The sequence below is a fragment of the Shewanella colwelliana ATCC 39565 genome, from assembly GCF_000518705.1.
Taxonomy (GTDB): domain Bacteria; phylum Pseudomonadota; class Gammaproteobacteria; order Enterobacterales; family Shewanellaceae; genus Shewanella; species Shewanella colwelliana.
Genome location: NZ_KI912480.1, coordinates 44713 through 102383, shown reverse-complemented (window position 1 = coordinate 102383; position 57671 = coordinate 44713). Strand labels below are relative to the sequence as shown.

At 42.2% G+C, this 57671-nt stretch carries 52 protein-coding genes (1 of these 52 running past the window's edge); 48 read left to right on the top strand and 4 right to left on the bottom strand.

The window, feature by feature from the left end; all coding sequences use genetic code 11:
- From fliM to L876_RS0118690, 20 genes are all read left to right on the top strand, one after another.
- A protein-coding gene (gene fliM, locus L876_RS0118785; RefSeq protein WP_028765208.1) for a flagellar motor switch protein FliM crosses the window boundary here: on the top strand, positions 1-760 show its 3' portion. The gene continues 269 nt to the left of window position 1, outside the view; 760 of the gene's 1029 nt are visible here — the last part of the coding sequence; the start codon falls outside the window, past its left edge; the stop codon is at positions 758-760.
- A gap of 32 nt (positions 761-792) precedes the next feature.
- The gene (gene fliN, locus L876_RS0118780) at positions 793-1176 is read left to right on the top strand and encodes a flagellar motor switch protein FliN (protein WP_028765207.1); all 384 of its coding nucleotides are present in this window, start codon (positions 793-795) and stop codon (positions 1174-1176) included.
- Positions 1177-1203: 27 nt separating this feature from the next.
- The gene (gene fliO / locus L876_RS0118775; protein ID WP_037429292.1) at positions 1204-1560 is read left to right on the top strand and encodes a flagellar biosynthetic protein FliO; all 357 of its coding nucleotides are present in this window, start codon (positions 1204-1206) and stop codon (positions 1558-1560) included.
- Positions 1557-2303 carry a flagellar type III secretion system pore protein FliP gene (gene fliP, locus L876_RS0118770; protein ID WP_028765205.1) on the top strand — a complete coding sequence of 249 codons (747 nt, stop codon included), beginning with the start codon at positions 1557-1559 and terminating at the stop codon, positions 2301-2303. Before fliO ends, fliP begins: the two co-directional genes overlap by 4 nt.
- Before the next feature lie 8 nt (positions 2304-2311).
- Positions 2312-2581, top strand: coding sequence for a flagellar biosynthetic protein FliQ (locus L876_RS0118765; protein ID WP_028765204.1), 270 nt, complete (start codon positions 2312-2314; stop codon positions 2579-2581).
- 70 nt (positions 2582-2651) lie between these two features.
- The gene (gene fliR / locus L876_RS0118760) at positions 2652-3449 is read left to right on the top strand and encodes a flagellar biosynthetic protein FliR (RefSeq protein WP_028765203.1); all 798 of its coding nucleotides are present in this window, start codon (positions 2652-2654) and stop codon (positions 3447-3449) included.
- Complete coding sequence (gene flhB / locus L876_RS0118755) at positions 3449-4582, top strand: flagellar biosynthesis protein FlhB (RefSeq protein WP_028765202.1); 1134 nt, start codon at positions 3449-3451, stop codon at positions 4580-4582. The genes fliR and flhB overlap by 1 nt, the downstream gene beginning before the upstream one ends.
- A 144-nt stretch (positions 4583-4726) precedes the next feature.
- Positions 4727-6826: a flagellar biosynthesis protein FlhA gene (gene flhA, locus L876_RS0118750; protein WP_028765201.1), complete on the top strand. Its 2100-nt coding sequence runs from the start codon at positions 4727-4729 to the stop codon at positions 6824-6826.
- 11 nt (positions 6827-6837) lie between these two features.
- Positions 6838-8226, top strand: a complete 1389-nt coding sequence (flhF, locus tag L876_RS0118745) for a flagellar biosynthesis GTPase FlhF (RefSeq protein WP_028765200.1) — start codon at positions 6838-6840, stop codon at positions 8224-8226.
- A 4-nt stretch (positions 8227-8230) separates the two neighbouring features.
- Positions 8231-9112: a MinD/ParA family protein gene (locus L876_RS0118740; RefSeq protein WP_028765199.1), complete on the top strand. Its 882-nt coding sequence runs from the start codon at positions 8231-8233 to the stop codon at positions 9110-9112.
- On the top strand, positions 9105-9824 hold the full coding sequence (locus L876_RS0118735; protein ID WP_028765198.1) for an RNA polymerase sigma factor FliA: 720 nt from the start codon (positions 9105-9107) through the stop codon (positions 9822-9824). Before L876_RS0118740 ends, L876_RS0118735 begins: the two co-directional genes overlap by 8 nt.
- Before the next feature lie 42 nt (positions 9825-9866).
- A complete protein-coding gene (gene cheY, locus L876_RS0118730; RefSeq protein ID WP_081730747.1) occupies positions 9867-10250 on the top strand; it encodes a chemotaxis response regulator CheY in 384 nt (127 codons plus the stop codon).
- A 13-nt stretch (positions 10251-10263) separates the two neighbouring features.
- On the top strand, positions 10264-11001 hold the full coding sequence (locus L876_RS0118725) for a protein phosphatase CheZ (RefSeq protein WP_028765196.1): 738 nt from the start codon (positions 10264-10266) through the stop codon (positions 10999-11001).
- Positions 11002-11016: 15 nt separating this feature from the next.
- The gene (locus L876_RS0118720; RefSeq protein WP_028765195.1) at positions 11017-13167 is read left to right on the top strand and encodes a chemotaxis protein CheA; all 2151 of its coding nucleotides are present in this window, start codon (positions 11017-11019) and stop codon (positions 13165-13167) included.
- Between the two features lie 95 nt (positions 13168-13262).
- Positions 13263-14369: a protein-glutamate methylesterase/protein-glutamine glutaminase gene (locus L876_RS0118715; protein ID WP_028765194.1), complete on the top strand. Its 1107-nt coding sequence runs from the start codon at positions 13263-13265 to the stop codon at positions 14367-14369.
- The gene (locus L876_RS0118710; RefSeq protein ID WP_051413194.1) at positions 14362-14958 is read left to right on the top strand and encodes a hypothetical protein; all 597 of its coding nucleotides are present in this window, start codon (positions 14362-14364) and stop codon (positions 14956-14958) included. Before L876_RS0118715 ends, L876_RS0118710 begins: the two co-directional genes overlap by 8 nt.
- A gap of 45 nt (positions 14959-15003) precedes the next feature.
- Complete coding sequence (locus L876_RS0118705; RefSeq protein ID WP_028765192.1) at positions 15004-15795, top strand: ParA family protein; 792 nt, start codon at positions 15004-15006, stop codon at positions 15793-15795.
- A complete protein-coding gene (locus L876_RS0118700) occupies positions 15779-16777 on the top strand; it encodes a chemotaxis protein CheW (protein ID WP_028765191.1) in 999 nt (332 codons plus the stop codon). Before L876_RS0118705 ends, L876_RS0118700 begins: the two co-directional genes overlap by 17 nt.
- Before the next feature lie 7 nt (positions 16778-16784).
- Entirely contained in the window at positions 16785-17279 is a 495-nt protein-coding gene (locus L876_RS0118695; protein ID WP_028765190.1) for a chemotaxis protein CheW, read from the top strand.
- 129 nt (positions 17280-17408) lie between these two features.
- Entirely contained in the window at positions 17409-17810 is a 402-nt protein-coding gene (locus L876_RS0118690) for a DUF2802 domain-containing protein (RefSeq protein WP_028765189.1), read from the top strand.
- A gap of 391 nt (positions 17811-18201) precedes the next feature.
- On the opposite strand, the gene L876_RS0118685 is transcribed toward L876_RS0118690, so the two are convergent.
- Together L876_RS0118685 and L876_RS0118680 are read right to left on the bottom strand one after the other, a co-directional pair.
- Positions 18202-18531, bottom strand: coding sequence for an EscU/YscU/HrcU family type III secretion system export apparatus switch protein (locus L876_RS0118685; protein ID WP_028765188.1), 330 nt, complete (start codon positions 18529-18531; stop codon positions 18202-18204).
- A gap of 72 nt (positions 18532-18603) precedes the next feature.
- On the bottom strand, positions 18604-20586 hold the full coding sequence (locus L876_RS0118680; protein WP_028765187.1) for a flagellar hook-length control protein FliK: 1983 nt from the start codon (positions 20584-20586) through the stop codon (positions 18604-18606).
- Positions 20587-20777: 191 nt separating this feature from the next.
- Here L876_RS0118680 and L876_RS0118675 point away from each other — a divergent pair, with 191 nt between their 5' ends.
- Together L876_RS0118675 and L876_RS0118670 are read left to right on the top strand one after the other, a co-directional pair.
- Positions 20778-21560: an MlaA family lipoprotein gene (locus L876_RS0118675; RefSeq protein ID WP_028765186.1), complete on the top strand. Its 783-nt coding sequence runs from the start codon at positions 20778-20780 to the stop codon at positions 21558-21560.
- A gap of 114 nt (positions 21561-21674) precedes the next feature.
- Positions 21675-22778 carry a response regulator gene (locus tag L876_RS0118670; RefSeq protein ID WP_028765185.1) on the top strand — a complete coding sequence of 368 codons (1104 nt, stop codon included), beginning with the start codon at positions 21675-21677 and terminating at the stop codon, positions 22776-22778.
- Between the two features lie 115 nt (positions 22779-22893).
- Here L876_RS0118670 and L876_RS0118665 read toward each other — a convergent pair whose 3' ends face one another.
- The gene (locus L876_RS0118665) at positions 22894-24363 is read right to left on the bottom strand and encodes a peptide MFS transporter (protein WP_028765184.1); all 1470 of its coding nucleotides are present in this window, start codon (positions 24361-24363) and stop codon (positions 22894-22896) included.
- Between the two features lie 560 nt (positions 24364-24923).
- Between L876_RS0118665 and rfaH the strand changes: the two genes are divergently transcribed.
- From rfaH to L876_RS0118620, 8 genes are all read left to right on the top strand, one after another.
- Positions 24924-25469 carry a transcription/translation regulatory transformer protein RfaH gene (rfaH, locus tag L876_RS0118660; RefSeq protein ID WP_028765183.1) on the top strand — a complete coding sequence of 182 codons (546 nt, stop codon included), beginning with the start codon at positions 24924-24926 and terminating at the stop codon, positions 25467-25469.
- 811 nt (positions 25470-26280) lie between these two features.
- Complete coding sequence (locus tag L876_RS0118650) at positions 26281-28770, top strand: SLBB domain-containing protein (RefSeq protein ID WP_028765182.1); 2490 nt, start codon at positions 26281-26283, stop codon at positions 28768-28770.
- Positions 28771-28941: 171 nt separating this feature from the next.
- Positions 28942-29316, top strand: a complete 375-nt coding sequence (locus tag L876_RS0118645) for a four helix bundle protein (protein ID WP_028765181.1) — start codon at positions 28942-28944, stop codon at positions 29314-29316.
- A 99-nt stretch (positions 29317-29415) separates the two neighbouring features.
- Positions 29416-30387 carry a Wzz/FepE/Etk N-terminal domain-containing protein gene (locus L876_RS0118640; RefSeq protein WP_028765180.1) on the top strand — a complete coding sequence of 324 codons (972 nt, stop codon included), beginning with the start codon at positions 29416-29418 and terminating at the stop codon, positions 30385-30387.
- A gap of 372 nt (positions 30388-30759) precedes the next feature.
- Positions 30760-32379, top strand: a complete 1620-nt coding sequence (locus L876_RS0118635) for an aldolase catalytic domain-containing protein (RefSeq protein ID WP_028765179.1) — start codon at positions 30760-30762, stop codon at positions 32377-32379.
- Positions 32363-33034 carry an HAD family hydrolase gene (locus L876_RS0118630; protein ID WP_028765178.1) on the top strand — a complete coding sequence of 224 codons (672 nt, stop codon included), beginning with the start codon at positions 32363-32365 and terminating at the stop codon, positions 33032-33034. Before L876_RS0118635 ends, L876_RS0118630 begins: the two co-directional genes overlap by 17 nt.
- A gap of 11 nt (positions 33035-33045) precedes the next feature.
- Complete coding sequence (locus tag L876_RS0118625; protein ID WP_028765177.1) at positions 33046-33792, top strand: 3-deoxy-manno-octulosonate cytidylyltransferase; 747 nt, start codon at positions 33046-33048, stop codon at positions 33790-33792.
- Between the two features lie 56 nt (positions 33793-33848).
- Positions 33849-35111 carry a flippase gene (locus L876_RS0118620; protein WP_028765176.1) on the top strand — a complete coding sequence of 421 codons (1263 nt, stop codon included), beginning with the start codon at positions 33849-33851 and terminating at the stop codon, positions 35109-35111.
- Positions 35112-35153: 42 nt separating this feature from the next.
- On the opposite strand, the gene L876_RS0118615 is transcribed toward L876_RS0118620, so the two are convergent.
- Complete coding sequence (locus L876_RS0118615; protein WP_028765175.1) at positions 35154-35402, bottom strand: hypothetical protein; 249 nt, start codon at positions 35400-35402, stop codon at positions 35154-35156.
- An 835-nt stretch (positions 35403-36237) separates the two neighbouring features.
- On the opposite strand from L876_RS0118615, the gene L876_RS0118600 reads away from it, so the two are divergent.
- The 18 genes from L876_RS0118600 (at position 36238) to L876_RS0118515 (ending at position 57548) form a co-directional block, all read left to right on the top strand.
- Complete coding sequence (locus L876_RS0118600; protein WP_028765173.1) at positions 36238-37635, top strand: hypothetical protein; 1398 nt, start codon at positions 36238-36240, stop codon at positions 37633-37635.
- Between the two features lie 37 nt (positions 37636-37672).
- Positions 37673-38707 (top strand): polysaccharide biosynthesis protein, encoded by a 1035-nt coding sequence (locus tag L876_RS0118595; protein ID WP_028765172.1) that lies wholly within the window; start codon positions 37673-37675, stop codon positions 38705-38707.
- The gene (gene wbjC, locus L876_RS0118590) at positions 38708-39826 is read left to right on the top strand and encodes a UDP-2-acetamido-2,6-beta-L-arabino-hexul-4-ose reductase (protein WP_028765171.1); all 1119 of its coding nucleotides are present in this window, start codon (positions 38708-38710) and stop codon (positions 39824-39826) included.
- A gap of 11 nt (positions 39827-39837) precedes the next feature.
- Positions 39838-40968, top strand: a complete 1131-nt coding sequence (gene wecB, locus L876_RS0118585; RefSeq protein WP_028765170.1) for a non-hydrolyzing UDP-N-acetylglucosamine 2-epimerase — start codon at positions 39838-39840, stop codon at positions 40966-40968.
- A 67-nt stretch (positions 40969-41035) separates the two neighbouring features.
- The gene (locus L876_RS0118580; protein WP_211237674.1) at positions 41036-42187 is read left to right on the top strand and encodes a glycosyltransferase family 4 protein; all 1152 of its coding nucleotides are present in this window, start codon (positions 41036-41038) and stop codon (positions 42185-42187) included.
- Positions 42177-42782 (top strand): GNAT family N-acetyltransferase, encoded by a 606-nt coding sequence (locus L876_RS22095; RefSeq protein WP_051413193.1) that lies wholly within the window; start codon positions 42177-42179, stop codon positions 42780-42782. The genes L876_RS0118580 and L876_RS22095 overlap by 11 nt, the downstream gene beginning before the upstream one ends.
- A 4-nt stretch (positions 42783-42786) precedes the next feature.
- Complete coding sequence (locus L876_RS0118570) at positions 42787-43950, top strand: DegT/DnrJ/EryC1/StrS family aminotransferase (protein ID WP_028765168.1); 1164 nt, start codon at positions 42787-42789, stop codon at positions 43948-43950.
- Positions 43943-44536: a sugar transferase gene (locus L876_RS0118565; RefSeq protein ID WP_028765167.1), complete on the top strand. Its 594-nt coding sequence runs from the start codon at positions 43943-43945 to the stop codon at positions 44534-44536. The genes L876_RS0118570 and L876_RS0118565 overlap by 8 nt, the downstream gene beginning before the upstream one ends.
- Positions 44537-44807: 271 nt before the next feature.
- Positions 44808-46757 (top strand): polysaccharide biosynthesis protein, encoded by a 1950-nt coding sequence (locus L876_RS0118560; protein ID WP_028765166.1) that lies wholly within the window; start codon positions 44808-44810, stop codon positions 46755-46757.
- Positions 46758-46858: 101 nt separating this feature from the next.
- On the top strand, positions 46859-48217 hold the full coding sequence (gene glmM / locus L876_RS0118555) for a phosphoglucosamine mutase (RefSeq protein ID WP_028765165.1): 1359 nt from the start codon (positions 46859-46861) through the stop codon (positions 48215-48217).
- 262 nt (positions 48218-48479) lie between these two features.
- The gene (locus L876_RS0118550; protein WP_028765164.1) at positions 48480-49097 is read left to right on the top strand and encodes a plasmid pRiA4b ORF-3 family protein; all 618 of its coding nucleotides are present in this window, start codon (positions 48480-48482) and stop codon (positions 49095-49097) included.
- Positions 49094-49993 carry a glucose-1-phosphate thymidylyltransferase RfbA gene (gene rfbA / locus L876_RS0118545; RefSeq protein WP_028765163.1) on the top strand — a complete coding sequence of 300 codons (900 nt, stop codon included), beginning with the start codon at positions 49094-49096 and terminating at the stop codon, positions 49991-49993. Before L876_RS0118550 ends, rfbA begins: the two co-directional genes overlap by 4 nt.
- Before the next feature lie 929 nt (positions 49994-50922).
- Positions 50923-51678 (top strand): phosphatase, encoded by a 756-nt coding sequence (locus L876_RS0118540; RefSeq protein WP_028765162.1) that lies wholly within the window; start codon positions 50923-50925, stop codon positions 51676-51678.
- Positions 51679-51778: 100 nt separating this feature from the next.
- Positions 51779-52447, top strand: a complete 669-nt coding sequence (locus tag L876_RS0118535) for a hypothetical protein (protein WP_028765161.1) — start codon at positions 51779-51781, stop codon at positions 52445-52447.
- A 365-nt stretch (positions 52448-52812) separates the two neighbouring features.
- A complete protein-coding gene (gene cysD / locus L876_RS0118530; RefSeq protein WP_028765160.1) occupies positions 52813-53718 on the top strand; it encodes a sulfate adenylyltransferase subunit CysD in 906 nt (301 codons plus the stop codon).
- A 164-nt stretch (positions 53719-53882) separates the two neighbouring features.
- On the top strand, positions 53883-54230 hold the full coding sequence (locus L876_RS0118525) for a four helix bundle protein (RefSeq protein ID WP_028765159.1): 348 nt from the start codon (positions 53883-53885) through the stop codon (positions 54228-54230).
- Positions 54231-54290: 60 nt separating this feature from the next.
- Positions 54291-55700: a sulfate adenylyltransferase subunit CysN gene (gene cysN, locus L876_RS0118520; RefSeq protein WP_028765158.1), complete on the top strand. Its 1410-nt coding sequence runs from the start codon at positions 54291-54293 to the stop codon at positions 55698-55700.
- A gap of 120 nt (positions 55701-55820) precedes the next feature.
- Positions 55821-57548: an SLC13 family permease gene (locus tag L876_RS0118515; protein ID WP_028765157.1), complete on the top strand. Its 1728-nt coding sequence runs from the start codon at positions 55821-55823 to the stop codon at positions 57546-57548.
- Positions 57549-57671: the final 123 nt, after the last annotated feature.

Sequence of the window (57671 nt, the reverse complement as noted above, 5' to 3'; positions counted from 1 at the left end):
TCACACGTTGTTTGTCCCGACCAGTTTAAACATGGTGAGGTTTAGCCCGTTAAAAGGGACTGCATTGATCACCATGGAAGCTCGTTTGGTGTTTATTCTAGTTGATAACTTTTTTGGTGGAGATGGACGTTTTCACGCCAAAATTGAGGGTCGTGAGTTTACCCCGACAGAGCGCCGGATCGTGCAATTATTGCTGAAGATCATTTTTGAAGATTACAAAGATGCATGGGCGCCGGTGATGGATGTTGAGTTTGATTATCTGGATTCAGAAGTCAACCCTGCTATGGCAAACATCGTTAGCCCAACAGAAGTCGTGGTGGTGAGTTCGTTTCATATCGAGGTCGATGGCGGTGGTGGTGATTTCCATATCACTATGCCTTATTCGATGATTGAGCCAATTCGTGAACTGCTGGATGCTGGTGTACAAAGTGATACGCAAGACACCGATATGCGTTGGTCGCAAGCATTAAAAGATGAAATTATGGATGTGCAAGTAGGTATTGATGCAACCATAGTGGAGAAAGAGATCTCTTTAAAACAGGTGATGAATTTTAAAGCTGGCGATATTATTCCGGTCGAGATGCCTGAGCATATTGTTATGCGTGTCGAAGATCTGCCTACATACCGTTGTAAGCTGGGCCGGTCGAGAGAGAACTTGGCGCTGAATATCAGAGAGAAGATCCCAAGACCCGAGACCGTAAAATCTGAATTGCAGCTAGTAACCAAGAAAGGTAAGGCTCGCGAAATAACCAATATTTAGATTTCGATTAATTGAGTGTAAAGGTATAAGTGATGAGCACAGAAGATACTGGTGATGATTGGGCTGCAGCAATGGCTGAGCAAGCAATAGAAGAAGCGCAAGTTGCCGAGTTAGATGAGCTTGCAGATAGCTCGAAGCCGTTAACTGAAGAGGAAGCGGCTAAGCTTGATACAATTATGGATATCCCGGTAACCATCTCTATGGAAGTGGGACGTAGTTTTATTAATATTCGTAATTTATTGCAGCTTAACCAAGGCTCGGTGGTTGAACTTGACAGAGTGGCCGGCGAACCTTTGGATGTGATGGTCAATGGCACCTTGATTGCCCATGGCGAAGTGGTTGTTGTTAATGATAAGTTTGGTATTCGCCTTACTGACGTTATCAGCCAAACTGAGCGTATTAAAAAGCTTAAATGAGGTAGTTCAGTGACAATATCATCGCTAATGGTAACGGCTGTAGCCAGTACAACGACTCAGGTCACCGAGCGTGAACCTGCGTTAACGACGATGGCGAATATGTTAGGCGGCCTGATTATTGTTCTGGCGGTGATATTCTTGTTAGCTTACCTTGTTAGGCGTCTCAAGCTTGTTCCAAGTAACCAAGGTGTGTTGAAAACGCTGGCGGTCACGCCGTTAGGACAGCGGGAAAAAATGGTACTAGTTGAGGTGGATGGACAGCAATACTTACTGGGCGTGACATCGGCTCAAGTTACGCTGATTGATAAACTCGACACTCCAATCACAATCGCGCAAGACTCCTTTGCGAGTCGATTGCGTCAAGCGAAGTCATCACAATCATGAAATGGATTATTCTGCTAGTCACCCTAGTTTCAATGCTTTTGCCTGAAGTTGCTTGGGCGCAGGACGGTATTTTGCCCGCAGTGACCGTAACGACCGGTCCAGATGGTTCGACCCAGTACTCAGTCACCATGCAGATCCTATTGCTGATGACAGCACTGAGTTTTTTGCCTGCCATGGTCATCATGTTGACCTCCTTTACGCGGATCATCGTGGTACTGTCAATTTTGCGTCAAGCCATTGGTTTACAACAGACGCCATCAAACCAAGTGTTGATTGGTATGAGTTTGTTTATGACCTTTTTTATTATGGCGCCAGTGTTCGATAGAATTTATGCCGACGCTGTAAAACCCTATATTGATGAATCACTCACCATTGAGCAGGCATTTGATACTGGCAAAGGCCCACTTAAAGAGTTTATGTTGGCACAAACTCGAATCACGGATCTGCAGACTTTTATCGAAATTTCCGGTTACCAGAATATTCAATCACCAGAAGCTGCGCCGATGAGTGTGCTGATCCCTGCGTTTATTACCAGCGAGCTCAAGACCGCATTTCAAATTGGTTTTATGTTGTTCGTTCCCTTTTTGGTGTTGGATTTAGTGGTGGCGAGTATTTTGATGGCCATGGGTATGATGATGCTGTCACCTATGATTGTGTCATTACCTTTTAAAATTATGCTGTTTGTCCTCGTTGACGGCTGGAGCCTCGTGATGGGGACCTTGGCCAATAGTTTCGGGATTTAGGGGGCGCTATGTCACCAGAAGCTCTCATTGATATTTTTCGAGAAGCGCTCTCTGTGATCGTCACCATTGTGTCGATGATTATTGTCCCAGGGTTGGTAATTGGTCTGGTGGTAGCGGTTTTTCAGGCGGCTACCTCTATTAACGAACAGACGCTAAGTTTTCTGCCTCGCTTATTAACCACTCTATTTGCCTTAATGTTTCTAGGCCATCTTTTGGTGCAAATCATGATGGAGTTTTTCCTGGAAATGGTAAATATGATCCCACAAGTTATAGGTTAATGATGATGAGGCTATTTAACTTAGATAAAATAGCCTGTTATCTGACCAAATTTAAAATGAGGAAGTAGATATGGAGGTGTTGTTATCGACGATAATGCAGACCTTATCTGCTTATATGTGGCCGCTTTATCGCGTTTCCGCCATGTTGATGGTGATGGCCGTGTTTGGTGCAAATACCACACCTGTGCGCGTGCGCTTACTGCTTTCAGTGGCAATCACTTTTGCTATCGCCCCTGTTTTGCCCGTTAATACTGACGTGGAACTGTTTTCGCTTGGCGCCGTATTTGTTTCATTACAACAAATTCTTATCGGCGTTGCCATGGGGTTTGTCACCTTACTTATCATGCAAACCTTTGTATTAACAGGACAGATTATTGGTATGCAGACCAGTTTGGGGTTCGCATCGATGGTCGATCCCAGCTCCGGCCAACAAACGCCTGTGATTGGTAACTTCTTTTTGCTATTAACAACCATGATATTTCTTGCCGTCGATGGTCATCTAGTGCTGATCCGCATGCTGGTTGCCAGTTTTGATACTATACCTGTTTCGATGCAAGGGATCTCTATTCAAAGCTATCGTAAGTTAGCTGAGTGGGGCGCTTATATGTTTGGTGCCGCACTCACTATGTCTATCTCGGCGATTGTCGCGCTACTGCTGATCAACCTCTCTTTTGGTGTGATGACCCGCGCTTCACCTCAGCTAAATATTTTCGCTATCGGTTTTCCGGTCACCATGGTGAGTGGTCTGATCATTTTATGGTTAACCCTTACGCCTATTATGGCCCACTTTGATGAAGTGTGGACGTCGGCACAGTTGTTGTTGTGTGATGTGCTCTACTTGCAATGTAACACCGATGGGAGCTTCTAGTGGCTGAGAATGATTCAAGTCAAGAGAAAACCGAAGAGGCCACACCCAGGCGAAAGGAACAGGCGAGAGAGAAAGGCCAAGTTGCTCGGTCAAAGGAGTTAGGAACATCAGCGGTATTAATGTCTGCGGCTGTTGGCTTTGCCATGGTTGGGCCCAGCTTAGGCCGTGCACTGCAGACTTTAATGGGAAATCTATTCGATATGGATAGAGCCGAAATATACGATACGAACACCATGTTCAATGTGTGGCAGGTGGTGTTTAGTGAGTTGGCAATCCCTTTAGCGGGCTTGATACTGTTTTTAGCTTTTGTGGCGTTTTTAGGCAATATTGTCATTGGGGGCATCACCTTCTCAGTTAAAGCCTTTATGCCAAAAGGCAGTAAGATGAATCCTATTAGTGGATTTAAGCGCATGTTTGGTGTGCAAGCACTGGTAGAGTTGACTAAGGGGATCGCCAAGTTCTCTGTTGTTGCGTTGATGGCGTATTTCCTGCTGAGCTACTATTTTTTTGATATTTTGACTCTCTCTCAAGGGCATTTACCGAGTAACGTCTATAACGCGTTGGATCTTTTGGTATGGATGTTTATCGTGCTCTGCTCATCTACCGTGATTATTGTGGTGATCGATGTGCCGTTTCAGATTTGGAACCATAATAAACAGCTGCGGATGACCAAGCAGGAGATAAAAGATGAGTACAAAGACACCGAAGGACAGCCAGAAGTAAAAGGACGTGTTAGGCAGATGCAGCGTGAAATGGCGCAGCGACGTATGATGGCTGAAGTGCCCAATGCCGATGTTATTGTGGTTAATCCTGAACACTATGCGGTGGCGGTAAAGTATGATGTGATGAAGGCATCAGCTCCTTATGTATTGGCTAAAGGGGTCGATGATGTTGCCTTCAAAATACGAGAAATTGCTCGCGAACATGATGTTGCTATTGTGTCTGCGCCGCCGTTAGCCCGGGCGATTTACCATACAACCAAAGTGGATCAAGAGATCCCTGAAGGGCTCTTTACGGCGGTAGCTCAAGTGCTCGCCTATGTGTTTCAGTTACGTCAATATCAAGAGAAAGGCGGAAAAAGACCCACCCCTATTCCAATCAATCAACCCATTCCCGATGAGCTAAAACATTAAAAGCTGAACGTCACAGCTCTTGTTATCATGCCAATCGTATGCTCAAGGATGTCGATGTTTTAGTCACTTAAAAGTCACTGAGTCTAGGTTGGCGTAGTTCTTGCTGATACCTGTATTAGATGTCAAAGTTCAGGCGCTATATTGATGGATTTTAAAGCAACCTTAGGTCAAATAAAGCAAGTTAGGCCCGCAAATTTTAAAGGGGTAGGGACTCCTGTACTCGTTTTGGCGGCCCTCGCCATGATTGTACTGCCGATACCGGCCTTTTTACTCGACATTTTATTCTCATTTAATATTGCGCTAGCCTTGGTTGTGTTATTGGTCGCTATCTACACCAATAGGCCGCTCGATTTTGCTGCATTTCCTACCGTACTCTTAGTTGCAACCCTATTAAGGTTGGCGTTGAACGTTGCCTCCACACGTATTGTATTGCTTGAAGGCCATAATGGGGGAGATGCCGCTGGTAAGGTAATTGAAGCCTTTGGTTCTGTTGTCATAGGTGGTAACTATGCGGTCGGTTTAGTGGTGTTCCTTATCTTAATTATCATCAACTTTGCCGTGGTCACCAAAGGTGCTGGACGTATTTCAGAAGTTAGTGCCCGCTTTACTCTCGATGCAATGCCTGGCAAGCAGATGGCGATTGATGCCGATTTAAATGCCGGCGTTCTAAATCAAGATCAAGCTCGTATTAGACGCGCAGAAGTGACTAAAGAGGCAGACTTTTACGGTGCGATGGATGGTGCCTCTAAGTTTGTTAAAGGTGATGCGATAGCTGGCATCATGATTTTGGTTATCAACATTTTAGGCGGTTTTGTTATTGGTATGGCACAGCACGGCTTAGACTTCTCCTCCGCCGTAGAAATCTATACCCTACTGACGATTGGTGATGGTTTGGTTGCGCAGATCCCCGGTCTATTGCTCTCTATTGCCGCAGCGCTAATGGTGACCAGACAGAACGAATCGGGTGATATGGGCCAGATGGTAATGAGTCAGATGTTTGATAGCCCTAAGTCGTTGGCTATTGCATCTGGTGTGCTGCTTATTATGGGTATCGTTCCTGGTATGCCGCATTTAGCTTTTCTCTCATTTGGTTTTATCACCGCTGGTGGCGCGTACTTTATTCACCGTAAAAAAGAGATGGATCGCCAACAAGCGCTTGAGCTTGCCAAAACATCTCCTGCTACGCCAGGTGACGCGAAACCTAAAGAGCTTAGTTGGGATGATGTTCAACATGTTGATACCATTGGCTTGGAGGTTGGCTATCGCTTAATCCCGTTAGTGGATAAAGGCCAAGGTGGTGAGCTATTAGGCAGGATTAAAGGTGTGCGTAAGAAGCTCTCGCAGGAGCTAGGTTTCTTAGTTCCTGCAGTGCACATTCGCGATAATTTGGATTTGTCACCGAATACTTATCGTATTTCTTTGATGGGGGTGGCATCCGGCGAGGCGGAAATACGTCACGATTGCGAGCTGGCGATTAACCCGGGCCAGGTATACGGTAAGCTGGATGGTGTGGAAACCACCGACCCTGCATTTGGCCTAGAAGCGGTATGGATTGCGCCAGAGCTGCGTGAACATGCGCAGACACTGGGCTATACGGTTGTCGACGCCGCAACGGTGGTGGCTACCCACTTGAGTCAATTGTTAACCAATAACGCCTCTAAATTGCTCGGTTACGAAGAGGTGCAGCAGCTTATGGATATGCTGGCTAAGCATTCACCTAAGCTTGTGGGGGGCTTTATTCCCGATGTTATGCCGCTCGGAACTGTGGTAAAAGTGATGCAGAACCTGCTGAATGAAGGGGTGTCGATTCGTGATCTTAAGACGATTGTTCAAACCTTGCTTGAGTACGGGCCTAAGAGTAATGATACCGAAGTGCTTACTGCTGCTGTGCGTATTGCACTAAAACGTATGATCGTGCAGGAAATTAGTGGTCCAGAACTCGAAATTCCCGTCATTACTTTGGCGCCAGAGTTGGAACAGATGTTGCATCAGTCAATGCAGGCGACAGGCGGAGAAGGTCCTAATATAGAGCCAAGTCTAGCTGAACGTATGCAGCAATCGTTACTCGATGCATCGCAGCGCCAAGAGATGGTCGGTCAGCCAGCCATCTTATTAACATCAGGTATGTTGCGGTCGACCTTGTCTCGATTTGTTAAACATACGATTCCAAATTTACGGGTGATCTCTTATCAAGAGGTGCCAGATGAAAAGCAAATACGCATCGTATCAGCGGTTGGTCAGTAGAGGGTATTTAGGTGAAAATTAAACGTTTTTTAGCAAAAGATATGCGCTCTGCTCTGGCTCAAGTTAAAGAGACTTTAGGCTCTGATGCGGTGATCATGTCTAATAAAAAAGTGACCGGTGGCATTGAGATCGTTGCGGCGGTGGATTATGACGAGCCTAAATCTAAAGGCGAGCCCGTTTCACCAGTGTCTCAACCCTCTTTTCTAAACCTTGCCGAAGAGAAGGTCTCTATTGGACGCCAACCGATAAAGACTGAATCAAAAAGAAATCCTGCACCCGTTGCAGACTCTTTACAGGCACTATTGGAACGTCAACAGGGCCGTGTTGATCAACAGATGAGTCAGACGAACGATGACCTAGACATGCCTGAATGGGCTAAAGGGTTACAGGCATCTAAAAGTGAGCCGGTAAAGCCTCGCTTGGATGAGACCAGAACTGCGCAGATGCCAAAGCGTGACAAGAGCCGTGAACAGAGTGCTGAAATCGAATTAATGCGTGAAGAGCTCGCCTCGCTACGCAATTTGTTAACTCATCAAGTGACTTCCTTGATTACCGAGCAGAAAACCAGAGTCGATCCCGTTGGTGCCATGTTAGAGAGTCGCTTGCTCGATGCGGAGTTTTCTCCCGAAGTTGCAGCTAAGCTTTCTAGTCTCAGTGAACATTATCCGCCGGCAGAATTGGTTAAGACACTGCCAAGAAGTTTAGCGAATATGCTCGATAATCAAGGCGATGATATCGTTCGTCAAGGTGGCGTGGTAGCATTTGTTGGGCCAACTGGTGTTGGTAAAACTACAAGTGTTGCAAAATTAGCCGCGAGATTTGCTGCTCATCATGGTTCAGATCAAGTTGCATTGATAACAACCGATCATTATCGCATTGGAGCCTTTGAGCAATTGGCAACCTATGGCAAAATAATGGGATGTCCGGTTAAGCAAGCTCATGATCTGAATGAGTTGGAACAAATACTTTATCAGTTTCGTAATCGCAAGCTAGTATTGATAGATACGGCTGGAATGGGACAGCGAGATGTGCGATTGTTTCAGCAACTAGATAATTTAACTGCAAATAGCAGATTACCTATACGCAGTTATCTGGTACTGTCATCAACAAGCCAGAGAAGAGTGCTAGAAGATGCAGTGAAACAGTTCACCAGAATACCTTTGTCTGGTGCAATTTTGACCAAACTAGATGAGTCAGTTGCATTAGCACCAGCATTAAGCGTATTGATCCAAAGTGGGTTACCATTAAGTTATGTTACTGATGGTCAAAGAGTTCCAGAAGATATGCAAGTGGCCGATACGTTAGCGTTGGCAAACAAAGCCCTTTCGGTACTAGAAAAGAAAGAGCAACCAATACAAAACACTGAAAGGTCGTATGAACAGGCCTATGCATTTGAGTAAAATAATGAGTCGGGATCAAGCAAGCGGTTTACGTATGATGAATCAACCATATAACGAAAAAGTAAAAGTAATTGCCGTATCAGGTGGTAAAGGTGGCGTTGGTAAAACTAGCGTATCAATCAATACCGCGGTCTCGTTGGCGGAAAAGGGCAAGCGTGTGCTTGTGCTCGACGCTGACCTTGGCTTAGCTAATGTCGATGTGATGTTAGGCTTAAGGGCTGAACGTAATCTTTCTCATGTACTTTCTGGTGATGCAGACCTTGACGATATTATTGTCAGAGGCCCAAAAGGTATCGGGATTATACCTGCTACATCAGGTACGCAAGCCATGGTAGAGCTGACACAAGCACAGCATGCTGGACTGATTCGTGCTTTTAGTGAGATGCGCACACAGTTTGATATATTGATTGTCGACACGGCTGCAGGTATCTCTGATATGGTGCTGAGCTTTTCTCGTGCGTCACAAGATGTGTTGATCGTTGTGTGCGATGAACCGACATCGATCACCGATGCGTATGCGTTGATCAAGATCCTAAGTCGCGAGCATGGGGTGTTCCGTTTCAAAATTGTTGCAAATATGGTGAGAAGTCTACGCGAAGGTATGGAATTGTTTGCTAAACTAAGCAAAGTAACCGATCGTTTTCTCGATGTCGCACTTGAACTCGTTGCAACGATTCCATTTGATGAAAACCTCAGAAAATCAGTTCGTAAACAAAAATTGATAGTAGAAGCGTTCCCTAAATCGCCAGCATCAATTGCATATCATGGATTGGCCAATAAAATTATTAGTTGGCCAGTACCGCAACAACCTGGTGGGCATTTAGAGTTCTTTGTAGAAAGGTTGGTCCAACGTCCAGAGTACCAAGAGGATCGTGCGAGTGAGTAAAGCCTCAGCGTATACTTGTTTAGATAATAAAGCTTCTATCGTTGAACAGTATGCACCGTTGGTTAAAAGGATTGCTCATCATTTGTTAGCGCGGTTGCCCGCTTCTGTTCAATTGGATGACCTGTTACAGGCTGGCATGATGGGATTGTTAGAAGCCTCATCAAAATTTGACGGCAGTAAAGGTGCAAAGTTTGAAACGTTTGCAGGCATACGTATTCGAGGCTCAATGCTCGATGAAATACGCCGCGGAGACTGGGTTCCACGCTCTGTACATCGCAATCAACGTCGTGTCGCACAAGTGATAGATGAGCTAGAACAGGAGTTAGGTCGTGATGCAAAAGACAATGAAATTGCAGACCGACTTGATATGACACTGGATGAGTACCATCATATTCTTAATGATGTATCGGTTGGAAAAGTAGTTGGGATTGAAGATCTTGGGGTTTCGGTCGATGTAATAAGACATGATGAAGAATCCCAAGATGATGCATTCGAGGCGCTTGCTGAAACTCAGTTTCATGAAGCCTTGGTAGAAGCCATCAAACTTTTACCAGAAAGAGATGGTTTAGTTTTGTCGTTATATTATGACGAAGCATTAAATTTAAAAGAGATTGGTGCAGTACTTGATGTTAGCGAGTCTCGAGTTAGCCAGATACATAGTCAGGCAATGCTCAGGCTAAAGGCTAAACTTAAGCATTGGACCAAAATATAACGATTACATGAGCAAAATAAAAACAGCTCCGCGGAGGAAACCTTGGACAAGAATATGAAGATTCTCGTTGTTGACGACTTTTCGACAATGAGGCGTATCATCAAGAACTTGTTAAGAGACTTGGGTTTTAACAATACTCAGGAAGCAGATGACGGGTCAACGGCGTTGCCGATGTTGCAAAAAGGCGATTTTGACTTTGTTGTTACCGATTGGAACATGCCTGGTATGCAGGGGATCGATCTATTGAAAGCGATCCGTGCCGATGACGAACTTAAGCACATACCTGTATTGATGGTAACTGCGGAAGCGAAAAGGGAACAGATCATTGCAGCAGCCCAAGCTGGTGTAAATGGTTATGTGGTTAAACCTTTTACTGCAGCGACATTGAAAGAGAAGTTAGACAAAATTTTCGAACGACTCGGTTAATCAAGGTTAAGCTATGCAGGCAGAAACTTCAGGGCTGATTAGTTTAGCGCAAGCAAAGCAACTCGTAGAGTTGCTTCAAGCTAATGAGCAAGAACAAGCTGACGAGATAGTTAGAGAACTCGCCACCCCTATTCAAAAAGAGCTTTTTGATGAGGTCGGCCGTCTAACACGTCAACTTCATAGCGCTATCGTTGACTTTCAGGTTGATGGTCGCTTAGTCGAGTTGGCTAATAGCGAAATACCAGATGCCAAAGAACGGCTTAACTATGTTATTGATATGACAGAACAAGCTGCAAATAAGACGATGGATGCGGTCGAAGAGTCTCTGCCATTGGCGGATGCGTTAACAGCCAATGTACAAGCCGTCAAACCATCTTGGGACAGGTTAATGAAGCGAGATCTACAGCTTCATGAATTTAAAGCCCTGTGCCACGATGTCCAGCAATTTATCGAGCGAAGCGAGTCTGACTCGAATCGCTTAAAAGAATTACTCAATAATATTTTACTTGCTCAAGACTTCCAAGATTTGACGGGACAAATGATCCGTCGAGTGATTGAGTTAGTCCGTGAAGTTGAAAACAATCTCGTTTCAATGTTGACCGTATTCGGTGAACAGCCCGTATCAGAGAAGCCGCTTGAGCTAGATAAGAGCGTGGAAGCAGAAGGTCCTATTATGAACGCAGAATTGCGTGATGATGTCGTGACGGGACAAGATGAAGTCGATGACTTACTTTCGAGTCTGGGTTTCTAAGTAGGAGTCATATTAATGTCCTTTGATGTTGATGAAGAGATACTGCAGGACTTTTTGATTGAAGCAGGAGAGATCCTAGAGCTTCTATCTGAACAGCTTGTCGCCCTGGAAAATAATCCAGATGACACTGAACTGCTGAATGCTATTTTCAGAGGGTTCCATACCGTTAAAGGTGGCGCTGGATTTCTCAGCTTGACCCCAATGGTTGATGTTTGCCACGAGGCAGAAAATACCTTTGATTTGCTGCGCACGGGTAAACGAAGTGTATCGGCTGAGCTGATGGATATTATTTTGCAAGCCGTTGATGCGATCAACTCGATGTTTGCAGAGACTCAAGCAGGACAGCAACAAAGTCCTGCTGATGCTGAGCTCCTGGCGTGCCTAAAATTACTGAGTTCTGGTGGTTTATTACCATCAGAGGGCGGTGCCACTGCAGAGCCAGAAGCGGTTGTAGAGCCCGTTATCGAAGAACCCCCAGTCATTGAAAGTGTCTCTGAGCCTGTTGTTGAGCAGGCCGTTGGTGATATCGACGAGATCGATGAATCAGAGTTTGAAGCCCTGCTTGACGCATTGCATGGTTCAGGAAAAGGCCCTGCAGTTTCGGATAAAGCACCTAGCCCTGCGGCAAGTGGTAATGATGATGTTACCGATGATGAATTTGAATCACTGCTTGATGAGCTTCATGGTTCAGGGTCATTTAAATCAGAAGGTTCCAAGCCGGCCGTCGAGCCAGAGCCTGCTGCACCGCCAGTGGATTCAGATGAGATAACCGACGATGAGTTCGAGAAGTTACTCGATGAACTTCATGGTTCTGGTGCGCCGAATGTTGTCGCTGATGCCGGTAATAAACCTGCAGCAGTACCACCTAAGGCCGCTGCCCCCGTTGTCGCTCCGAAACCTGCTCTAGCACCAACTCCACAAGCTGCTGCTCCAGTTGTGAAAGAGAAAGCCCCAGTTGCTAAAGCGCCTTCGCAAAATATGCCGCAAGCTGAGACAACTGTTCGTGTAGATACCGCAAGGCTCGATCAGATCATGAATATGGTTGGCGAACTAGTATTGGTGCGTAATCGCTTACTGAGTTTAGGGATATCTCGTGATGATGAAGATATGTCTAAAGCATTAGCCAACTTAGATTTAGTCACAGCCGATCTTCAGGGCGCGGTGATGAAAACTCGCATGCAGCCCATTAAGAAAGTGTTTGGTCGCTTTCCTCGGGTTGTGCGTGATTTGGCGAGAAGCTTAAGTAAAGAGATTGATCTTCGTATGATAGGTGAAGATACAGATCTCGATAAAAACCTGGTTGAAGCACTGGCAGATCCATTGGTCCATTTGGTGCGTAACTCTGTCGATCACGGCATTGAGATGCCAGATGAGCGTGAAGCCAATGGGAAATCAAGAACCGGTACCATTACCCTATCTGCGAGTCAGGAAGGCGATCATATTCTTCTTAAAATTGAAGATGATGGTGCAGGGATGGACCCTGATAAACTTAAGCAAATCGCTATTACTCGCGGTGTACTCGATGAAGATGCTGCGGCCAGAATGTCAGATTCAGAAGCGTATAATCTGATTTTTGCACCGGGGTTCTCAACAAAGGTTGAAATCTCTGATATTTCAGGTCGTGGTGTGGGGATGGATGTCGTCAAGACTCGTATTACTCAGCTAAACGGTACTGTACATATTGACTCCCTTAAAGGTAAAGGGACCGTATTAGAGACTAAAGTCCCTCTAACTTTAGCTATTATGCCGACACTGATGGTTGGAGTGGCTGAGCAGGTCTTTGCATTACCACTATCGAGTGTCAGTGAAATATTCCACTTAGATTTGACCAAAACCAATATCGTTAATGGTCAATTGACAGTGATCGTGCGTGATAAGGCTGTGCCACTCTTCTACCTCGAATATTGGCTGAGTCGTAAAGAGGTCAACTTTAAGCATGGTGATAAGAAACACGGTCATGTGGTGATTGTTCAGCTAGGCACGATGCAAATTGGTTTTGTTGTTGATTCGCTCATTGGACAAGAAGAAGTCGTGATTAAACCGCTCGGTACCTTGCTTCGCGGAACTCCAGGTATGGCAGGAGCGACCATTACCTCCGATGGTGGAATAGCATTGATTCTTGATGTGCCAGGCTTATTAAAACATTACGCGAAAAACAAGAATTAGTAAGGTTATGAGATAGCGGAAACTTAAACTGGCGTGATACCTAGCCGTATCACGCGCTGTTTCTGGACTGATGATCGCTGTCGATAGGAAAATGAATGGCCATTAAAGTATTAGTTGTCGATGATTCGAGTTTTTTTCGCCGCAGAGTCAGTGAAATTGTTACTAAAGATCCAGATTTAGAAGTGGTTGGTACTGCGGTGAATGGTGCTGAAGCGGTTAAGCTAGCAGAGCAGTTGAAGCCGCAAGTCATTACTATGGACATTGAAATGCCTGTGATGGATGGCATTACTGCTGTACGTGAGATTATGGCTAAATGTCCTACGCCAATTTTGATGTTCTCTTCGTTAACTCATGATGGCGCCAAGGCGACTTTAGATGCATTAGAAGCAGGGGCGCTAGATTTCCTACCAAAACGCTTTGAAGATATTGCGACCAACAAAGATGACGCAATTATCTTATTGCAACAGCGCATTAAAGCGTTAGGAAGGCGACGTGTATTCCGGCCTATCCAGCCAAGAACGCCAACACCGACACCAATCACCTCTCGGCCTTCAACATCTCGCGAGACAGCGCCAGCATCACGTCCTCCAGTGCGTGCGACCGCGCCTCAACGAGCCAGTGGTAAAAAATACAAGATATTACTTATTGGTACGTCTACTGGTGGACCTGTCGCTTTGCAGCGAATCTTAACTAAACTTCCAGGTAATTACCCTCATCCAATTTTGTTGATTCAGCATATGCCTGCGGCATTTACGCCAGCCTTTGCTGGTCGACTCAATGGGTTGTGTGCTATCGATGTAAAAGAAGCCCAGAACGGTGATCAACTAAGGCCTGGTTGCGCTTATTTGGCGCCCGGTGGGATGCAGATGATGGTTGAACGCGGTGGTACTCACGGCAGAATAAAAATTGTTGCGGGTAGTGCTGACATGAATTACAAACCTTGTGTCGATATCACATTTGCCTCTGCGTCTAAATTGATGGGCTCGGAGATTTTGGCCGTTGTCTTAACTGGCATGGGGGCTGATGGGCGTGAAGGCGCTCGGATGCTCAAATCAGCGGGTGCCACTATCTGGGCTCAGGATGAGGCGAGTTGTGTTGTTTACGGTATGCCTCAAGCCGTCGCATCTGCGGGATTGTCGACACAATCTATTGCGCTTGAAGATATGGCTGAATCCATTATTAGAGAAACCGCTCGTGGCTAACAAGCAAAAAGGCATGAGTACGCTCATGCTGCTTGTGTTATTTTTGATGTTAGTTAGCACTGTTGTCACGGGATCGCTGTATCTCGATATGCGCCATAAAAACCGCCTGTTACTCTCTGAGATTGAACAGCTTAAGAAAACCCAAGTACTTTTGATGGTGCCAGACGAACAGGCAAAGGCTGTTGCTGAATGGATGGCATCTAACCCTGACGCAACAAAGTCGTTGCTTTCTCAAGCTAAGCCAGGTGAACAAACCTCCGTTGAAATAGGACCAGGCGTTACATCCACAGAGCAATCTAAGTCTGAAGCGCTTAACGTTAGAGATAGCCCATCTTTATTGATTTATCCTGCACCAGATATGCAGTCGAATAAGCCAGTTACAGTGCTAACTGACGACATTGAGTTGATCGATGCGGCTTCTACGACGACAGATAATAATATGTTAGGTAGTAAAACGGATGTAAACCCCGATCAAGTTGACAATTTGACGAGTTCGCAGCCAGTAAAGCTGTCTGAAAACCAAGATGGTGTTAAAGTAATAAGTCTGCCACATGGCGGAATACGGGTAACGACTCGTGAAGATAATTAGAACAGTAAGAGCTAGCACTTTGGTGAGTTAATTAAGGGGTTATTTTTGAAAGTCTGGACCATAGCAAATCAAAAAGGTGGTGTGGGTAAAACAACCACTGTTGCCAGCCTTGCAGGGGCTTTGGCAAAGCGTGGTCAGCGCGTACTCATGATTGATACCGATCCTCATGCCTCTTTAGGTTATTATCTTGGCGTCGACTCGGAAGAGGTTCCTGCATCGCTTTACGACCTGTTTCTTAAACATAAACAATTATCTAAAGACTTAGTCATCTCTCACATTGTGCCAACTAAAGTTGACGGAATTGAGTTATTGCCCGCAACGATGGCGTTGGCAACGTTAGACCGCTCGTTAGGTCATCAAGGTGGTATGGGGCTTATTCTTAAGAAGTTATTGACCTTAGTTGAAGACAACTATGATGTGGCATTGATCGACTGTCCGCCAGTACTCGGGGTGTTAATGGTGAATGCTCTGGCGGCGAGCCAGCATATTATCATCCCTGTGCAGACTGAATTTTTGGCCATTAAGGGCCTAGATAGAATGATAAAAACGATGACCTTAATGGGGCGTTCAAAGAGCACTACCTATAGTTACACTATTATTCCGACCATGTATGACCGGCGCACCAAAGCCTCTCCTTTAGCGTTAAATCAATTGGGAGAAGAGTACGGTGATACATTGTGGCCAGATGTTATTCCGGTGGATACTAAGTTTAGAGATGCAAGCCTTGCACACTTGCCAGCATCGCATTATGCGGGTAACACCCGAGGTGTCAAAGCATACGACAGGTTGCTAGATTATCTACTCTCTAAGGAGTTTGCGCATGTCAAACTCAGTTGATGAAGCAGTATTTGATTATTTCGCTCTGCTGCTTACAGAAGAGGATGTCGCAGACGAGGCGGCTAAGAATATTAAGCCTATTATACCTCATGCTGCGCAGACTACTTTAGCTGCAACACCAGTTAAAGGTGACAAGGTGCTAGGTCAACAGCAGGTCAAATTGGCCGAGCAGCTTCAACGGGCGCCTGTCCCTGCAGCCAGTAAACCTAGTGTTGCAACAAAATCAGCATCATCGTTAGACAAGCGAGCGTTGGAGCAATTATTGTCGGCCGTTTCCGCGCCCCCAACAGCACAGATCGACAAGCCTATTGAGGCGGTACAGACTAAGACTAAGGTTGCTGATGAAGCAATCGTGATTTCGAAAATAAAACAAACAGTTGTTGAGCCGCAAATAGAAGAAAAGATTGAAACTTCAGCTACTATTAAAGTTGAAGCGAAAGCGGTCGATGAACAAGTTACTGAGCAGCAACTTGAAACCCAAACGGGTATTACGCCACCGGGTATCACTGAAAGTTTAGTTGAGCAGTTAGATGAAGAGTTTCAGGTACTTTTTTTCAAAGTGGCAGGGCTCACATTGGCCGTCCCACTGGTTAGTTTAGGTGGCATCGTAAAAATTGAACGTGTAAATCATATTATGGGACGCCCAGAATGGTATCTTGGTGTGCAAACTTATCGCGAGTCTCAGCTAAATGTCGTTAATAGTTGTGCGTGGGTTATGCCGGAAAAATATGATGATACACTGGCGCAATCCGTTGATTACCAATATATTGTACTATTAGAAGATAGTAATTGGGGGCTAGCGTGCGAATCACTGGTTAACTCGGTTAAGATTTTGAAGTCCGAGGTTAATTGGCGTACAAAAGCCGGAAAACGGCCTTGGTTAGCGGGCGTGGTTAAAGAGCAGATGTGCGGCATATTACATGTGCAAGCATTGATTGAATTGTTGAATCTAGGATTAGGTAGTCAGGACTCTATTGGCTGAGGTTTATATGGCAGATGCAAAAAACGTAGCGGCAGTAGCTGCTGGTAAAGATGATGAAGTGTTGCAGTGGGTAACCTTCCGTTTAGATAATGAAACCTACGGTATCAACGTAATGCAGGTGCAAGAGGTATTACGTTATACCGAAATTGCACCGGTGCCTGGGGCGCCACATTATGTGCTTGGTATTATTAACCTACGTGGTAACGTTGTGACGGTGATTGACACCCGTTCTCGTTTTGGTTTGATGTCATCAGACGTTGATGATTCAACGCGTATTGTGATTATTGAAGCCGAAAAACAAGTAATTGGTATTCTTGTCGATAGCGTTGCTGAAGTGGTTTATCTACGTGGTTCTGAGATAGATAATGCACCGAATGTAGGCACTGAAGAGAGCGCTAAGTTTATCCAAGGTGTGAGTAATCGTGATAATGAGCTGCTTATTTTGGTTGATTTAGATAAGCTTTTGTCTGATGAAGAGTGGATGGATCTCGCGCAATTATAAATGGTGAATACTGTTAGCCATCGAGGGTATTAGCTTCGGTGGCGTTTTATTGCGTGGTCTTTACGGTGATGAGCATAATGCGAGTCGTTATGGTCACCAGGCTGGAAACTGGAGTGGTAACTTTTCATGATTGGCGATGAATTATTGATCGCGGCTTTGCTCTATGTCATAGCCTGTTTGGGGCTGGTGCTTTATCAGCAGAAACAAACCCGAAAACTGCAAGCAAAAATAGAAGCATTAACACTACTGGTAAAAGAGAGTGACCGTCAAAGAGAGGCGGTAAAGCGTGAGCTGCAAGAGCTACGCACAGGAACTATTGGTGTTGGGCGTCGCATGTTAGAACTTGAAAAGCGAGTTGCTAAACAAGATGCACGTATCGATGAAACTAATCAACAAGATCCCCAAGCCCGACTTTATTCTCGTGCCATGAAAATGGTTGCGTTGGGGGCCGGTGTCGAAGAATTAGTTAAAGAGTGTGAGTTGCCCAAGGCGGAAGCCGAATTACTGCTTAGATTACATAGCAAAGCGTAATATTTTAATACCAATTAATATAAAGATGTCAGCACTCAGCGAGAATTTAGCGCTTATCAGGCAAGGCCCTTAATTGCTCCTATCCATATAGTCGTGCATTAAGGGCATTCACAACATCCTTGTTGATTGCAACGAGTGAAGAGCCTAGTTGAACTAGGGTCAAGCTTATTAACGCGGCATCGAAAGCGCTAAGACTAGCCTGTTAGGCGTGTTTTTGACTTCCTACTTCTGCGTTGAACGGCCTCATAAGGGAGCAAGCATGCCGTCGTCCATTCGCCTTGAATTAGTTGTCAAAGTACACGGTGAGTCGATCACTTTCTTATACTGATTGCTATAAAGGCCTAGTATTAATATGCTGGGCTTCTTTCACTGAGTCATACTTATCTAGCGTCTATACCTGCTCCGCTATTTTTTGATGCATATTGTCCCATCTCTCGGGAAATTTTCCATCTAGCACATAAGCAAAGGCGATCAGCTCTGCAATAAGCTGATAAAGTTCTTTAGGGATCTCTTCGCCAATCTCTAGCATTTGCAAAAATTGACTCAGGTTGGCATCGCGATGAATATGAATGCCAGCCTCTTTGGCCAACGCTATAATCTCTTGGGCAACTAAATCCTCACCTTTCGCGGTCAGTGTTGGCGCACCATCACCTGTGTAACTAAGTGCAGCGGCTTGAGTCGATGTTTCGTTTGGCCGATTTTTGTCTGTATCTGGTTGCATACTGCCCTCAACTTATCAATATGATGTCTGCTATGCGCACAAGTGCTAATACCGACGTAGCTTGAATGATAATCAAACCTTTAGCTTCACTAAATAGTGCTCGCCTGGTAATAAACTTGCGGGCAAGACACTTTTTTGTGTGGTTATCGGTTTTGGTTCAAAGCCTATTTGAGTCAGCTTTTGTGTTAGTGCGTCCGACTTATTAGTTATAGCTTTAAGCAACTGTTCACTGTCAGAAGTAAAACCGAGTGACACTTGCTGCTGTTTAACTTCTGCTTTAATCAATACCGCCCCAAGAGTTAGATGAAACTTGAGTTGTAAGCGCCAGCAATCTTTCTTTTGATGGTCTTGGCTGTCTTGTTCAAAATGCCCCTCAAACTCCTCTTGGCGTTCATCAATCATATAGGGCAGGGTGAAATACCACTGAGTATTTGTTGTACTGTCTGTTGAAGCTTGTTGGTATAAATTAAGACCTGAAACCAATTTACCAAGGGATTCAGTCGCCCCCGCTTTATCGAGCATATTGAGTAAAGTTGAACGTATGCCAAGTTGCTGCTGTATCTGTTTTAACTGAGCACTTAACGCCTGACTGCTAGGAGTAGATTGTTGTCTGCCGAGCAGTAATTGAAATAACAGCGCGATGGTACCGCCGTGACTAGCATTTAATGCGTTCATCTGGCTGGGGGCCGATATACCTCTGAAGCTATCTATAAGCTCGGTTTTTAACATGTTAGTAGCAGCTAAGTCGGTGAGCGGTCTTGGAAAGGCCAGCGGAAACGCTATTTTTAATAAAGACAGTAGTGATTGTTGACTTGTGGTTTGCTCCGTTTGTAGCGCTTTAGGCCCTATATGGTTGAGTAGGTGCTTGAGTCCTCTGTGCAGAGGTTTAGTGGTTGGCGCCCCTTGGCTCTGCTCTGTATTGACCGTCAAACCGTTCGTTGATTTAGCAACAGGGTTAGCGTTGCTTTGCGTATGCTTAAGATTTGCCGTAGGTGATATGACTAAGTTGTCAGCACTGCCCCCAAGTGCTTCAGCTCCCTTGAACGTTTGCGCCATAGCGTTGACCGTTTGTTGGGGTAAAGGACTCTGGCTCGTCAATGGCTGAGTCAATTGGCCGGTTATCTGGCTGATCAACTTGAAAAGAGGAGTGTTCACTAACGCTGGCTGCTGCAATGCAAAGCTTGTGGTCGATAGAAGTGAAATACTGGCTACGGAAGGCCCGTTTCCCGCCTTAACTGGGCCTGGTAAAACGTCCACTGGCAAGGTGCCTCTTTGAGTCAACCCAATGGTATTAGATGACAATGAAGCTACTTCAGCTTTGTTGAGTGGCTGTGCAAGCGCGCTGAGTTGACTCTTGCTCAGTGACTGCTTGGCTAATTCGCGGTTTAGGCTAATGTAAGTACTCGCTAATGACGCCTTATTGATTAAGGCCGACATAGAAGAAGGCTTTGACTGTGTTGAGTTGTACGTATCTGTCCCTAATGCTGGCGATAAAGTGACGTTCGCTTGAGCAAGCAACGGTGATAGGGTAAGAGCAAGTGTGTTATTTTGCAGGGTTATTGTCGCTAAGTAACGCCCATTGCTGATTGCATCACCTGGCACAGTAAAGTGCAATGACTGACCAATTGTGGCTTTATTGCCTATGATGCTGGCTTCTCCAAGCTGATACCCTTGTGGACGCATTGCAAGCTGTTGTAATTGACTCTGGTCGATTTGATTTCCTTTTATATAGGCTAAAATAGAGCGAGGGAGCTCGATAGTGGTAGCCGTGCCGAAGGTTTTCAATAACGCGCTTATGCTTTGCTCAAGGCTCGCCTGCTGTTGAATAAGGGTTGTGGCCATGGGTTGTTCGCTAGCGAGTTTGATAAGGCTTCTATCTGTTGCTAGTAAATAACGGATATCTAGTGCTTGCTGGTTGAGAACGAGTGTGTCTTTATTAGTCGAAAATTGAATATTAGTCGGAATTAATTTTTCAATCGGCAGATTAGATGACGCAGTTGAATTTTGCCCAGTTGCGATTGCCGTTAAGGCTGGATTGATGCTCGACTGGCTCACAAATTAGCTCCCAATTTAGGTAATTAACACAACAGTATTTACAAAATTCAATTTGACCTATTCATTTTGCTGAGTATCCTTAGCCGTCTGAAACGGAAAATCAAACTGAGTAGTCTAGTATTACTACTATATCGTCACTTTTAGCCATTAGCTTTAACCGATAGGTAATACTAATTAGGAATCAAAGTTATATGAAGTGTAAATGGATTACGTTGAGTCTGCTGGTGTTTGTTGCATCGATTAAGGTGCAAGCGGCTGAGCAAAATGAGCAAGGTGCAATGGATAGCGCCGAAACGGTAGTTATTACCTATAATGATCCCCGTGACCCTATCGAGGGCTTTAACCGGGCGATGTGGGATTTTAACTATCAGTTTATGGACAGATATCTATATCGTCCTGTTGCGCATACCTATAATGATTACTTACCGCGGCCAGTTAAAACCGGTGTGAACAATTTTGTGCACAATTTTGAAGAGCCTAGTTCAATGGTCAACAATGCTTTGCAAGGCAAGTGGATGTGGGCGGTTAATGCGGGAGGGCGTTTCACCATCAATACCACATTGGGCCTTCTTGGTGTGGTTGACGTTGCGGACATGATGGGAATGCCGCGTAAGCAAGATGAGTTCAACGAAGTACTGGGTTATTATGGTGTGCCAAATGGCCCCTATTTTATGGCGCCATTTCTTGGCCCCTATGTTACGCGAGAATTAGCGTCAGACTGGGTTGATGGACTATATTTCCCATTATCCGAACTCACCATGTGGCAATCATTGGTTAAATGGGGTCTTAAAAACCTGCATAAACGCTCATCGGCAATCGATCAGGAGCGATTGGTCGACAATGCACTAGATCCTTATACATTTGTCAAAGAAGCTTACTTGCAACATATTGATTATAAAGTATATGATGGTGATGTCCCCAATACGACTGACGACGACGAATTGCTCGATGAATATATGAAAGAGCTTGATTAACTTCAAATGACCTAGCGATATAGATTAGGAAACCGACGCTGTCGCAGTGTCGGTGAGGGAGAGGGAATTGCTAACTCAGGTTGTTGACGTAAACTTAAGCCATAAGGATGTTACATGGCATTAAAAGACCTCAGTATTTTGTTAGTAGAAGACGACCCCGTTTTTCGTAGTATCGTTGCGGCTTTTTTATCTAACCGTGGCGCCCAGGTTGTCGAAGCCGATGATGGTCAGCAAGGTTTAGAGCGTTTTAGCCAGAGTGATTTTGACGTTGTGTTAGCAGATTTAAGTATGCCTATCTTAGGTGGACTCGACATGCTAAAGCAGATGATTAAACGTAAACCTAATACGGTAGCGATAGTTATCTCTGGAAACCAAGTGATGGCGGATGTGGTAGAGGCCTTGCGAGTAGGCGCCGTCGACTATCTCGTCAAACCCGTCAGTGATCTGTGCATCATCGAAAATGCAATTCTACAAAACCTTAGTGGCTCACTAGAACAAGATGTGAAAATTGACCATCTTGAAGAGCTTTCCTATCAAGAGCTTGAAGAGCACCTAAGCTTGTTAGAGCAAAATGCTCAGGCGGCAAAAAGTGTTCAACAGCAGTTATTCCCACCATCTGAAATCGACTATCCCAAAGCAAAAATTGATTACAGCTTATTCAAGTCAGATGAAGTGAGTGCCTATTTTATTGATAGCGCCAACGTTGGTGATCAATACTTAATCATGTATATGGCGCACTTTCATCCGCAAGATAATCGTGCAGCATTTGCCAGCGTGCTATTAAAAAGCTTCGTCAATCAAAAGTTAAAGCTATTCCGTAATGGCAGTACTCAAACGGTAATCGAACCGTTTAATATGCTCAGCTACCTTAATGAGCGGATGAACAAGTCCGGCTTGGATATCTACGTCGATATTATCTATTCGGTGGTAGAGCTAAGTCATTATCGTGCCTCAATTGCACAAGCTGGTAAGGGATTACGATGTTACATCCGCAACGATGAAGGCTTAATGCCATTAGCGCTGCCAGATTCGCTTCAGTTGGGGATTTTAGAGTGGGGGCAACCTTCTACGCAGTTTAGAAACTTAATGCCAGGAGAGAGCTTGTGTATTGTTTCTAGCATCGCTGAGCATAAACAGATGCTGCTAGATGATCAATTTCTAGGACTAACCTACCACACGACCACCGCACCTGGCGGCTATGTTCAGATGAGTTTCTAGTCGCAAGGCTAGAGATGCGCGCTAACGATACTCTCTTGCATAAACAAAAAACGCCTCGCGAGTAATAGCGAGGCGTTTTTCATTTTAGGATTGCTTAAGAGTCAAAACCTAGAACTTATCTTTTGATTGCTTCATGCTCAGCAGTAACAGCGATCTCTTCTTCTAGTGCTTGCTCTTCAGTGTGGTGGCCATCTTCTGCGCCATGCATCCAATCGACTAATTTATCAGAGATAAAGTAGAGCAGAATACCTGACAGCGCAGCAGTGATAGCGATACCAGCAAAGATAGACATAGCATTAGCAAGTTGCTCTTCTTTCGCGCCGCCGTGTCCAATGAATGAACCAACGATACCACCAATCTTGTTAGCAGCCGCAACAAACAGGAACCATGCACCCATCATTAATGATGCAATACGCAGTGGAGCCAACTTAGTTACCATTGAAAGACCGATAGGCGATAGACATAGTTCACCCATAGTATGGAAGAAGTATGCACCGACTAACCACCACATGCTTGATTTAGCGCTAGCATCGCCACCCATTTCAAGTACGGCACCAATCATAAATAGGAAACCGATACCTAGTAGCACAAGACCTAAAGCAAACTTAACTGGTGAGTTAGGTTCGTTTTTGCCTAAGCGTATCCAAATAGAAGCAACGACTGGCGCAAAAATCACAATGAACATCGCGTTCAATGACTGGAACCAAGTTGTTGGTACTTCCCACGAACCGATTGAACGGTCAGTAAAGTCGTTAGTGAATAGGTTCATCAAGCCACCGGCTTGTTCAAAACCAGCCCAGAAGATGATGGTGAAAAGACCCATTATCATGATCACTTTAATGCGATCACGCTCAACTTTTGTCAGTGGTTCTTTACGAACTTCACCAGCGGCTTCAGCTTTCTCTTTTTCAAGTTGAGCAGCAGGGGTACGACCGATATCACCAAGCAACTTTTGTGCAAAAACAAACTGGATGATTAACGATAACACCATACCAATACCGGCACAGATAAAGCCTGCTTGGAAGTTGCCATCGAAATAAGCGACTACCGACCCAACAATGATACCCGAGAGGAATGCACCGACGTTGATACCCATATAGAAGATGGTGAATGCACCATCGCGGCGGTGGTCGCCTTCTTCATAAAGATCACCAACCATGGTAGAGATATTTGGCTTGAATAGACCATTACCAAGAATAAGCACACCGAGACCGATATAAAACACTTCGGTTTCCATTCCTTGTACCCACGCATGTGGTGTACCAAGAATGAATTGACCCGCTGCCATCAAGGCACCACCAATGATAATGGCTTTACGTTGTCCTAAATAGGTATCGGCTAACCAACCACCGATAAGAGGAGTTAAATAAACTAAACCAGTAAATGTACCATAAAGAGAAAGGGCATCAGCTTGGGTCCAACCCATGCCATGGCCGCCGTCTGTTTGAACTCTATCAACCAAATACAGCACCAAAATGGCGCGCATTGCATAGTAACTGAAACGTTCCCATAACTCTGTTGTAAACAGCAGGAAAAGTCCCTTAGGATGCCCGAGCATCGTACCTTGAGGTTTTGCTACGCTCATGTAAGTCTTCCACCTTCAGCTTGTGATTGCCTACATAACAAAAAATATGTAGAAAAATTGTTGTTGCGAATATTATCAATATCTTATCAAGAATTAGGTAATCATTAATAACTGATTGATCTTGTTTGAAGATCCAGTCTTTTAGGTTGCCTAACTGTTGTAGATTTTTGTTATATTTTAATATTTAGGGTGTAATTTTGTTTGAAACCCATCTTATATACCCTTTTAAACAGTCAAAAGTCAATTTGATTGGGCTAAGTGGTGAGGAATTGAGCACTGGTAGACGTGACATTCACCGCAGATTATCTGGCATTTAGCTAGCTTTGTCGCAATAAATAGTGCAGTGGTCATATCATATAAAAAAGTGCAAATAGGTGTTTTCATTTCGTTAGAGTATTTGCTATGATTTCGGCCGTGATTAGGATGTCACTTGTATTATCTCGTTATCATTGCATTACGTGTTAATCATAGCGTCTTGCAATCTTCACTTTAATAGTGATTGTAAGGCCGTGTGGTTCCTACTAATTATTAACGATTAACACTAGGCGCTAAAGGAAGTTATGAAGTCTTGGTATCTTTTATATTGCAAACCCCGTGGTGAAGCTCGGGCTCAGCAAAATCTTGCACTTCAACAGATAGAAACCTATCTTCCAACGCTACCAGAACAAATTACCAAGGGCGGTAAAACGACCGTTAAGCGTAATCCTCTGTTCCCTTGTTATCTTTTTATCTATTTTGATCCCTTAGAAACCAGTGTCAGTCGTATTCATTCAACTCGTGGCGTCTCGCGCATTATTGGCTGTAAAGAAGAGATGACGGCCATTGATGACAGCATTATTCATGCAATTAAAATGCGTGAACATAAAATGCTGCTCAACTTGAAGCTTTCCGCAGATGAGTTCGTTGATGCTCAAGAAATCGAAGCGATCACAAAAGGTGGTAAAGTGAAATTTATAGAGGGGCCCTTTACCGACTTAGAAGGCATTTTCGAAGAATCAAGCGGTGATAAACGTTGCCATATTTTGTTTGAAATTATGGGGCAGCAAAAACGAGTCTCAGTACCAAGAAGTAGCATTAAATCAATTCAAGACACAGAAATTAAATAATGTTGTGAGTGGGGCTGCTTACTGATCTTAAGCGGTTGAGCTTAAGCGACTAAGTTGCATAGAAAGTGAGTCAGTCGTAATACATAGTCGTAAGTCAAAGACGTAAGGCTTTGTAAGATATTTGCCATAGTGCATCATTTTCTATAGAGAACAAGCGTTCTCTAAATGTTGATTTACTGATATTTACTATTTGAGTAATTTGATGAATATTTGCTCTATATTATTGTTATTTTTGATAATTTGTTAATTTTTCGTGTTCAGTTTGATGGGGTGGTGAATAACTTGAGTGTTACTGCTAGTAAAGTAAACCATGTGATTATGTGGCAAATGTCACCAAAAGTTTACTCAATGGTGTTTTGCGTTTGAATGGTGCATAAATGAGCAGTATTTGTAATTTACTTCCATTACAATGTGCCGCTGCTATTTTGCGCATGACATAATGCAAAGGTTCGCATATACGGTTTGCCTAAAAGACTTAACTCAGTTCTCCGCTAGTTCTGAGCACTGAGTTAAGTTTTTTCAGAAGTTTAAAATTAGAATTTTCGCATCGCGAAGGGCAATTTAGGAGCCGCAACCTATGGGCGGTAGCGTGTCTAAAGGGTGATAAAACCGCTCGGTTCAAGGCCGTTTGCCAGCTCTTTGCTAAGAGGGACTACATCCTGCTAGAGGTCAAGCTGAAGAAGCCTCTTTTATTCCTGCTGTGGTTTTACCGTAAGAGTGATGTTCAGTCGATGAATTTACCAGCGCTCCGTATTTAGTAAGCGAAGCGTTAATCCCAGCTGTTAGTTTAATTTTTCAACGGAGATAACCGGTGTTACAACAAACCAAAAAAGTCATAATAACGGCAGTTGCAGCCCTGTTTTTGATGGGGACACAAGCGCAAGCTATTACTCCATCGCCTCAGATGATTGAGCAATTTAAACAGTTGCCTAAATCAGAACAAGAGCGCTTGGCGCGACAGTATGGTGTCGATCCTTCAATGATATCGACTGGATTGGGACAGAATAGTGCGCCTTTAGAAAACCCCGAAGTTGTGACGCCGCGAAAGATTGAAAATAAGGTTGTTGATCAGTCAGAAGATGATGAAGTCGTTCAATCAACTAAGTCCGAGGCAAAAGTCGAATCATTAGAAGAGAAAAAAATCAGCGAATTAAAGCGATTCGGCTATGATCTTTTTGCGGGAAGCCCAACAACGTTCGCTCCTGTGTCAGATGTACCTGTTCCATCAGAGTATATGGTTGGTCCGGGTGATACCTTAAACATCGACTTATATGGCAAAGAAAGTGAAAGCTATACGTTGACGATTGGTAGAGATGGGACAATACAGTTTCCTAATGTTGGCCCAATCTCGTTAGTGGGTATGTCATTTTCTGATGTCCGATCTTTTTTGACTGAAAAAATTGAATTGTCGATGATTGGCCAAAGCGCCAACATAACCATGGGTGAACTCCGCTCTATTCGTATTTTTGTAGCTGGTGACGCATACCAACCTGGTTCCTATACTGTTTCAAGTTTATCTACTATCACTCAAGCCCTGTTTGTTTCTGGCGGTGTAAATGAAATTGGCTCGTTAAGAAACATTCAGCTAAAAAGAGCAGGTAAAACTGTTGCTACATTTGATGTCTATGACCTGCTGCTTAGGGGCGATGCCTCTAGCGACCGTCGTTTACAGTCTGGTGATGTTGTTTTTATTCCTACTACAGGCGCCACAATCAGTGTCTTTGGTGAAGTTAAGCGTCCTGCAATATATGAACTCAAATCCAATGAGACGATGGCTGACGTCATCGCTATGGCGAGTGGGCTAAACCCAGGTGCTTACCCTAAAGCCAGTGTTGTCGAGCGTTACAATGACAAAGCTGTAAAGACCGTTATTAATGTGGATTTAACAGAAAAGCGCGGCTTACAGACAAAGGCGAAGAATGGCGACTTACTTAATGTTAAATCAGCATCAACAAGGGTTGATAATGCAGTAACCCTAGCAGGAGCTGTTATTAGACCAGGTAAATATCAATATACTCACAAGGCCAGAGTAGCTGACTTATTACCTTCAGTTTGGGGTAATTTAACTATAGCGGCAGACTTAGATTACGCTTTATTAGTGAGAGAGCTGAATCAGCGAGGCGATATCGAGGTCTACCAATTCTCATTGGGGAAAGCAATCAGCGATCCTAGTTCAACCGATAATCTTCTATTAAAGCCTAGAGATACGGTTTTAGTGTTTGATTACGCAGATCGTCAAACCCTATTAGGGCCAGTCATTGAGAAGTTAAAGACACAAAGTCGCTTTGGTACTGCAGCAAAGTTAGTCGATATTAACGGAAATGTTAGGTTTCCAGGCAAATACCCGCTTTCTGTAAATGCGAATGTAAAAGAGCTACTGATAGCCGCGGGTGGTTTGCAAGAGGGCGCTTATACTCTAGCCGCCGAGTTGACTCGCCAAAATATAGATGACAAAAAAGGCGTGACGATTGAGCACGTTCAATTAAGCTTAGACCGCGTTATGCAAAATGATACTTCCTCAAACTTGGTATTGCAGAGCCGTGATGTTTTAACGGTAAGAACATTACCCGATTGGCAAGAAACTAGGTGGGTAACCCTTAAAGGTGAGGTTAAGTTCCCTGGTACATATTCAATCCAACGTGGCGAGTCTATAAAAGATGTTATCGCACGTGCTGGCGGTTACACTGACGATGCAGCATTGAAGTCGGCGGTATTCCTTCGTGACTCAGTTAAACAAAAAGAGCAACAAGAACTCGCTAAGCTATCTGATGAGTTGCGTCGTGAAATTGCTGCAAAAGCATTAACTAAAGATACGCCTACAGTGGGTTATGCCGATGCGCAGTTAATGCTTAATGAGCTTGATAATGTAAAGGTTATGGGACGATTAGTTATTGACCTAAACGCGCTAAACTTGGGCGTTGAAGAAGCAAATTTAGACCTTGAAGATAAAGATGTCTTGTATATTCCAGCACAAAACCAAGTAGTGTCTGTCATGGGGCAAGTGCAGCACCCAAGTTCTCACCGCTACAAGCCTGGTACTACCTTAGAGCAGTATCTTGCTATGTCTGGTGGCACACGAAAACGAGCCGATGAAGATCGTACTTATATCTTAAAAGCCGATGGTTCTGTTGTTATGCCAACCTCTTCAGCTTGGTTTACCTCGACAACGCCGCTTGAGCCCGGCGACACCGTTATCGTCCCACTTGATACCGAATACAAAGACAGCCTAACTCTATGGACACAGGTCACTGGTATCATCTACAACACCGCAGTCGCCATCTCCGCTATATCGGGACTCTAGCGCGGAGCGCTAGATAGACGCAGCTAGGACGTGACTTCGTCACTGCGAGAGCGCTTCGCTTCTAGATCATAAAAGCAGAATCTTTGGCTGCACTGTTGGCTGCAATATAGCAAGCCCAAGGCCGCTCTAGCCGCGTTGCGTCCTAGACTCTGCTTTAATCAAGGATTGATTATGCGATTTGAAAAGCTAGATGTATGGAAGAGAGCCTCACGTTTATCTTGTCAAATATATAAAGAGACAGAAGCAATACAAAACTGGGGCTTTAAAGACCAAATAACCCGCTCAGGCCTTTCGGTACCTTCAAACATAGCTGAGGGCGAGGAGCGAGAAACAGCTAAAGAGAAAATGCGATTTTTGTATTACGCCAAAGGTTCATTAGGGGAGTTGGTTACTCAGTTATATATCGGAATAGAGATCGGTTATCTGAGTAAACAATCTTCAATGGAAATGATAAAAGAAGCCAAAGAGATTGCAAAAATCATAGGTGCTCTAATTAGAAATAAGGAATCACAGATAAAAGAAGATAACGCTGATTACAAAATTTGATTAATTTAACTTAGCGGTTGGCTACTTTGACTTTCCGCTTGTATAGCAGCGTAGCGCTCTAGCCGCGAAGCGTCCTAGAATCTAGAATCTGAAGACTATATGAACAAACAAATACAACAAAATTACCCCGACGCCCAATTCGTCAACCCCCAAATAACGAGCGACGACGAAATTGATCTGCGTGAGCTCTTCGCGGTCATCTGGCAAGGTAAATGGTTAATCATCGCCATCACAGCCCTATTCGCTATTGGTTCTGTGGTTTTTGCCATCATGCAGCCTAACATCTATAAGTCTGAAGCGCTGTTAGCCCCCGCGAGTGAAGAACAAAGCGGAGGCTTAAGTGCGCTTGCTTCTCAATTTGGCGGCTTAGCCAGTATGGCTGGCATTAACTTAGGTGGTGGCGGTGGGGTAGATAAAACCCAAATGGCCATAGAAGTGATGAAATCACGTCAGTTCGCCAGTGATTTTATTCAAAAACATCAACTTCTGCCTGATTTAATGGCGGCAGAAAAATGGAACATGGCTGAAAATACCGTCATCTACGATGCAGATCTTTATGACGTGTCAGCCAATAAATGGGTACGCGAAGTAGAAGCGCCATTTAAACCTAAGCCATCAATGCAAGAGGCCTATAAAGAGTTCAGTAAGATTGTGAGTGTAAACTCAGCAAAAGATACTGGCATGGTGACGGTTGCTGTTGAGCATTTGTCGCCATCGGTCGCTCAACAATGGGTCAACTGGCTAGTTGAAGATATTAATAAAGTTATGAAAGAGCGTGATGTTGCCGAAGCAAATCGAAGCAGTGAGTTTTTAAATAAACAAATCGCACTCACTAACGTCGCGGATATACGCTCAATTCTTTATAAACTTATTGAAGAGCAAGCGAAAACGATTATGTTTGCCGAAGTTCGTGATGAATATGTATTTAAGACAATCGATCCTGCTTTGGTAACTGAAGAAAAGGACAAGCCCAAACGAGTGCTAATCTTCATTTTGGGAACCATATTGGGCGGCATGTTTGGTGTCATGGTAATGTTGATTAGATACTTTTTAAGGCAACAAAAAAATTGAGTTTTTTTGTCGAGCTATTAATCTAATTGTGACCAAAATTAGATTAATAGTAATACAGCATAAAAGTTTAACAACGACTCTGTCATTCGATGACGATATAAGAGTTTGCAGGAAAAGTAAAACTGGAAATATAAACACCGATAAATACTAGTGATAGAAATTGATGGGAAAATCATTAGATGAATACACTTTGTTGATATGTGTTTAGCGTCACTCTTTATGAACATAAAATAAAGTAGCATCGAATTCTACTTTTTTAATAATGACACATTTTTATATTTTATTTTTATTAAATATTACTGAATTAATATTATGTATTATAAATGTTGTTGATTTGTAATGCTGGCTATTTAAGTTGGAAGGAACTTTTTTATGTATGACTGTAGCATTCTTGATTGTACGTTACGCGATGGTGGTTACTATAATAATTGGGATTTTTGTCCCGATGTAATACAAGCTTATTTAACAGCAATGGCTCGAGCTAAAATTGATTATGTTGAACTAGGATTAAGAAATTTTCCAAAGTCAGGATTTGACGGTCCATTTGCTTATACAACTGAAATATTTATTAAAAGTCTCAATTTGCCGGAAGGACCTAAGTACGGTGTCATGGTTGATGCGAAAACGATACTTGAAGCATCGATGTCAATAGAAGATGCTGTTGATGCACTGTTTATTGATGCTGTCCAAAGTCCAATTAAGTTAGTTCGCGTAGCGGCGCATTTTCACGAAGTTGAGCACTCTGGTGCAATTATCAATGCATTGAAAACAAAAGGTTATATGGTTGGTTTCAATCTTATGCAAGCCGGCGGTAAGCCTGACGACGTTATAGCAGATAAAGCTAAAATAGCTGCAGAATGGGAAGACCTTGATTGCCTTTACTTTGCCGATTCTTTAGGGAATATGGACGGCGAGGAGGTTGCTCGAATTGTTAAAGCACTTCGAACCCAATGGCAAGGTAAGATAGGTATACATACTCATAATAATATGGGAAAAGCTCTTGATAACACGTTAAAAGCGCAAAGCCTAGGAGTGAGTTGGCTAGACGTAACTGTTACCGGAATGGGGCGAGGTGCAGGTAATGCACAAACAGAAAGTTTGCTTGCCGTGATAGATAAAATATCTGATAAATATGATCCTTCAGCTGTTTATGAGTTAGTTATTCGATATTTTGAACGAATGCAAAAAGAATATGGTTGGGGTAGTAGCTTGCTGTATTTTCTGGGTGCACAGAATGATGTACATCCTACTTATATACAAAATCTCGTATCCAATAAACATTATGGTACTGATGAAATGGTGGGAGCTATCAACTATTTAAGTCAACTAGAAGGTACAACTTCCTATAATGGTGATGTGATGGAATCTGCATTGTCATTCGATACTTCAACCAAGAAAGTGTCTGGTAGCGATATGCTTTTCGGTAAATTTGAAGGTTGCGAAGTTCTTATTGTGGGTAATGGTCCAAGTCTAGGCCGTTATTTACCTGCCATAGAAAGTTATATTAATGAGCGACAGCCCATTGTTATCGCCATCAATGCGGTTAAGGACTTATCACCAGAGTTTGTGAACTATTATTGTGTATCACACAACAGTAAGTATTTATCCGAGCATAATGTGTATAAGAGTTTGCAGCGCCCTATCATAATGCCTGCACATAGGTTTACAGATGAAGAGCTTAATAATGTTTCGAACGAATTTTTTGATTATGGTCTAAATGTAGTGCCTGGTCAGTTCGTGGTTAATCAAAATTACTGCACGGTACCTTATGATTTAACGGCTGCTTATGCACTGGCTATAGCGCTTAATGGCCAAGCTTTAAAGATATCTTTAGTTGGCGTTGATGGTTACGAACGAGGTGATATAAGACAATCGGAGATGATAGATTTATTAGCTAACTATAAATCATTAGCTCCTGAAACATCAATTACAGCATTAACTCCTACTAGTTACTCATTACAACAAGGCTCTATATATGCACCCAATTTATAATTACGATCTCTATATATTTGATTGTGATGGGGTGATATTAAATTCAAATAAACTTAAAATTCAGGCAATGAAGGAAGCGCTTAAAGCGCTTTCTTTCGATTCCAAGTTAATTACGCAGTGTGTTGAATATTTTGCAAATAACTTTGGGAAGTCACGATTTCATCATATCAGTCATTTTTTAGATAACATCCTTAATGTTGAAGAGATAAAAAAACAAGATATAAATGAAAAATTATTGTCAAATTTTTCTAAACAATGCCAAAGCCTATATTTAACAGCTGAATTGTCGCCCAAATTTTTAGACTTTATAGTTTCGTTACCCGGTAAAAAATTTGTAGCAAGTGGTTCTGAGCAAAATGAATTGCGGCAAGTATTTAAACATCGTGGTCTCGATAAATACTTTATTGAGGTTTTCGGTTCTCCAGTGGCTAAGTCTACATTAATTAGTAATATAATTGCGGATGAAAAAAATATTACAGCAGTTATGATTGGAGATGCAGTCTCTGACTTCGAGGCCAGCCAATTGAACCATATCGATTTTTACTGCTATATACCTTATTCTAATGTAAGCGACCAGATGCTTTCACTATCTGAAAAGCACGGTTTTCAAATCTTATATCAGTGGCCAATAGAAAAAAATAACAGAACGATTTAGGAATTTATTACATGAGATATGCCGTTGTCATTCCAGCACGTTATCAATCAAGCCGTTTCCCCGGTAAGCCGTTAGTTGATCTTAACGGTACTCCAATGATTCAGCGTGTTTGGGAACGGTGTTGTATTGCTGTAGGGAAAGAACGAGTTTATATTGCTACAGAAAACAAGCTAATTTATGATTTCTGTAAAGGGTTTACTGATAATGTGTTAATGACAAGTGATAATTGTAAGACGGGCACCGACCGAGTATATGAGGCCTGTCAACAAATCGACGATATTGATTTTGTCGTAAATGTTCAGGGTGACGAACCATTAATTAGTCCCAAAGAAATTGCAACAATTGTTGATGAGTATATTGAAAATCCGGGTAAAATTATAAATGGTATGGCGCGTATTACTTCCGACGAAGAATATCGTAGCCTAACTATTCCTAAAGTCGTTTTCAGAAGCGATGGTCGCTTATTATACATGAGTCGAGCAGCAATACCCGGAAATAAAACTGGAGATTTCGTAAGAGGATGGAAACAAATATGTATTTATGCGTTTCCAGTAGACGTATTGACAGCATTTGTATCCGTTAAAGATAAATCCTTATTCGAGAATGAAGAGGATATAGAAATTTTACGTTTTTTGGAATTGGGATACGACGTAAAGATGAAGGAAGTATTGGGGAAAAGTGTTGCTGTAGATACAGAGGCTGATGCGGATAAGGTTAGAGCCCTTTTGGAATTTAATCCACAATTCAATTTAGAATAAAAATACGTTTTTCGAAACATTATTTTACTGCTAACTTCAAAGGAATGGCATAAAGATTGGATTATATTAAATATTTCAAAAACACGTTTTGGATATTCTTTGAACAATTAATTAAGTTGTTGTCATTGTTTGTTATAAATATTTTTATTGCGCGTTACTTAGGTCCGGATAAATTTGGTTTACTTTCATTTTGCGTTGGCATTATCGCGGTATTATTAACGCTTTCTCGACTTGGCATGGAATCTGTTTTAGTCAGAGAACTAATTGAAAATTCTAACTCTGCAGCAGCATATGTTCAAACTGCTTTTTCGCTAGTTTTTGTAGCTGGCGGGTTGTGTATTGTCAGTTTATATTTTTTATTGCATTTACTTAATGTAGATGAACAAACGTTTAATTACCTTATCGTACTTTCATTTAGTTTATTGCCTCAGGCATTTTTAGTTTTAGATTATCACTTTCAATCTCAAGTCAGAGCTAAATTTTCTTCGTTGGCGAAATCTTTAGCGTTAGTTATTTCTGCAATAATTAAGGTCTACTTGATTTATATTCAAGCCAACATATTTTATGTAATTTGTGCGATGTTAATTGAGTCATGTTTAATTGCATTTTTTTTATTATATGTATACAACTGCTTTCAACAAACAAAATTTTCACTTGGATTTGATAGAAGTGTCGCCATAAAGTTATTAAAAAGTTGCTTTCCAATGCTATTAGCTGCGCTAACGACAGTGCTCTATATGCGAACAGATCAATTGATGATCAAATGGTTGGTTGGTGATTTTGATTTAGGCATCTATTCAGCTGTGTCTCGGATATATGAGATGTGGGTAATGGTTACTGTTGTATTATGCTCGGCATTATTACCTGCAATCGTTAGGTTGAAAGAAAATTCTGAGTACGTCTATGAAGAAAAAATGGTTTTGCTTTTTAGAATTATTATAGCTTTGAGTTTTCTCATGTCATTGTTCTCATTGTTTTTTGCGAGAGATATAGTAACGATTGTTTTTGGTGAAGACTACTTAAAGGGGGTATTTGTATTTCAGATATTAATGTGGTCGTCTATGTTCGCTGCAATGGGATCGTTGACGATGAGGTTTCTTACCGTAGAAAAGCTGGAAAGAAAGGTTGCTTTAAGATCATTCTTTGCATTAACTGTTAATGTATGCCTTAACTTTTTACTAATACCTTTATACGGAATAAATGGTGCGGCTATTTCTACACTTATCTCATTGATTTTAGCAAATTATGTTATCGATTTCTTTGATAAGGATTTAAAAAAATTGCTGTTAATCAAAAATAGAGCAATTTTATTCCAATAAATGCCTCGTATATAATAAAATAGGTATCAATTTGAATCTACGTCAGATGAAAGTTTCAGCCTTTATCCCAATTTTTTTACTTTTCTTTAATTTTGTCTTTGGTGTAGCTGCTGAATTGTATGATGGCTTCCAATTAGTCATTAGAATATCAGCCTTGTTATTTTGCGTTTCATACGCATTCATATCAAATGTAAAGGGAAAAGTTGAAGGGTATGTTTTATTTTTATTTTTTTGCTTGTATTTAATATCTGTCTTTGTTTTTAACTTTTCTTTAATAACATTAAATTTCATTTATTTATCCGTGATAATTTTTTATTTTAAGTCTGTGAAGTTGAGTCTAGAACTACTCATATCTAATGCGTTTTATGTGACAGTTATTGTATTGGGCCTGTTCTGTATATCAATTATATTGGGGATTGTAACACCTAGTTCAACTGAAATTGGTGGGCGTCTAAGATACAGTTTTGGTTTTTCTAATGCGAATAAAGTTGGTATTGTCGCCTACTCACTATATGTCCTTGTTTGGCTGAATTACTTTTTTAATAATAAAAACTTAAAATCGGTTGTTTTTTTTAGTATAGTGTCATTTTCAATGGCATACTTTAGTGATTCAAGAACATCTTTATATAGCATAGTCATATTTTCTTTTTTGTGTGTTTTTGCCCTTCCAAAAATAATAAGAAGGTTTATGTTTATCCTGCCTTTATTATTCCTTTTGGTCTCTTTCTATATATCAACTTTAAGTAACGAATTTTCTGTTAATTTACTTCTAAGTAATCGACCTGTAGATTTTAATAATTTCATGAAAAATTTGGAATTTATAAATTACATAACTGGAGCAAGTTCAGAAGGGGATCGTGTCGATAACTCCTATATACTAGCTTATTTTTCAGTTGGCCCACTATTGTTTCTATTGTTCCTTTTTAGGTGTTTTCAATTTTCAAATTATGAACATCATAAATCAGTCTGGGCATTTTTTGTGTCTTTACTTCTTTATGCTATTTTTGAAGCTTTACTTGTACGGGTTGAGTTTCCTTTGGTTCTTATTTTTTATTATATGATATTTTTTTCTAATAAGACAAAATGCTAGTAATGAATTTAGTCTGTGTTGAAGGTGGATTTAGGTATGGTCATTAGAGTACGTAATGGGAAAGTCTTGCTAAGTAATGGTAGCGAGGTTAATTTGGATTCCAGTGACTCTGACAGGTTTTTTAAAAAATTAAATAGTTTTTCTAAAGAAATTGATTTTAAGTCTGATTATATAAATGAAATGTTTATTTATTTTTATTTGAAACTCCTTGAGTTTGAATTTAAAATTGTTTCAGTTAGAACTAGCGAGATCAATTTTAAAGGTGAATTAAGTTCTTGGGTTTGTATTTTGTCCGCGATTAATTGCAGAGTAAAAATCGGACGTGTTCGTTTTTATTTCTACACATTGAGTATTGTTAACTTCTTTGTTTCATTAGTTGTAATATTTTTTCTGTGTTTTTTAATGCCTTGGCTAGTTTGTTTCAAACGAAAAAAAAATGTCACAGAGAAAAGAATGGGGTTCAGTATTATTCGATCACCGGCTAGCATTTCAAAGCTGGAGTTTTTGCTAGATTCTAATGTTGTCTTTTACTCTGATGATTTTTTTGGGCCTAATTATGGTTTTTCTAGTATGTATTCAGAGGTGTCAATGATCGAAAGAGTTTTTTCTATTTTTTACGTACCTTTGTTAGTTTTTTTGGATTGTTTTAAGTTGCTTTTAGATACAATTAAAATATTTGGTTGGTCATCTCTGGGTTACATTTTTAGATATTACTCCGTTAAGATAGTGCATAAAAATATTTATAAGTATCATCTGGATTGCATTATGAGAAAAGAGTGTAATAAATTTTATTATACTTCTCATAAAGAAGATAGGTTTGCAGTTGTTGACATTGATTTGTGTGGACGAAACAATGTTCGGTCAATTTGCATACCCCATGGCGTAGAATATGGGTTTTATGTCCCTACAGGTTTGCCTGGTGATACGTTTTACTGTACATCCCAAAAGGCTGCGGATGATTTGAATTTACTGTATAATGAATCAAAATTCATTTTTGACAGTGATATTGCGTTAAAGATGTTTTCGCAGAAAACTAAGCCTAAATCAATGCGATTACCCAAAAAAATCATATTTTTCACTGAGGCTTTAGGTGTGGATATCAATATGAAAATTATTGATACATTATTAAAGTCTGGCCTACCTTTCAGTTTAAAATTACACCCTAAAGATGTTCGTGAAAACTATCAGCATTATGGGAGTGACATTACCTTTGTTACTGATTTTGGGGATGCGATAAGTGGTAATATTTGTTTAGCTCGAAAATCAACTGTTCTTATTGAAGCAATTTATAATGAGTCTATTGCCATTGCTGTTTTGTTCGATGCGCGTGATCAGTTTTATGTAGAGAATTTTTTACCTTCACTTTCTGATCCTCAAATACACTCCATTAGAAATGAGAGCGAATTGATTCAGCTGCTTCAAGATAATTTTTAGTTTTATTTTTAATTGATATTAATTGAGGAATATTGTTTTGTTTAAAAATAAGGTTCTACTTATAACCGGTGGTACAGGTTCTTTTGGTAATGCGGTCTTAAATCGTTTCCTTGATTCAGATATCGCTGAAATCCGTATTTTCTCCCGTGATGAGAAAAAGCAAGATGATATGCGCAAAAGATTCAACTCTGACAAGTTGAAGTTTTATATTGGTGACGTTCGTGATTATCAAAGTGTTTCAAATGCTATGCGTGGTGTCGATTATATTTTTCATGCAGCAGCACTGAAACAGGTTCCATCTTGTGAGTTTTACCCTCTAGAGGCTGTTAAAACCAATGTGATTGGTACTGAAAACGTGCTTGAAGCAGCGATTAATCATGGTGTTAATAAAGTTGTTTGTTTAAGTACAGATAAAGCCGTTTACCCTATTAATGCAATGGGGATATCTAAGGTTATGATGGAGAAAGTGATAGTCGCTAAATCTCGTAATGTTCCTGACGGTATGACTATTTGCACAACACGTTACGGTAATGTAATGGCTTCTCGTGGCAGTGTTATACCACTATTTTGTCGTCAAATTATTGAAGGCAAAGCATTAACCGTTACAGACCCAAATATGACTCGTTTTATGATGACGCTCGACGACGCAGTCGATCTAGTGTTGCACGCGTTTGAGCATGGCAAGAATGGTGATATCTTTGTGCAAAAAGCACCTGGTGCCACCATCGATGTACTTACCAAGGCCATTTTTAACATAATGGGTAAGCCTGGGCATACAGTAAACGTTATTGGTACACGTCATGGTGAAAAATTATTCGAAGCGCTTTGTAGCAGAGAAGAAATGTTTGTAGCCGAAGACCAAGGCGATTATTTTCGCGTTCCTGCTGATAACCGTGATTTAAATTATGCTCAATTTACAGAAGAAGGTGAACAAGACCTCTCTAAAGTCGAAGACTATAATTCCCATAATACACAGGGTCTTGATGTAGAAGGTATGGAAAAACTGCTGCTTAAACTTGATTTTATGAGAGAGATAAAAGCGGGCAATTTAGTGGTTCCAGAGGGCGTATAAATGAATATTGTTGTAACGGGAGCAAATGGTTTTATTGGCAAGAATTTACGAGTCTTTTTAGAAGAAGCAGGTTTTGACTCTATAATCACTATTACCAGCGCTGATAGTAAAGACGATATTTTATCAAAAGTTGCCACTGCAGACTTTATTTATCATTTAGCTGGCATAAATCGTCCTGTTAATGAAGATGATTTTAAAACTGGTAATACAGATTTGACTGCATTAATAGTCAATCATCTGATTAAATTAGATAAAAAAACTCCTGTTGTTTTAACTTCTTCTATACAAGCTGAACGAGATAATCCCTATGGTGTCAGTAAAGCTGCTGCCGAGGAGGTTGTTAATTCATATCAAAAGCTTACAGGTGCTCCGGTTTACATATACAGATTACCTAATGTTTTTGGTAAATGGTGTAAGCCTAATTACAATTCTGCAATTGCTACATTTTGTCATAATACGGTTAATGATTTACCCATAAACATTCACGATGCTAACGCTCAACTTTCTCTTGTTTATATTGATGATGTTTGCGAAGCGTTTATTAGCTTAATGCCAAATGATGATTCCGTGCTGCAAGACGTAGGCTATAAAGACATATCACCCGTTTACCAAACTACTGTTGGTGCGGTCGTCGATTTACTGCAAAAATTTAAAGTAAGTAGGGACTCCTTAGTAACGGAGGAGGTTGGTGTTGGGTTTACTCGGGCTTTGTATTCAACTTACTTAAGTTACTTTCACCCAGAACACTTTGCCTATACTGTGCCTGGTTATACTGATCCCCGTGGTACTTTTGTGGAAATGTTGAAGACTCCCTCTGCTGGGCAGTTTTCATTTTTTACCGCGCACCCAGGAATTACTCGTGGTGGACATTATCATCATACTAAAAATGAAAAGTTCCTTGTGATAAAAGGTAAAGCTTGTTACCGATTTAAACATATTAGTACTGACGAGCAGTATGAGCTCATTACAGATGCGAGTGACTATAAGATTGTAGAAACAGTTCCAGGTTGGACGCATGATATTACGAATATTGGCGAAGATGAGCTTATTGTAATGTTGTGGGCAAATGAAATTTTTGATCGAAATAAACCCGATACTATAGCGAGACCCTTAGTATGACCCAGAATACAATAGCTAAAATGAAAGTAATGACTGTCGTCGGAACCCGTCCTGAAATTATTCGTTTATCACGGGTTATTGCTAAGTTGGACGAACACTGTGAACATATTTTAGTTCACACTGGGCAAAACTATGACTTTGAGCTAAATGAAGTTTTCTTTAATGATCTTGGTGTTCGAAAGCCAGATTATTTCCTAAACGCAGCAGGTAAAAATGCAGCAGAAACCATTGGCCAAGTGATTATCAAAGTTGATGAAGTGCTTGAGCAAGTACAGCCAGAAGCAATGCTTGTACTAGGTGATACTAACTCATGTATTTCAGCCTTGCCTGCAAAGCGTCGTAAAGTACCAATCTTCCATATGGAAGCGGGCAACCGTTGTTTTGATCAGCGTGTTCCTGAAGAGACAAACCGCCGTATTGTTGATCACACTTCTGATATCAACCTAACATACAGCACCATCGCTCGTGACTACCTTCTTGCAGAAGGCTTACCTGCTGATCGCGTGATCAAGACGGGCAGTCCTATGTTTGAAGTTCTGAATCATTATATGGATCAGGTTGACGCTTCGGATGTTCTTCAAAGACTGGAACTAAACCAACGCGAATACTTTTTAGTGAGCTTGCATCGTGAAGAGAATGTGGACTCTCCGAAGCAGTTGGCGAAGTTAGCTGAAACGCTGAACATGGTCGCGGAAAGCTATGACTTACCACTTATAGTTTCTACTCATCCACGTACGAGAAATCGTATTGAGGCGCAAGGGCTAGAGTTTCATAAGAATATCCAGCTACTTAAGCCAATGGGCTTCCATGATTACAACCATCTTCAAAAGAACGCAAAAGCGGTTCTTTCTGATAGCGGCACCATCAATGAAGAGTCTTCAATCATGAACTTCCCTGCGCTGAACATGCGAGAAGCACATGAAAGACCTGAAGGTATGGAAGAAGCGTCAGTAATGATGGTTGGTCTAGCTGTTGAGCGCGTAATGCAAGGTTTGAAAGTGCTGGAAAGCCAGCCGTCAGGCGAAACTCGTTTACTACGTCAAGTAGAAGATTACAGCATGCCAAATGTGTCTGATAAGGTGGTACGTATTATTCACTCTTATACAGACTATGTTAAACGGGTCGTTTGGAAAGAATACTAATCCAATGAAAGTTCTATTCATTAGTCAGTTGTATGACCCAGAGTATTCCATTAAGGGTCACGCTTTAATGAAACACTGGGTTGACCAAGGCCATGAAGTAGAAGTCATTACGACTTTCCCTAACTACCCGGTGGGGAAAGTGTATGACGGATATAAAGTAAAGCTAGTCGACAAGAGTTACGAAGACCAAGTTAAAATCACACGGGTTTGGTCTCATATCTCCCACTCCAAATCAAAGTTATCTAGGGCGTGGAGTTACATTAGTTTTACGTTGATGGCATTGCTATTTGCGTTGAAGTCAAAAAATGTTTCGGTGGTTTATACCTATCATCCTCAATCTACGACGGGGTTGATTGGTATGTTAATGGCGTTATTCAAACGCGTTCCATACATTACCGATGTACAAGATTTGTGGCCTGACTCATTGGCGGCGACGGGGCTTGGCAGCAATAAATTCGTGACCTCCTTAATTGGTGGTTGGTGTCGCTTAGTTTATAAATGTTCCAGTCAAATTGTCGTTTTATCTGAAGGTTTTAAGAAGACTCTTATTGAGCGAGGGGTCAAGGAAGATAAAATTGATGTGGTGTATAACTGGTGTCCAGAAGAAGCCTTGATTTCTTCGGCTTTGGAACAGTCGACGTACAATGTGACTTCCAACCCAACCGTAAAACTGGCGTATGCGGGTAACTTGGGCGCAGCGCAAGACTTAAAGTCAGTGGTTCAAGCGATGGGGTTGCTGAGTGATGTTGATGTTCATCTATCTCTTATAGGTGGTGGTGTTGAAAGGGAAACTCTTGAGAAAGAAGTGAAGGACTTAAAGCTTAAGAATGTCGATTTCTTAGGGTATGTCCCTCCTAAAGATCTTTTTTCAGAGCTGGTTAATTGTGATGCATTACTAGTTCACCTTCGAGATGAACCTCTGTTCAAAATCACAATACCATCGAAAACCCAGTCTTACACTGCATTAGCCAAGCCAATCATTATGGCTGTATCAGGTGAAACCCAAGATATCATTCGCGAAGGTGAATGTGGTTATTACCCGACGCCAAGTAATCCAGAGTCTATAGCTGATGCGATCAGAGAATTATCAAATGGTCGTGAAGATTGGGCGTCGTTAGGGAGCAATTCTAGGAAGACTTATTTAAGTAAGTTTTCTTTGGAGAGTGGTTATCGTTTACTAGATTCAGTTTTGAAAAAGGCAGTATCACATGGAAGTTAGAAACGCGACGTATAATGATGTTGAGCGCATTGTAGAGATCCATATCAATGCGTTTGAGGGCTTTTTTTTGACTTTCTTAGGGCCTAAATTCTTACTTCTCCTATATACAGGTTTCATTGATAAAGGTTTACTAAGAGTCGTCGTTGTCGACACTAAAGTAATTGGTTTTTCTGCTGGCACAGAACAGCCAGACGTCTTTTTTTCAAATTTAAGAAAAGAAAAATGGCTGTCATTTCTCTTAGCCGCTGCGCCAGGTTTAATCAAAAAACCATCTTTAGTCATCAAAAAGCTATATGGTGCGATCTTCTACAAAGGTGACTCTGTCGAAAGACTTAACAATAGCTTTTTGCTAAGTAGTTTAGCGGTTGACCCTTATTCAGAAGGCAAAGGTATCGGTAAGTTTCTAGTCAATGATTTGAACGAACTACTATCTGAGAAGAGAACTTCTGAGACTGTTTATCTAATTACAGACAAGAATGAAAATGGCTCTGTGTTGGGCTTTTATTATAAATGTGGATTCTCAATTGAGTCAGAGTTTAAGCAGTCTGGTCAACGAGAAATGTTAAGATTAATTAAATCAATTGAGGTCGTTTGAAGAGATGAGTACAGATTTTTTACCGTTTGCTCTACCTGAAATTGGCGAAGAAGAAATTGCCGAAGTCGTAGATTCATTGCGCTCTGGTTGGGTAACAACTGGGCCTAAAGCCAAGCGACTTGAAGAGGATTTTATATCGTTTCTAGGCCGTCCAGAACTTGAAGCGGTGGCAGTGAATTCTGCGACATCAGGATTACACTTGGCTTTAGAAGCTGTAGGTGTTGGCCCTGGTGATGAGGTTATTGTTCCTACATATACGTTTACAGCAACAGCTGAGATCGTGCGTTATTTGGGAGCTACTCCTGTAATGGTTGATGTAGATGAGCACACTTTTAATATGACGGCTGCACATTTTCAAAAAGCAATAACGCATAAGACAAAGGCTGTCGTGCCTGTCCACTTCGCAGGTTTAGCTTGTGATATGGAACCTATTTTAAAGCTTGCTAATGAACGTGGAATTAAGGTGATAGAGGATGCTGCGCATGCTTTACCAACTAAATACAAGGGGAATCTGATCGGCACTTTGGGTAGTGATGCAACAGTGTTTAGTTTTTATGCAAATAAAACAATGACTACCGGTGAAGGTGGTATGGTTGTTACTGCAAATGAAGAAATTGCAAAACGTTGCAAGGTAATGCGTTTACACGGTATTAGCCGCGATGCTTTCGATCGTTATACATCGACAAAGCCTGCTTGGTCTTATGAAGTTGTTGCACCTGGTTATAAATACAATATGCCAGATATTGCGGCAGCTATTGGCATTCACCAGCTTAAAAAACTTCCTGAATTCCAGAGTAGACGTCAGAAGTTAGCTAATTATTACTATGAAGCACTGGAAGATTTACCAATAGAATTACCTGCACTACCAGGTCTAGACTGTTCTCATGCTTGGCATTTGTTTCCTCTCCGCCTCAAAGATGAAGCCGTTATTTGTCGAGACAGCTTTATTGAAAAAATGGCAAAGCTAGGAATTGGTTGTTCTGTGCATTTTATTCCTTTACATCTTCATCCTTATTGGCGTGATACTTATAATTTGACACCCGAGATGTTTCCAGTAGCGCAACGGATTTTCGAATCTGAGGTTACTCTACCTTTATACACTAAGATGAGTGATGATGATTTAGGTCGTGTAGTTGCGGCTGTAAGACAGGTACTCATAAATGGCTAAAAGATGTTTTGACCTGTTGTGTTCTTCCTTTGGGCTTTTAGCACTTTTCCCCTTGTTTTTGGTTATCTCAGCGTGGATAAAGCTGGACTCCAAGGGGCCTGTATTTTTTCGACAGGTCAGAGTAGGCCGAAATGGTACGTCGTTTCGGATCCATAAATTTCGCACCATGAGGCGAGATTCTGAGTCTTTAGGTAGATTAACCGTAGGGGCGGATTCGAGAGTGACTCGATCTGGGCTTTTTTTGCGTAAATCAAAAATTGATGAGTTACCTCAATTGATTGATGTCTTTCTTGGGCGAATGAGCTTGGTTGGCCCTCGGCCAGAAGTTCAAGAGTTTATCGATTGTTATCCCTATGCGGTTAAAAAAGAAGTGTTGTCAGTTCGCCCTGGGATTACAGATCTTGCTTCAATTGAAATGGTTGACGAGAATGAGATTCTGTCCGGATACAGTGATCATCGACAAGCATACATAGATATTATTTTACCTATCAAGCAAAAGTATTACGTTGAATACGTAAGAAACAATAATATAGGTTTAGATATCTATATTATTTTTAAAACCCTTTTTAAAATTGTCAGTAGGTAAATCATACATACAATCGGTCATTCCTATAGGAAGGCCGATTAAGTGTCTCATGGGGGGATTCGGTACCCAAACCTATAGCTTCGGTATCGTGTTCTCCAAGTGATAGTTGGTCGTTATCCCTTGGAGTCTGTATCCTTTCGTAACAAACTTCGATGGTGATCCCTATGGCTCGATTGATGTGATAACATGACGGTCTTAGCGATTGTATTGTTGTCGAGTCCCGTACTTTAAGATGTAGTACATTATGAATTTAAATTTTTTGGAGCGAAAAATGGATTTTTTGCAAAGCTTGTTTGGTTTAAAACGTGCTCATAAGCGTCTCGTTAGTCTATGTGTCGATGCCGTATTTCTCTGTTTAGCATTTTGGACGGCATTGCTCGTGCGTATAGATGATGTGGTTGTATTAGCTAATACTCACAATTGGCTGTTACTGTTTATTGTTGTGCCAATAAGCTTAGCTGTATTTGCTAAGCTAGGTTTATACCGCGCGGTTTTGCGTTATATGGGATTACAAGCCTTAACGGCAATTGGCGTAGGGGTGATGTTTTCGACTGTGTCATTAGTACTTTTTGCGTATTATATTGATGCGCAGTTGCCTCGGACAGTGCCAGTGATCTATGCAGCCTTTTCTCTGGTATTTATTGGTGGTTCAAGGGCGATAGTTCGCTCATTGGTTGGCTCCGGCATGAAACGTATTGGTGAGCCTGTCATCATTTATGGTGCGGGTGTCAGTGGCAGACAGCTGCTTTCGTCACTGGCCCAAAGCCACGAGTATTATCCTTTTGCTTTTGTCGATGATGATGAGAGCTTGCACGGCACCGTGATCCAAGGTGTCCACGTTCATTCACCCTCAATCATTCGTAAGTTAGTAAAACAAAAGTCAGCGACTAAGATTTTACTTGCGATGCCTAGTGCTTCTCGTTCTCGTCGTCAGGCGATCTTAACGCGACTAGAACCCCTTGCTGTACAAATACTGACTTTACCTGCCATGGCTGATTTAGTGAATGGGACCAAGCTTTATAGTGACATTAAAGAAGTCGAAATAGACGATTTACTGGGGCGAGATTCTGTTACGCCACGAGGCGACCTTTTAGCTGCAAATATTCGAAATAAAGTGGTAATGGTGACAGGTGCAGGCGGTTCAATTGGTTCTGAGCTTTGTAGGCAGATTTTAAAACAAGCACCTAAAAAGTTGGTGCTATTTGAGTTATCCGAATTCGGGTTATATTCCATTGAGCGCGAATTGAGTGCTACAGCAAAAGAACTCGACTTAGACGTTGAAATATTACCTATGATGGGTTCTGTTCAACGAGAGAATCGAGTTCAAGCTGTGATGGAGGCGTTTGAAGTCCAAACAGTTTATCACGCTGCAGCATATAAGCATGTGCCGCTTGTTGAACACAATGTGGTAGAAGGCGTGCGCAACAACATTTTTGGTACGCTTTATACGGCCCGCGCTTCAATAGCTGCCAAGGTGGAAACCTTTGTGTTGGTGAGTACTGACAAAGCAGTAAGACCTACGAATGTGATGGGCACGACTAAGCGTATGGCCGAATTAGTGTTACAAGCACTGTCGGCTAATGCTAACCATCAGACTCGTTTTTGTATGGTTCGATTTGGCAATGTATTGGGTTCATCGGGTTCTGTTGTTCCGCTATTTCGTAAGCAAATCGCCAATGGTGGACCTGTAACCGTCACCCACCCTGAAATAACCCGTTTCTTTATGACCATTCCTGAAGCATCACAACTTGTGATTCAAGCGGGCGCGATGGGTAAAGGCGGTGATGTGTTTGTACTGGACATGGGTAAGTCGGTAAAAATTGTCGATTTGGCCTCTAAAATGATCCGTTTAAGCGGATTTGAAGTTAAAGATGACACTCATCCTGACGGCGACATTGCCATTGAGTTTAGTGGATTACGTCCCGGCGAAAAACTCTATGAAGAGCTTTTGATTGGTGATGATGTCACAGGTACTGAACATGAGCGTATTATGACTGCTAATGAAGTCTGCTTAACTTGGAGCGAACTTGAGGCTATTTTAGACCGCTTAGATAAAGCTTGTCATAATTTCCAACATGAAGTGATTAGGGATATTTTGCTTACAACTCCAACGGGTTTTAATCCGACTGATGGTATTTGTGATCTAGTTTGGATGCAGCGTAATCAAAGCAATCAAGATAATACGATAGTTGATGACAAAGTTGTTCCTTTCGTGTCTTAAACGATTAGTATAATGTCTGATTTTAATTTATGATTTTTTTAGTTAAAACCTATTAAAGCCAATTCTTAGAATTGGCTTTTTTGTTTACATGGAAATTTAATATGTCTAGAAAATATTTTGGTACCGACGGTGTTCGCGGAAAAGTCGGTGAGTTTCCTATCACGCCAGATTTTGCGATGAAATTAGGTTGGGCTGCAGGTACAGTATTGGCGTCGAGCGGAACAAAAGAGGTATTGATTGGCAAAGACACTCGTATCAGTGGTTATATGCTCGAATCTGCAATAGAAGCGGGTCTTTCTGCGGCGGGTATTAATGTCGCATTAGTTGGCCCAATGCCGACACCTGCCGTTGCTTACTTAGCATCGACATTTCGCGCCGATGCCGGTGTGGTGATTAGTGCTTCTCATAATCCTTTTTATGACAATGGCATAAAGTTTTTCTCTAACTCAGGCACTAAGCTTAATGATGAGCAAGAGCTTGAAATAGAAGCATTGCTTGATAAAGCGATTAATCACAACGCAATGCAATGTGTTGCATCAGAACATTTAGGAAAAGTGCGCAGAATTAATGATGCTGCGGGTCGCTATATTGAGTTTTGCAAAGGGACCTTTGCGAATGATTTGAGTCTGGCTGGGCTGAAAATTGTCGTTGATAGTGCTAATGGTGCGGCCTATCATATTGCGCCTAATGTCTATCGTGAATTAGGCGCCGAAGTCATAAGTATCAATGATAAGCCTAATGGGCTTAATATCAATGAACATTGTGGGGCAACTAGCCTAGATAGCTTGCAGACTGCAGTTATGGTGCATGAGGCTGATTTAGGTATTGCACTGGATGGCGATGCCGACCGCGTAATGTTTGTTGATCATAAGGGGCATGTGGTTGATGGCGATCAAATTTTATATATCTTGGCTCAGGCTGCGAAAAAAGACGGGACCTTAAACGGCGGCGTTGTAGGCACTTTAATGTCCAATCTTGGCTTAGAGCTGGCACTAAAAGCATTGGATATTCCTTTTATTCGTGCAAAAGTCGGCGATCGCTATGTGGTTGAGCAGCTTAAAGCGACAGGATGGAAGCTCGGCGGTGAAGGTTCTGGCCACATATTAGATTTGAACTATGCGACAACGGGTGATGGCATTGTGGCGTCACTCTTGGTTCTTCAAGCGGTATTGAAATCACAAACGACGTTAGCCGATGTCGCATCAGGGATGAGCAAGTTACCACAGGTGCTTATCAATGTACGTTTAACTGAAAATAACGCCGATGAAATCATAGCATCTGACAGTGTTAAAAATGCTGTAGCCAAAGCAGAGCAAGTATTAGCAGATAATGGCCGTGTATTACTGCGTAAATCGGGCACCGAACCATTAATCCGCGTTATGGTAGAGTCGACCGATCCTGAAATGTCACAAGTGCAAGCTGATGCGATTGCAAAAGCTGTTTCTACCGCAGGTGTTTAAGACGTTTAATTTTTACTCGTTGTAGATTTACTGGTGCCACTATCTTTTAAAGGTAGTGGCATTTTTCGTTTAAAGTCCGAAACGCCCAACTTCAATAGATGGATACTATTTAGGCTTTGTCATAGATTAGCCGGTTTATCTTAGACATTTTAATACCTTGAAAAACACCTGAGGTATTAATATTACATACAGAGTACACTTGGCGGTGTTTTTCAAGGTAGTTAGTTTTCAGTCGCTAATGTCGAGATTTATAGGATTAATTATGTATCAAAAAATTTTCCGCTTTAGGGTTTCACTAGTCGGAAGCGAACCGGAAATTTGGCGAGAAATTGACGTGCCTGATCACTACAATTTTTGGGAGCTGCATGTTGCGATACAAGATGCGATGGGATGGCTTGACTACCATTTACATGATTTTACGCCACGCAAGGCTGGCCCAACAAAAGGAATGAGAATTGGTCTTCCTGAGTCAGAGTTCGACGAAAGCACTGTTGCGGGTTGGGAGTTCTCAATAAAAAAATACTTTACTGCTTTGGGAAACACAATCGATTACGTATATGACTTTGGCGACCATTGGCATCATGAAATCACCTTAGTCGGCATGTTTTTGAGTTCTATGGAATCGGAATATCCTCTGTGCATCGCTGGTGAAATGGCTTGTCCCCCGGAAGATTGTGGTGGTCTATTTGGCTATCAAAACTTAGTTGAAATATTGACTGATGAAAACCATAACGAGCATGACGATACTGTTTTCTGGTTGAAAAATCATGTTAAGAAATATTGGCCGTATAAACCCGACGTATTTAGTCCAAAAAAGGTAAAGTTTTCGGACCCCTTTGTGCGTTGGCAGCATGCTTTTAATCAAGAGAGCGCAGAATGAAAGGCATTGTATTAGCTGGAGGAACGGGTACACGCTTATACCCTATCACTCGTGGTGTATCTAAGCAGTTGCTACCTGTCTATGACAAGCCGATGATCTACTACCCGATATCTGTGCTGATGCTCGCAGGTATTCGCGATATTCTTGTTATTACGACTCCTGATGAGCAGTTGCTATTTAAGCGCCTGTTAGGTGACGGTAGCGACTTTGGTATCACGCTATCTTATGCCGTTCAGTCGAGGCCCGAGGGAATAGCCCAAGCATTCATTATCGCAGAAGACTTCATCGCTGGTGACAGTGTTTGTTTAGTGCTTGGTGATAACGTATTTTACGGGCAAGGGTTCAGTGAAACCTTAAAGCGCACCGTAGCAGACTTAGAAGATAAAGATGCGAAGGGAGCGACCATATTTGCTTACCAAGTGGATCAGGCTGAGCGTTTCGGTGTGGTGGAGTTTGATGATGATTTTAATGTACAAACGATAGAAGAGAAACCACAGCAACCTAAATCCAATTGGGCCGTTACCGGGCTCTACTTTTACGACCATCTGGTGGTCGATATTGCAAAAGGTCTGGTTCCTTCAAATCGTGGCGAGTTAGAAATTACAGAGATAAATCAAGCTTATCTTGGGCGCAGGCAGTTACGCGTCCAATTACTGGGACGTGGTTTTGCCTGGCTAGATACCGGCACGTTCGATAGCCTGCAACAAGCATCCTCATTTGTTCAAACCATTGAAACCGTTCAAGGCCTAAAGGTCGCTTGTTTAGAAGAGATTGCTTGGCGCAATGGCTGGTTGAGCGATGATGAAATTAAGCGCGTTGCAACGCCGATGCTTAACAATAGCTATGGCCTGTATCTGTTATCACTGTTAAAAACAGATGACGCCATTAAACGTTGATCGTTAGAATAGCATCGTCGGAACGGATGGACCTTACTTGTAGCCTGTCAAAGATGTTGCGCAACTTTGAAAGTAGGCTACTTTAGTGATAATGGACAGTTGGGGTTACTATGGGGAGCCGAGTTATGTCACCTGAAACATTTATATTGTGTTCGTTAGCAGGATTTACTGTTGCCACGCTATTAATCCTTGCTGTGGGTTACTTCGGCATTTGGAAGAATAAAGGCTAAAGGCTAAAGGCTAAAGGCTAAAGGCTAAAGGCTAAAGGCTAAAGGCTAAAGGCTAAAGGCTAACGGCTAACGGCTAACGGCTAAAGGCCAAAGTGGCATCGCTGACTGCTTCTTTTGGTGTAATGGAAATTTAAAGCTGAAGTGTGATGAAGAGTTGGTTTAGCGTGTTTATCACATTTTTAGGTCCCGAACTAACCATGTGCGAATTTAATTTCGCAGCGCATGAACAGCCAAATTAAGCTGCTTTCTTGGTTCATTTAACAAGATTGCTCACGGTTACCTCATCTCATCATCCTCATTTAGATATAAAAGTATACGATGTCTTTTAATCGCAATAGGCTCTATCTATGTTAGGCGCTATCTATTCAATCATCATCAATTCAGTAATGTTTGGGCAACGAGATTGCCTACTTAGAAGCCATGTACTAACAGTGAAAACGACTAGCAAGCCGATGATTAAGAATTGCGACGGTCGTTATTTGATGTGTTTGATAAGCAAAAAATAAAGGGGATAAGCTGCGGACTATGGGGGCAAGATGTCGAGTGATGGAATACACCCGAGGGGGAGTAGGCTATCAGAGCAATGAACGAGTTAATCGATCGATTGATCTACTATAGAGAAACGGTTATCAAGCGAGTAGACTAGTAGGTCAGTGGTAAAATTACTCAAAAAATAGTTTCATGCTAACGGAATCCCCAATGAAATTTCTTGTTGATGTTCATGCGCATACCATCGCCTCCACTCATGCTTATAGCACCGTACATGATTACCTTTCTGTGGCAAAAGAGAAGGGAATGAAGTTGTTTGCTATTACTGACCATGGTCCCGATATGGCGGATGCGCCGCACTTTTGGCACTTTGTAAATATGCGAGTATTACCTCGGGTTGTAGATGGTGTTGGGGTTCTTCGTGGTATTGAAGCCAATATAAAAAATGAACATGGTGAAATCGATTTTTTTGGTGATTATCTGCAAGAGTTGGATATTGTACTGGCGGGTTTTCATGAGCCGGTTTTTCCGCCTTCGACTAAAGAGGCTCATACTCAGGCCTTAATAAACTGCATTGAAAGTGGCAACGTTGATATTATCAGCCATCCAGGCAATCCAGCATATCCCATCGATATTAAGCGTGTTGCTGTTGCAGCCGCAAAACATAACGTGGCGCTTGAGATCAATAACTCCTCTTTTTTGACCTCAAGAAAAGGCAGTTTAAGCAACTGCACTGAAATTGCTTGTGCGGTGAAAGATGCTGGCGGCCTTTTGGTCATGGGATCAGACTCCCATGTTGCGTTTAGCTTAGGTGAGTTTGATAAAGCCATTGAGCTAATTGAAGCAGTAGCATTTCCGGTTGAACGCATATTGAATCGGAGTCCCAAAGCCTTACTGTCTTTTTTGTCCTCAAGAGGTCATCAATCCCTTGAGGAATATGCTGTGCTGATTGAAGAACACCTCTGATTTGTTATAATGATACTGTTTAACGTATTTAAAAATAGACACTTACAACTTTTTTTGTTGTTTTGTGCTAGGTTTAAACTTTTATAGGTAGGTATACGTTTTGTTTGATGAGTTCCAAGTTCAACTAACTACATTTGATTGGAATGGTGTTTCAGGTTTAACAAATGTGTTAATGGTGATTTTAACGGGTTTGTTATTATATGGATTGAGGCAAGGTTCACATAACATAAAAGAGTCGGCCTTATCGCGTGATGCTGATATTCTTCGATGGGCTATGGGCGAGATGGATCTACTTAAGCCTGCGATTAGATTAATAACCGATGCACATAAGAGGCACCCATTTTGTTGTTGCCCTAAAGAACATATAAAGCACAATGACTGCTATTGGAATTCAGATGAGTTAAAAGCTGCTCATGAAGTAAGTGTAAAGTTACAGCGTATTGGTTATATGGCGTTGCATAATTTGATATCCAGAAATCATTTTATGAATGTTTGGGGTCCGATGTACTTATCGACTTGGTATGCTTTGGAGCCTTGGGTAAAGCATAAACGTTTAGATTTAGACGAACCGTCTCGCATAGAAGATGGTGCCTATTCTCGTATTTATTTGGAACAGTTTGCCGTTTATTGCGAACAAAATTTACCTATTGTGCTGGTAAATAATGAACGTAGAAGGTTCAACCTACCAGTTTATAAACCTTCAGATAAGAGGCTAAAAGAGAAGTTAAAAGCAAAATTAAAAGGTTCAAATGAAAAGTTAAATATTTAAGTTGTAGTACGTGAATGGTGGCTGCAGCATAGTCACCCCCCAGTTGGCTGGTAAGCGACTTTTTTTATTTGTAATCTCTCTTTCTATACGTTGTTGAAGTGTTTTTGACCTTTCCTAATCACCATATGAACGTAGACTTTCACTTCTCTCCTATGAGCCGATGATCCCTTCGATTACTTCATATTTCTTTTTGGTATAAATAAACCTGTATTTATAACTTCTAAAATCGGTTCCTGCTGGTATTATCCTATCAACATCATTTTTAGTTAATCGATCTTAGCGTAGTTGTTTAATGAAATGTTAAGCTGGGTTAGCGAGATTGGTTAATAGAAACTTGATATAACTGGAATTATACGGAAGTCGATATGTCTACAGTTCACACCCACTTGAAACAACTCGAAGCTGAATCGATTCAAATTATGCGCGAGGTTGCCGCAGAGTTTGATAATCCCGTCATGCTTTATTCTGTTGGCAAAGATTCTTCAGTGTTACTGCATTTGGCACGAAAAGCCTTCTACCCAGGTAAGATCCCGTTTCCATTAATGCATGTCGACACAACCTGGAAGTTTAAAGAGATGATCGCGTTCCGTGATGAGACCGCTAAGAAGTATGGGTTTGATCTAATCGTTCACAAAAACCCTCGCGGTCTAGAGATGAATATCTCTCCTTTTACCCATGGTAGTGCGAAACACACCGATATCATGAAGACAGAAGGGCTAAAGCAAGCGCTTGACATGCATGGGTTTGATGCGGCCTTTGGCGGTGCGCGTCGTGATGAAGAGAAGTCTCGGGCCAAAGAGCGCGTGTACTCTTTCCGTGACAGTAAGCATCGCTGGGACCCCAAGAATCAACGCCCTGAACTGTGGAATATCTATAACGGCAAAGTGGATAAAGGCGAGAGCATTCGCGTGTTCCCATTGTCGAACTGGACCGAGCTTGATATTTGGCAATATATCTATCTTGAAGGGATTGAGATCCCATCTCTTTACTTAGCTCAGCCGCGTCCGGTAGTTAAGCGCGATGGCACACTTATCATGGTTGATGACGAGCGTATGGAGCTTGAACCTGGTGAAGAGGTTGAGCATAAGATGGTGCGCTTTAGAACCCTAGGCTGTTATCCGTTAACGGGCGCGGTAGAGTCACAAGCGACAACATTACCCGAGATTATTCAAGAGATGTTGCTGTGTACAACGTCAGAACGTCAGGGACGAGTGATCGATAACGATTCCTCTGGCTCCATGGAAAAGAAGAAGATGGAAGGTTACTTCTAGGCTGAAATCTTGACGGCTGCGAGCTAAAGCAATAGCGAAGAAGGCTTCGAGTTGCGAGCTACGGCGAAGAGGGACTAGACCTGTAAGTTAAAGGCGACTAAATCGGCCAATGACAAACACAGCGATGTAATACGAAGGGTATGGATTAATGCATGGAGGCATAAATGAAATACGAGCGACTTGAAGTTTGGCAACGAGGATTTAAGTTAAGCATTCAAATTTATCGTTTGTTTACAAACATAAAAGACTTTGGATTTAAAGATCAAATTACTCGTGCAGGATTGTCTGTTCCAAGCAATATTGCTGAAGGAATGGAAAGAGAGTCGGATAAGGAAAAGGCAAGATTCCTAAGCATCGCCAAGGGCTCGGTTGGCGAGTTAAAGACTCAGATTATGATTGCCCAAGAAATTGGTTATATGTCGAGTGACAATTGCACTCGATTAACGACTGAATGTGAACATATTAGTAAAATGCTTGGTGGGTTCATTAAGACTCTTCGGAAGAACATTTGAGATTAACGTTACCCATGCATACTTTGCTCGAAGCTCGAAGCTGATAGATAAGGAATGAAAATGACCACTAATGCCAATTTGATTGCTTCTGATATTGAAGCGTATTTAAAAGTCCATGAAAACAAAGATATGTTGCGTATCTTGACCTGTGGCAGTGTGGATGATGGTAAATCGACCCTGATCGGTCGCTTACTGTTTGATAGTAAGATGATTTTTGAAGATCAGATGGCGGCGATAGAGAAAGACTCTAAGCGATTTAATACCACAGATGAAGCGTTTGATTTGGCGTTGTTAGTGGATGGTTTGCAGTCCGAGCGAGAGCAAGGGATCACCATTGATGTGGCCTATCGCTATTTTGCAACCGAGCAACGTAAATTTATTATTGCCGATACCCCTGGCCATGAACAATATACCCGTAACATGGCAACGGGGGCATCAACCTCTGATTTAGCCATTATTCTTATCGATGCGCGTCATGGTGTACAGGTGCAAACGCGCCGTCATAGTTATATCTGTTCTCAGCTGGGCATTAAGCATGTGATTATCGCAATCAATAAGATGGACGCGGTGGATTATGATCAAGGTGTGTACCAGAGTATTAAGAAAGATTACCGTGAGTTTGCCAAAGACTTAGCCTTTACCGATGTGCGCTTTGTGCCTATTTCGGCGCTGAAAGGTGATAACGTGGTAAACGAAAGTACGCACATGACTTGGTACCCAGGTTCAACGCTGCTTAAGCTGCTAAACACGGTTTCTGTTGAGCAAGATAAAAGTGAGTCATTCCGATTTCAAGTACAGTATGTTAATCGTCCGAACCTCGATTTTAGAGGCTTTTGTGGCACCTTAGCGTCGGGGGAAATTAGAGTAGGCGATACGGTAGCGGCATTGCCATCGGGCAAAGAGAGTAAGATTAAGTCGATTGTTACCTTCGATGGCGAGTTAGAGAAAGCTGTTGCAGGGCAGGCGGTTACCTTAACATTGACCGATGAAATTGATGTGAGCCGTGGCGATATGTTGGTACGCCCTCACGACAAACCAAACTCTAGTGCACATTTTGAAGCTGATGTGGTGTGGATGACTGAAGAGCCGCTATGTGTGGATCGTGAATATGCCATTAAGCATGGCAGTAAAGCTGTGTATGGTTATGCCGATGCTATTAACTATAAGGTCGACATTAACCATTTAACTCAGCATCCCGCCCAGCAGTTGGCACTGAACGAGATGGGCAACTGTCATTTTTCGGTGACTGAGCCGCTGCAGTTTGACCCTTATGACAACAACCGAGACACGGGTGCGTTTATCATTATCGACAGGTTAACCAATGTGACCGTTGGCGCTGGGATGATCCGCAAAGCCATTGATGCGGGTAAAGGCAAAAAACGTGAGATCTCCGAGTTTGAACTTGAGATGAATGCTTTAGTGCGTAAGCATTTCCCTCATTGGGGCGTTAAAGATATTTCGAAAGCCTAACCAAGGTTGTGATGCCGAGTGCTAAGACCATTTGTTATGAATGGCTTAGCGTCGGCGCGATAACCTTATTGCAGAGCGGTGTTGCTCTAATTAAGTATCAGGTGTAAGTATCAGGTTTTTATGTCATTAAATGCATATCTCACCATCGCCATATTTCTCGCGACTATCGTGGGCTTGGTCCGATTTCAAAATCGGCCTTCGCTGGTGTTTGGCGTGACGCTACTGGTGCTGGTGGCCTTTAATTTGGTTACCAAAGAACAGCTGCTGTCGAGCATGTCAAACCCAGGTTTGGTGACTCTGGTTCTGCTTATCTTGTGCTCCTTCGCCTTAGAGAAGACCCGCTTACTGAGGGTGATTGCCTCAAAGGTCATTGTCAGTGGTTATCAAACCACGTGGCTGCGACTGTTTGGCATGACTGCACTGAGCTCAGCGCTGCTCAATAATACCGCTGTGGTGGCCACCTTACTCTCGCCTATTCGCAATAACCCCCATCATGTTGCCAGTAAACTGCTGTTACCGCTCTCCTATGCGGCAATATTGGGCGGCACGTTAACGCTAGTCGGTACCTCCACTAACCTCATTGTTAACAGTATGGTCATTGATGCGTCGGGTCAGTCGCTATCATTTTTCTCCTTTACCGCGATTGGTGCCATGTTGGTATTGGGTTGTGGCTTGGTGCTCAGGTTAGTGTCCGGTTTTTTACCCAATATCGCCCACGAAGAAACCTGCTCTAAAGGCTATTTTATCGATGCTAAGGTGGTTGAAGGTTCAGAGTTAATTGGTCGCTCGGTAGAGGACAACGGGCTTAGGCATCTCGAATCGCTATTTTTAGTCGAGGTGGTGCGTAATGGACGGTTAATTAGTCCGGTCACACCAACAGAGGTGTTGGAGCTGGGTGACAGGCTTATTTTTAGTGGTGATATCACCAAGGTGATGCAGCTGAGTCAGTTCTCTGGGCTGGAGATGTTTGCCGAAAAAAATGGCCTGCTGGACTCCAACCTTACTGAAGTGGTGGTTAAGCAAGAAAGTGTGCTGGTGGGCAAGACCATGAAAAAGGCTGGATTTAGAGCCTTGTTCGATGCCGCTGCTGTCGCGATTCGTCGTGATGGCGAAGAGATTTCGGGCAAGCTGGGTGAAGTGCAAATTAAGGCTGGTGACTTTTTAGTGTTAGCGGTAGGCAAGGATTTCCTCAGTCGGCACAATATTGCTAAAAACTTCATTGTGATCAGTGGTGTTGAACCAGAAACGCGAATAAATGGTAAAAAGGCCTGGATCTCAATTGGTGGTTTTGTGCTGACATTAGCACTGGCTGCTACTGGTGTGATTGAGATGCTGCAAGGGATGCTATTATTGCTCGGCGTGTTAATTTTTAGCCAGTGTTTGAACGTTAATGAGGTGGTGCGTCGTTTCCCTGTCGACATCTGGTTAATCGTTGCATCGGCTATTTTATTGTCTCATGCGCTGGTTAATAGCGGTGTGGCAGATTTTGTCGCAACTTGGGTTGAAGGCGTTGCCGATAAAGATCATCTCATGCTGGCACTATTCTTAGTATATGTGGCGACTTGGCTGATGACCGAACTGATTACCAACAATGCCGCAGCGGCTTTGATGTTTCCCATTGCCTACAGTATTGCCTTAGGTTTTGGTGTCGATTTTCTCCCCTTTGTGATGACAGTAGCCTTTGCCGCTAGCGGTAGCTTTATTAGCCCTTATGGCTATCAAACCAATTTGATGGTTTATAATGCTGGTCGTTACCGACTGATGGATTTTGTTAAAGTTGGCGTGCCTGTGAGTCTGACCTATGGCGCAATTGTACTGCTTGCAGTGCCGCTATTTTTCCCGTTTTAGGGTAAAAGCAGTTTCGAGCTAAAGCCAGAGCAAAGAAGGCATCGAGCTACGAGATAAAGCCAGAGCAAAGAGGGCATCGAGCTACGAGCTAAAGACAGAGCAAAGAGGGCATCGAGCTACGAG

Excerpts from the sequence above, each read along its gene's own strand:
- fliN (WP_028765207.1), top strand. The coding sequence starts at position 793 with ATGAGCACAGAAGATACTGGTGATGATTGGGCTGCAGCAATGGCTGAG.
- fliO (WP_037429292.1), top strand. The coding sequence starts at position 1,204 with ATGGTAACGGCTGTAGCCAGTACAACGACTCAGGTCACCGAGCGTGAA.
- fliP (WP_028765205.1), top strand. The coding sequence starts at position 1,557 with ATGAAATGGATTATTCTGCTAGTCACCCTAGTTTCAATGCTTTTGCCT.
- L876_RS0118765 (WP_028765204.1), top strand. The coding sequence starts at position 2,312 with ATGTCACCAGAAGCTCTCATTGATATTTTTCGAGAAGCGCTCTCTGTG.
- fliR (WP_028765203.1), top strand. The coding sequence starts at position 2,652 with ATGGAGGTGTTGTTATCGACGATAATGCAGACCTTATCTGCTTATATG.
- flhA (WP_028765201.1), top strand. The coding sequence starts at position 4,727 with ATGGATTTTAAAGCAACCTTAGGTCAAATAAAGCAAGTTAGGCCCGCA.
- L876_RS0118740 (WP_028765199.1), top strand. The coding sequence starts at position 8,231 with ATGAGTCGGGATCAAGCAAGCGGTTTACGTATGATGAATCAACCATAT.
- L876_RS0118725 (WP_028765196.1), top strand. The coding sequence starts at position 10,264 with ATGCAGGCAGAAACTTCAGGGCTGATTAGTTTAGCGCAAGCAAAGCAA.
- L876_RS0118720 (WP_028765195.1), top strand. The coding sequence starts at position 11,017 with ATGTCCTTTGATGTTGATGAAGAGATACTGCAGGACTTTTTGATTGAA.
- L876_RS0118715 (WP_028765194.1), top strand. The coding sequence starts at position 13,263 with ATGGCCATTAAAGTATTAGTTGTCGATGATTCGAGTTTTTTTCGCCGC.
- L876_RS0118700 (WP_028765191.1), top strand. The coding sequence starts at position 15,779 with ATGTCAAACTCAGTTGATGAAGCAGTATTTGATTATTTCGCTCTGCTG.
- L876_RS0118695 (WP_028765190.1), top strand. The coding sequence starts at position 16,785 with ATGGCAGATGCAAAAAACGTAGCGGCAGTAGCTGCTGGTAAAGATGAT.
- L876_RS0118685 (WP_028765188.1), bottom strand. The coding sequence starts at position 18,531 with ATGCAACCAGATACAGACAAAAATCGGCCAAACGAAACATCGACTCAA.
- L876_RS0118675 (WP_028765186.1), top strand. The coding sequence starts at position 20,778 with ATGAAGTGTAAATGGATTACGTTGAGTCTGCTGGTGTTTGTTGCATCG.
- L876_RS0118670 (WP_028765185.1), top strand. The coding sequence starts at position 21,675 with ATGGCATTAAAAGACCTCAGTATTTTGTTAGTAGAAGACGACCCCGTT.
- L876_RS0118665 (WP_028765184.1), bottom strand. The coding sequence starts at position 24,363 with ATGAGCGTAGCAAAACCTCAAGGTACGATGCTCGGGCATCCTAAGGGA.
- rfaH (WP_028765183.1), top strand. The coding sequence starts at position 24,924 with ATGAAGTCTTGGTATCTTTTATATTGCAAACCCCGTGGTGAAGCTCGG.
- L876_RS0118645 (WP_028765181.1), top strand. The coding sequence starts at position 28,942 with ATGCGATTTGAAAAGCTAGATGTATGGAAGAGAGCCTCACGTTTATCT.
- L876_RS0118640 (WP_028765180.1), top strand. The coding sequence starts at position 29,416 with ATGAACAAACAAATACAACAAAATTACCCCGACGCCCAATTCGTCAAC.
- L876_RS0118635 (WP_028765179.1), top strand. The coding sequence starts at position 30,760 with ATGTATGACTGTAGCATTCTTGATTGTACGTTACGCGATGGTGGTTAC.
- L876_RS0118630 (WP_028765178.1), top strand. The coding sequence starts at position 32,363 with ATGCACCCAATTTATAATTACGATCTCTATATATTTGATTGTGATGGG.
- L876_RS0118625 (WP_028765177.1), top strand. The coding sequence starts at position 33,046 with ATGAGATATGCCGTTGTCATTCCAGCACGTTATCAATCAAGCCGTTTC.
- L876_RS0118615 (WP_028765175.1), bottom strand. The coding sequence starts at position 35,402 with ATGAAATTTAATGTTATTAAAGAAAAGTTAAAAACAAAGACAGATATT.
- L876_RS0118600 (WP_028765173.1), top strand. The coding sequence starts at position 36,238 with ATGGTCATTAGAGTACGTAATGGGAAAGTCTTGCTAAGTAATGGTAGC.
- wbjC (WP_028765171.1), top strand. The coding sequence starts at position 38,708 with ATGAATATTGTTGTAACGGGAGCAAATGGTTTTATTGGCAAGAATTTA.
- L876_RS0118580 (WP_211237674.1), top strand. The coding sequence starts at position 41,036 with ATGAAACACTGGGTTGACCAAGGCCATGAAGTAGAAGTCATTACGACT.
- L876_RS22095 (WP_051413193.1), top strand. The coding sequence starts at position 42,177 with ATGGAAGTTAGAAACGCGACGTATAATGATGTTGAGCGCATTGTAGAG.
- L876_RS0118570 (WP_028765168.1), top strand. The coding sequence starts at position 42,787 with ATGAGTACAGATTTTTTACCGTTTGCTCTACCTGAAATTGGCGAAGAA.
- L876_RS0118565 (WP_028765167.1), top strand. The coding sequence starts at position 43,943 with ATGGCTAAAAGATGTTTTGACCTGTTGTGTTCTTCCTTTGGGCTTTTA.
- L876_RS0118560 (WP_028765166.1), top strand. The coding sequence starts at position 44,808 with ATGGATTTTTTGCAAAGCTTGTTTGGTTTAAAACGTGCTCATAAGCGT.
- glmM (WP_028765165.1), top strand. The coding sequence starts at position 46,859 with ATGTCTAGAAAATATTTTGGTACCGACGGTGTTCGCGGAAAAGTCGGT.
- L876_RS0118550 (WP_028765164.1), top strand. The coding sequence starts at position 48,480 with ATGTATCAAAAAATTTTCCGCTTTAGGGTTTCACTAGTCGGAAGCGAA.
- rfbA (WP_028765163.1), top strand. The coding sequence starts at position 49,094 with ATGAAAGGCATTGTATTAGCTGGAGGAACGGGTACACGCTTATACCCT.
- L876_RS0118540 (WP_028765162.1), top strand. The coding sequence starts at position 50,923 with ATGAAATTTCTTGTTGATGTTCATGCGCATACCATCGCCTCCACTCAT.
- cysD (WP_028765160.1), top strand. The coding sequence starts at position 52,813 with ATGTCTACAGTTCACACCCACTTGAAACAACTCGAAGCTGAATCGATT.
- L876_RS0118525 (WP_028765159.1), top strand. The coding sequence starts at position 53,883 with ATGAAATACGAGCGACTTGAAGTTTGGCAACGAGGATTTAAGTTAAGC.
- cysN (WP_028765158.1), top strand. The coding sequence starts at position 54,291 with ATGACCACTAATGCCAATTTGATTGCTTCTGATATTGAAGCGTATTTA.
- L876_RS0118515 (WP_028765157.1), top strand. The coding sequence starts at position 55,821 with ATGTCATTAAATGCATATCTCACCATCGCCATATTTCTCGCGACTATC.